This is a genomic window from Blautia aquisgranensis, assembly GCF_040096615.1.
In the GTDB taxonomy this organism is placed as follows: domain Bacteria; phylum Bacillota; class Clostridia; order Lachnospirales; family Lachnospiraceae; genus Blautia_A; species Blautia_A aquisgranensis.
This window is the reverse complement of the sequence record NZ_JBBMEJ010000004.1, coordinates 57,672-115,342: the sequence shown is the minus strand read 5'-3', so window position 1 is coordinate 115,342 and position 57,671 is coordinate 57,672. Positions and strand designations below refer to the sequence as shown.

Genomic DNA, 57,671 nt, shown 5'->3' with positions numbered 1-57,671 from the left:
CCATTAAATATGGTACTGTTGAGACTTATGCAGCGATCGTTGCAGCAGAAGCAGCCAAGGCATCAGTTCCGGTATGCCTTCATCTTGACCACGGCAGCAGCTTTGAACTGGCTATGCAGGCTATGCATGCAGGTTACACATCTGTTATGATCGACGGTTCCAAACTGGATTTTGAGGATAATATTAGAGAGACAAAGAGAGTTGCAGATGTAGCAGCAGCTCTGAATATTCCATGCGAGGCTGAGCTTGGCAAGGTCGGCGGCAAGGAAGATGATCTTGAGGCTGAGGCAGACACCAACACAGATCCGCAGGAAGCAAAAGAATTCGTAGAGCGTACAGGTGTTACTTCTCTGGCTGTTGCTATCGGAACTGCTCATGGCTTCTATGTTGGAACTCCGGTTCTTGATAAGGAGCGTTTAAGTGAGATCCGTGAGGTTGTTGATATTCCACTTGTTCTTCACGGTGCATCAGGACTTAGTGATGAGGATGTAAGTGACTGCGTAAAACGTGGTATCTGCAAGGTAAACTTCGCAACAGAGCTTCGTGCAGCATACTCCAAGGCAGTAAAAGAGACTTTCGCAGAGAACGAGAACACAATTGATCCGAAGGCTTACGGAAAAAAAGCAATCCAGGCAGTAAAAGAGCTGGTTGAGGCTCGTATGAAGGTTTGTGGATGCGACGGAAAGGCAGAATAATAATATCCAGATAACGGAGTGATCAGTATGGCAGCGACCATGAAAGATATCGCCAAGCGGACGGGACTTGGGCTTGCAACGATTTCCTCTTATTTTAATGGCGGAAACGTAAGAGAAAAGAACAGAGTAAAGATCGAGGAAGCCATCGAAGAACTGCACTATGAGGTCAATGAGGTAGCCAGAGGTCTTAAGACCAACGCAACCAAGACCATAGGTGTGGTGATCCCGGAGCTTAACAATACCTTTTGTGCGGAGATCATCACAGAGATGGAGGATGTGCTGAGAAGCCACGGATATGCCACCATTGTCTGTGACTGCCGTACAGATAAGAAGCTGGAGCGGGATGCTGTGGAATTCTTAAGCCGGAAACGTGTGGATGGGATCATCAATATGCCGGTGGACACAGAAGGCACTCATCTGAAAAAATTTCAGAAGACAGGGAAGCCGATCGTACTCATTGACCGTAAGATCCAGGATCTTTCCTGCGACAGTGTTCTTGTGGACAATGAGAAGGCGGCTGAGGATGCCATGAGAGTTTTTTTTCAGGCGGGACATCGCAAAATCGGTATTATTGGCGGCCCGGAGGAGATCTCTACAGCGCAGGAACGTCTCCAGGGATATAGAAGCGCGTATGAAAAACAAAATCTTCCAATACAGGAGTCTCTGATCTATCACGGCGATTATACCATTCAGGGTGGAGTGAAAGGTCTTGAGAAGCTTGTGACGGATAATCCGGATATGACAGCTGTATTTGTCACTAACTATGAGATGACCATGGGTGCGGTGATTGGTGTAAATGAGCTGGGACTTAAGATTCCGGAGCAGCTTTCTCTCATCGGTTTTGACAATCTTCAGTTTGCAAGAGCCTGCAATCCGAAGCTGACCATTGTGGCTCAGCCCACGCCAGGTATTGCCAGAGAGGTGGCTGGTATTATGCTGAAGCGTCTGGAAGAGGGCGAAGGTGAAGAAAAGGAGCGGATCACAGAGAAGCTTGGCGCAGAGATCATTACGGGGAGATCTGTGCGCGTGATATAAGGAGAAGGAGAAATCACAATGAAACCATATTTACTTGGTATTGACATCGGAACCAGTGCCTGTAAGATTGCGATCTTCGAGAAATCAGGCAAGGTGGTTGCAACAGCCAACGGCGATTATCCGGTGTACTATCCGAAAGAAGGCTGGGCCGAACAGAACCCGGAGGAATGGTGGAGTGCTGTCTGTCAGGCAGTGAAGGAAGTCATCAGAAAATCCGGCATCCGTCCGGATGAGATCGCAGGCATCGGTATCGACGGACAGAGCTGGTCTGCCATCGCAGTTGATAAAGACGGAAATGTTTTGACAAACACACCGATCTGGATGGATACAAGAGCACAGTCCATCTGTGACAGACTGAATGAAGAGATCGGAGCAGATGAGATCTTCCGTGTGTCCGGCAATTCTCTGCAACCGTCTTATACGACTGCGAAGATTCTCTGGTATAAAGAGAATCTTCCGGAAGTTTATGCAAAGATCGATAAGATTCTGCAGTCCAACAGCTACATAGCATTTAAGCTGACTGGTGTGATGAGCCAGGATGTCTCACAGGGCTATGGCCTGCACTGCTTTGACATGCGAAAAGCAGTGTGGGATGAGGATATGTGCAGAAAACTTGGTATTCCGGCAGAGTTTCTTCCGGAAATCTGTGACTGCGACCACGTGGTCGGAACTGTTACGGAGAAGGCAGCAGAGGAAGCAGGTCTTGCAGTGGGAACACCGGTGGTAGCCGGTGGTCTGGATGCAGCATGCGGAACTCTGGGGGCTGGCGTTATCCATCCTGGTGAGACACAGGAGCAGGGCGGCCAGGCTGGCGGCATGAGCATCTGCATGGATGAGTACAAGGCAGACCCGAGACTGATCTTAAGCTTCCATGTTGTTCCGGGACAGTGGCTCCTTCAGGGAGGCACGACCGGCGGCGGCGGCGTAATGCGCTGGTTTGAGCGGGAATTCGCAGATTATGAGCGCATGATGTCAGAGGAAAAAGGCTCTTCACTGAACCAGCTTAATGAGATTGCCCAGAAGGTTGCACCCGGAAGTGACGGAGTTGTTTTTCTCCCATATATGTCCGGTGAGCGTTCACCGATCTGGAACCCCAATGCGAAGGGCGTTTTCTACGGACTGGATTTTTCCAAGACCAAGGGACATATGGTACGTGCCTGCATGGAAGGTGTGGCACTTTCTCTGAAGCATAACCTTGATGTGGCGAAGGAAGCAGGGGCAGATGTGGAAGTTCTCCGTGCCATGGGCGGATCAGCAAATTCGCTACTCTGGACACAGATCAAGTCTGATATTACAGGAAAACCAATTGTAGTTCCGTCATCCGATACGGCCACAACACTTGGCGCAGCGATCCTGGCCGGTGTGGGCGTGGGAATGTACAGGGATTACGATGAGGCGATCAGCCTTACTGTAAAAGAAACAAGAAGACATGAACCGAACCCTGCAAACAGGGACGTTTATGATAAAACCTATAAAACCTATTTAAATCTCTATAAATCTCTTGAACCTATGATGAGAAATGAGGAGGAAAAGTAATCATGAAAGCAGCAGTAGTAGTAGCAAATGAGGATGTTCAGTATCAGGAGATCGAAGAACCGAAGGTAACTCCTGGTCATGTAAAGATCAAAGTAAGATATTCCGGAATCTGCGGATCTGATATTCCGAGAGTTCTGAATAACGGCGTACATTTTTATCCGATCGTACTGGGACATGAGTTTTCCGGTGACGTTGTGGAAGTCGGCGAGGGAGTCACAAAAGTAAAAGTCGGCGACCGTGTATCCGGTGCACCGCTTCTTCCATGTATGAAATGTGATGACTGCCAGAAAGGTAACTTCTCTCTCTGCAAGCATTACAGCTTCATCGGTTCCAGAGAGCAGGGAGCAAACGCAGATTATGTCGTTGTTCCGGAGCAGAACGCAGTACCGTTCGAGAAGAATGTTCCATATGAGCAGGGCGCAATGTTTGAGCCTGCAACTGTAGCGATCCATGGTGTATTCCAGAATGACTATCATGGTGGTGAATATGTAGCGATTCTTGGCGGCGGAACAGTTGGTATGTTCACCATGCAGTGGACGAAGATCTTCGGCTCCAAGAAAGTGGTAGTTTTTGACATCAGTGATGAGAGACTTGCTCTTGCAAAACGTCTCGGTGCAGATGAAGTGATCAACACGAAAGAAGAAGGATATATGGAAAAAGCCATGGCTATCACAGGCGGCAAGGGATACGGCTTCGTATTCGAGACAGCCGGACAGGTTCCGACCATGCACATGGCATTTGAGCTTGCAGCAAACAAAGCACATGTATGCTTCATCGGTACTCCTCATGAGAACCTTACTTTCACACCAAAGCAGTGGGAGAACATGAACCGTAAAGAGTTCAAGCTTACCGGTTCCTGGATGTCCTACAGCGCTCCATATCCGGGACGTGAGTGGGATCTGACTGCACATTACTTTGCAACAGGCCAGCTGAAATTTGACCCGGGCTTCATCTACAAGAAAATCCCGATGAGCCAGGCACAGGAGGCCTTCCAGCTGTTTAAGACACCTGGCCTTGTAAAAGGAAAGATTCTTCTTTCCAATGAGGAAGATTGATATGATCCTGACAGTAACCTTAAACGCTGCCATTGACAAGCGTTATGTAGTAGATGATTTTAAAGTGGGTGAGGTAAACCGTGTACGCGAGTGTACCTATGTTCCGGGAGGAAAGGGACTGAACGTTTCCAAGCCGGCGTCCATTTACGGTGCCGAAGTGACTGCCACAGGTTTTGTTGGCGGCCACGCAGGCAATTATATCGAAGATGCCCTGAAACCTTTTGGCATCAGAAGCGCATTTTATCATGTGGATGCAGAGAGCCGTTCCTGCATCAATATCTGGGATGAGGTCAATCACGTGCAGACAGAATTTCTGGAGCCGGGTTTTACGCTTACAGAGGAAGATTTCAAAGGCTTCGAAGAAAAATTCCGCGAGCTTGTGAAAGATGCTTCCGTTGTGGCAATGTCCGGAAGTGTTCCAAAAGGACTGGACGGAACTGCATACCAGCGTCTGGTAAAGATCGTCAAGGATGCCGGAAAAACGGTGATCCTGGATACCAGCGGAAAGCTTCTTGAGGATGGCATCAAAGCGGCTCCGACGCTGATCAAGCCGAACATTGATGAGATCCGTATGCTTACAGGAAAGCACTGTGACGATATCAACGATATCATCGAGGCTGCAAAGGCGATCCATGCAGGTGGTGTGGAGATCGTAGCCGTTTCTCTGGGCGCAGATGGTTCCCTGGCTGTTGGCGAGGAGGGGATTTTCCGTGCCGTTGTTCCGAAGATCGACGCGGTGAATACCGTAGGCTGCGGAGATTCCATGATCGCAGGTTTTGCCCTTGGATTAAGTGAGGGACTTTCTCTGGAAGAAACATTACGCAGAGCCAGCGCTATCTCAGCAGCTGCAGCAATGCGTGAGGAGACAGGCTTCTTTGTGATGGAAGATATGGAGAAGCTGCTTCCGAAGATCGAGATCCAAAAACTGGGATAAAAAAATATCAAATATAAAGGAGATGTAAAAATGGCAGAAGTTATCAATCCGGCAATCGTGCCGAAAGTGACACTTCCATCCGGTGAGCAGGTTCCATGTGTGGGAATGGGAACATTTGGTTCCGACCGTGTATCTGCAGAGGATGTATCGGCAGCTGTTGCAGGCGCGATCCGCAGCGGCTACCGTATGTTTGACTGTGCTGCATGCTACGGAAATGAGCATGAGATCGGTCAGGTGTTCAAAGATGCTTTTGACGAAGGTGTTGTAGAGCGTAAAGATCTCTTCATCATGACAAAGGTATGGAATGACATGCACAGAAGAGTTGAGGAGGCCTGCGATAAGAGTATCAAGGATCTTCAGTGTGACTACGTGGACATGTATTATATCCACTGGCCATTCCCGAACTATCATGCACCGGGATGTGATGTAGATTCCAGAAATCCTGATTCCAAGCCTTTCAGCGTTGAGGAGTTCATGGATACCTACCGTCAGTGTGAGGCGCTGGTAGAAAAAGGAAAGATCCGTTACATCGGTATTTCCAATATGACCATTCCGAAGCTTGAGGCAGTTCTTCCGCTTATGAAGATCAAACCGGCTACCTGTGAGCTTGAGCTTCACGTATGCTTCCAGCAGCAGGAGCTTTATGATTATCTGGTAGCTCATAATATTCAGCCTGTAGGCTATATGCCAATTGGTTCTCCACGCAGACCTGAGAGAGATATCTGCCCTGAGGATGTTGCAGATCTGGAAGTTCCGGAGATGCAGGCTATCGCCAAGGCACATGGGGTTCATCCGGCTCTGATCGCTTTGAAATGGGCACATCAGAGAGGTGAGATTTCTATTCCGTTCTCTGTTCACAACTATGCAAGCAATCTGAAATGTGTGACAGAGGATCCGCTTACAGATGAGGAGATGGCAAGCATTGCAACTCTGGAGAAGGGCAATCGTCTTGTAAAAGGCCAGGTATTCCTGTGGCATGGTGCAAACGACTGGCATGATCTCTGGGATGAGGATGGCGTGATCGTCAAATAATATATGTAATATTGGAACATAGAATAAAAAAGATCCTGCGTTCGATATATTGGACGCAGGATCTTTTTTAATACAGGTCGGAAAACCGGAGTTCTGTACATTTTTCGACAGATTAACCGTTAAATCTGCCTTGCATGAAAGTGGACTAAGAAACTCTGTTGTAAATTATTACCAAACATGTTACCATGTAGAAAGCATTAACAGTTATTGTTCACAGAAAGAGCTGTGACGGCTAAAATAAATTTGGCAGAGATGATGGGAGATATCTGTCAGGGGGATGTACAAAGGAAACAGCAACAGAAACTGATCAGAGGGGGACTACAGAAATTATGTATCGTATTTTACTGGTAGATGATGAAATACTTGTTCGCGATGCGATCCGGGAGAATATTGACTGGAAAGCCATGGATTGTGAACTGGTAGGCGACTGTGATAACGGGAAGGCGGCAGCGGAATTTGTGCAGACCCATCCGGTAGATATTGTGCTTACAGACATTCTCATGCCATATATGGATGGTATGGAGCTGAGCTGTTTTCTTCATGAGAATTACCCGGATATTGTGATCGTGATCTTCAGCGGATTCGGAGAATTTGAGTATGCGAAGAAGGCAATTCAGTACGATGTAAGTGAATATATGCTGAAGCCGGTGACAGCCATGGAGCTTCGTGCAGTTATTGAGAAGATGAAGAAGAAGGTAGACCAGAGAAGAGAAGAGAAACAGAAGCTGGAACGTCTGACCCAGACCTCAGAGAATTATCAGAAGAATGCTATCGTGATCCGCTCCAAGGCACTGCAGGCTTTTGTGGATAACACGAAAACACGGGAGGAGAGTCTGGAGGAACTTTCCGGGCTTGGAATCAGTCTGGAGGCAGCCTGCTACCGTGTTGCGGTTTTTGACCTGGATCTGTATTCGGACAGCATGCAGCTCACCTCTGAGAAACGGCAGGAGAGTGCGCTGATGTCGTTTGTGCTTTTTAATGTCAGTGATGAGATCGTCAGCCGGGAAAAAGCCGGGGTGGCATATCAGGAAGGGAACAATAAGGTCTGCGTTCTTTTCATGGGAAACCGTACAAGAGAATTCAGCGAGAAGATCATGAAGATCTGCGAGATGATCCAGACGAAACTTAAGGAGCTGATGGCGCTGGAGGTGTCAATCGGTGTTGGAAGCTGGGCCAGAACACAGCAGGAACTTCTGGTATCTCATGAGCTTGCAGATAAAGCAATAGGGTACCGCTATCTTCTGGGCGGAAGTCTTCTTATAGATATGGAAGAACATCCGGTGGAGAACATCAGGTATTCGGATGATCTCATGGAGAAGCTTTCCACTGCACTGAAAGCAGGAAAAAAAGAGAATGCGGACAGTGTGCTTGACAGAATCGCAGCTGAGATCAAGGCTGCAAGAGTTGATAAGAGCAGAGCCTGCGTATATCTCCAGCAGATCATCCGTGCTGCAGACGATACGTGTGAGGATATGGTTCCGGACAGCACGCTGCTTTCGGAGAGGGAAACTCTTCTCAGACGGGTGACAGAGCAGAAATCTTTTGACAGTGCATTTGCCCTGGTGAAGGATCATGTGGGAAAAATATTCCAGGTGCTTTCCGATGCGAACAGCTCCAGCGGTCAGCGCCAGGCGAGACTGGCACTGGATTATATCCAGAAGAATTATATGGATCCGGACCTGAGCCTGAACAGCATCTGTTCTTACCTGAATATCAGTACAAGCTATTTCAGTACGATATTTAAGGATCTTACAGGAGAGACTTTCACAGAGGTACTGATCCGTACCCGCATGGAGAAAGCCAAGGAGCTCCTGGAGAATACGACTATGAAGAATTATGAAATTGCCGAGAAAGTCGGATTTGCAGACCCCCATTATTTTGGAATTTCTTTCAAAAAAATGACTGGCTGCACACCGACGGAATATGCGAGGGAGAAGCGTAAATGAGAGATATCCGGTTTGCGGCAAGGATCATAGGAAAATTCAAAAGCATCCAGAGCGCGATCTTTGCGGTAGTGACTGTGCTGCTTTTAAGTGCGGTGCTGGTCATAACAGGTGTTTCCATGAGATATACCCGCAATTCTATTTTTGAAAATTCCTCTGTTTACACGCAGAATATCGTGCAGCAGATGAATCAGAATATTGATTCCTATATTGATTATATGGAAAATATTGCCTATATGATCTCCAGCAATGAGGATGTACAGCAATATCTTTTTGGTGACAATGTGGACGATGGAACAAGAGAACGTCTGATCAATCAGTTTAAGACTATACTGGACGGGCGAAGTGATATCAGAAATCTTGGAATCATTGGAAGTAATGGCCGTAAGCTGATCAACGATGGCAAGCAGTCTGTGAACCCGGATCTGAAGCTTTCCACCCAGGAATGGTATCTGGAAGCTTTACAGAAGCCGGAAGGACCGCTTCTTACATCTTCCCATGTACAGCACATTATCAGCGGAGATCGTCCGTGGGTAATTACCTTAAGCCGGGGGATCCGCAATTTTTCCAACCAAGGTGAAAAAGAGGGCGTTTTTTTTATTGACCTGAATTACAGCGCCATCAGTGAGCTCTGTGATCAGAATACCATTGGAAAAAAAGGATACGCATTCATTCTGGATGAAAGCGGAAATATTGTATACCATCCCCAGCAGCAGCAGCTTTATAATGAACTGCAGACCGAAAATATCGATCTGATTGTGAATTCAAAAGAAGATACGGTGCGTACCGGAAAGGGAAACAGAGGAAAGCTGTATTCCATTTCCAGATCTAATAAAACAGGATGGACTGTTGTGGGCTGCATGAGCGTCAGTGAGCTCCTGCGCAAAAGCAATCAGGCACAGAGCATTTATGTGCTTATTTCCGCACTTCTGATGATTGTGGCGCTGCTTTTTTCCAGATTTCTGGCTAAGAGTCTTACTTATCCCCTTCAGCGTCTCAGGGATTCCATGTCCAGGGTACAGGAGGGACATTTTGACGGAGCGGATGTGGAGATTGATTCGGAGAATGAGATCGGAAGTCTGACGAAATCTTTTAATGTGATGACACATCGGATACAGGATCTGATGGAACAGAATGTGAAGGAACAGGAAGCAAAGAGAAAAAGTGAGCTGAAGGCTCTTCAGTCTCAGATTAATCCGCATTTTCTTTACAATACTCTGGATTCGATCATCTGGATGGCAGAAGGCAGAAAATACGAGGAGGTTGTCCTGATGACAGCATCTCTGGCACGTCTTTTGCGGCAGAGTATCAGCAATGAGGATGAAGTGGTTCCTCTTGCAAGGGAAGTGGAGTATGCAAAGGGGTATCTTACGATCCAGAAGATGCGTTACAAGGACAAGCTGGAATTTGAGATCAATGTAGAACCTTCTATATTAAATATCCCGCTGATAAAGCTGGTTCTCCAGCCGATCATTGAAAATGCCATCTATCATGGCCTGAAATATAAAGAGAGCAAGGGGCTTTTGCAGGTAAAAGGGTTTATGAAGGATGGAAATGCAGTTCTTCAGGTGATCGACAACGGAGTAGGTATGGATGAGGAAACACTGGCACATATTTATGATAAGCATAAGGTGAATTATCATTCCAATGGCGTGGGGGTTTATAATGTACAGAAACGTCTGCAGCTTTATTATGGAGAAAGTTACGGGATCACCTATGAAAGTAAAAAAGGTGTCGGAACAACTGCCACGATCACCATTCCGGGAATGCAGGAGGAATCAATATGAAAAAACACAGAAAACTCCTGACCTTTGGAGTAGTCATCTGCCTTGCAGCAGGACTTGTGGCCGGAATCTTCTATTATAAACAGACAGAGGAAGAGAGAAATTTATCACTGATCTATATTCCGAAGGTTGTGGATGGTAGCAATGATTTCTGGACTTCCCTGATCCAGGGAGCGGAGATGGCCGCAAAAGAATATAATGCAGATATCCGCGTATGGGCACCTGAGGAAGAGAATGATGTGGATGGTCAGAATAAGCTGATCAAAAGAGCAACAGAAGAAAAACCGGATGCGATCCTGATCTCTCCATCCAGCTTTACTGAATCGGACCAGCTTTTGAAGAGGGCAAAGGAACAGGGAATACATATTGCATTTATTGATTCCTATACCCAGGAAGCTGTCCAGGATCTCACTGTTGCGACCGATAATCTGGAAGCAGGGCAGCTTCTTGGCAGATTTGCAAAGGAGCTTGTGGGGGAGGATGACCAGATCGCAATCGTTTCACATGTAAAAGGCGTATCTACGGCAGTTGAAAGAGAAAAAGGATTCCGTACAGGACTTGGCAGTTTGAAGGAGAATATCGTAGATGTGGTATACTGTGATTCTCAGTATGACAAGTCCTATGAGCTAACAAAAGAACTGATGAAAAAATATCCGGACCTCAAGATGATCGCGGGAATGAATGAATATTCCTCTGTAGGTGCTGCAAGGGCAGTTAAAGCGGCAAAAGCAGAGAAACGGATCAGGGTAGTGGGAGTAGACAGCTCACAGGAGGCCGTTCAGCTGATGGAACACGGAGTATTCCAGGGGATCGTTGTGCAGAAAGCATTTAAAATGGGGTATGTAGGTGTTCGGGAAACCATTAAGATGCTGCGAGGTGAGGAATATAAAAAGAATATTAATTCCGGCTGCCAGCTGGTAACCCCGGATAATATGTATACCAGTGAGATAGAAAAACTGCTTTTTCCGTTTAATACGTTAAAAACACATGGTGATCTTACATCGTAAATAGTCATAAATGCACAAAGAAAAGCGTTAAATATTTACTGTACAGTAAATATTTAACCTTTTTTTGCAAGATATTCTATTACAATTATTGACTTTTGACGGTATTATAATAACCAAGAAAACACAAGATACGTGCAAAACGTGAGGAGGGTAAAAATTGGAAAAGTTAAAACAAAATCCAATCGTTAAGAAGCTCGGATTGAACAGAATACTTCTTGTCTGTGTTCTGATTCTCATGTTCCTGGTTTTTAAAGTAGTTCTTGGAAACAAGTTTCCGGCTGTTGATAGTATCAGATCTACTTTGAACTATGTGTACTTCCTGGGCTTCTTGTCACTTGGCGTTACATTCGTAATCGCTACAGGAGGAATTGATTTCTCCATCGGACCTGTAATGTTCTGCTGTGCACTGGTATCCGGTTACTGCATGACATCTTACAAGGTTCCATGTGCAGTTGCCATGATCCTTTGCATTCTGATCGGTCTCTGCTTTGGTATTTTCAATGGCTGGATGGTTTCTTACATGTCAGTACCACCATTCATTATTTCCATGGCATCCATGAACATTGCAAAAGGTATTGCTTCTGTATTCACAAAAACACAGTCCGTAAGCTGGCCGGCAGCTGGCGATGCAAACGGCTGGTTCCGTAATATCGTTTCCGTAAACGGCTTCCCTGTAGGAATTATTATTTTCCTGGTAATGGCAGTTATCTGCGGTATCGTTCTTTACAACACAAAACCAGGACGTTACATCCTCTGCCTTGGATCTAACAAAGAGGCTGTCCGTCTTTCCGGTGTTAACACAAAGAAATGGGAAATGCTTGCTTATGTGATCTGCGGATTCCTGGTAGGTATTGGAGCGCTCTTCTTTGTAGCTACATACACAACTGTTCAGCCAGGTTATGGCGATCAGTATAACAACGAGGCTATTGCAGGTTGCGTTATGGGTGGTACATCCATGGTTGGTGGACTTGCTTCCATCGGCGGTACTGTAATCGGCGTATTTATCATCTCTCTTCTTCAGCAGGGCATCATGGCATTTGGCCTTGGTAAAGGACAGCAGATGATCATCACAGGTATCATCGTTATCGTTGCAGTTTATATCGACGTTTCTGCAAGACGCAGAAAGAACTGATCTTAGAGGGAGGATGCGACAATGGGTGAAGTTATTTTAACTATGAAGGACATTGATAAGTCCTTTCCTGGAGTTCATGCTCTGGATCACGTTAATTTCGAAGTAAAACGCGGCGAAGTACATGCACTTATGGGAGAAAACGGTGCCGGTAAATCAACACTGATGAAGGTTCTTACCGGTATTTATCAGAAGGATTCAGGTTCCATCGTTTACAAAGGACAGGAAACAGAATTCCACAATACACGTGAGGCACAGGATGCCGGCGTTGTAATCGTACATCAGGAGCTGAACATGGTAGGTGATCTTACTGTTGCTCAGAACATCTTCATCGGACGTGAGCCGAAGAAGGGTTTCCGCATTGATGACAAAAAGATGATCGAGGATTCCAAGAAGCTTTTTCAGGATCTGAACATTGAGATCAATCCGAAAGAAAAGATGAAAAACCTGACAGTCGGAAAACAGCAGATGTGTGAGATCGCAAAAGCAATTTCCCATAAAGCTGAGGTTATCATTTTTGATGAGCCTTCCGCAGCACTGACAGAGAAAGAGATCGCGGACCTGTTCGAGATTATCCGTGACCTTCGTAAGAAGAATCTTGGTATCGTATATATCTCTCACCGTATGGATGAGATCAAGACCATCACAGACCGTGTAACCGTTATGCGAGATGGTGGATATGTAGGAACTCTGATCACAAAAGACAGTACAAAAGAAGATATCATCAACATGATGGTTGGTCGTGTTATTTATGAAGATCCGAAACAGCAGAGTGCAGTTCCGGCAGATGCACCAGTAGTTCTTAAGGTTGAACATCTGAACGCAGGAAAGATGGTTCAAGATGTAAGCTTTGAACTGAAGAAAGGTGAGATCCTTGGTTTCTCAGGACTAATGGGGGCAGGACGTACCGAGACAGCCAGAGCACTGTTCGGAGCAGACCCGAAACAGAGTGGTAAGATCTCTGTTATGGGTAAAGATGGACAGCTTCACGAAGTTACCATCAACAGCCCGCAGGATGCTGTTAAATGTGGTATCGGTTATCTGTCAGAGGACAGAAGAAGATACGGCTGTGTTGTACAGAAATCTGTAACAGAGAATACAACACTGGCAACAATGGAAGAGTTTACCAATGGTATCTTTATCAACAAAGCAAAAGAGAAAAAAGTTGCTGAGAAATATGTAAACGAACTTGCAACTAAGACACCTACTACAGACCAGCTGGTAGTTAACCTTTCCGGTGGTAACCAGCAGAAGGTAGTTATCGCAAAATGGCTGACACGAGACAGTGACATCCTTATTTTCGATGAGCCTACAAGAGGTATCGATGTTGGTGCTAAGAACGAAATCTACAAATTAATGAACAGACTGGCAGCAGAAGGCAAATCCATTATCATGATTTCTTCTGAGATGACGGAAGTTCTCCGAATGAGTGACCGTATCATCATCATGTGTGAGGGTAAAGTTACCGGATGTATTGATATCTCCGAGGCAACCCAGGAAAACATCATGGACAAGGCCACACGGAATATCAATTAAGGAGGAAAGTCATGACTAAGAAGAAAAAAAGTATTTTAAGTGATCAGAGATTTATTGTTTTGCTCGTTATCATTGTCCTGTGTGCAATATTCTCAGGCATGAGTAAAGAATTCAGACAGTACACCACGATCCTGAGTATGCTGGATTTCTCATATTACGATCTTCTTATGGCGATCGGAGTTACATTCCCGCTTATCACTGGTGGTGTTGACCTGTCAATCGGAACTGGTATGGTAGCTTACGCACTGATCGCAGGAACACTGATCAGAAACAACAACTGCCCGGTAGCACTTGCTATGATCATCTGTATCGTACTTGGTATCGCAGTTGGTGCATTAAACGGTGTACTTATTGGTGTTATGAACCTGCCGCCATTCCTTGCAACACTTTGTACCTGTATGATTACCCGTGGTGCCGGATCTCTTTGCAGTGCAACACCTTGGCCGGGACTTACACAGCCGGGTGGATGGTTCCACACAATCTTTAAAGTAACCGTTGGTACAGGAAGAAGTGCTTCACGTTATCCGCTCGGTTTCCTGTGGATGATCATTCTGGTTCTTCTTATGGAGTACATCCTGAACCACACCAAATTCGGTCGTTACACAATTGCAATCGGTTCCAACAAAGAGGCAGCAGCCCTTTCTGGAATCAATACAAAGTTCTATCACGTAATGGTATACGTTGTCTGCGGTCTGTTTACAGGTCTTGCAGCAATCGCATACGCAGCAGTAACACCTACTGTACAGCCTGGTACTGGTGCCGGACTTGAGATGGATGCTATCGGTGGTGTATTCGTTGGTGGTGTAGCAGCTACCGGTGGATATGGTTCCGTGATCGGTACATTCGTTGGTATCTTCGTCATCATGCTTCTGAAAACAGGTCTTCCATATATCGGCCTGCAGGCAAACTGGCAGCAGATCATCACTGGTATCGTTCTGATCGTAGCCGTTCTGATCGATATCTTGAAAGAGAAAAAAGCAGCACATTGATATTAAGAAGTGTGTATAATAAGTAAGGGTGCTGTTTACAGAGAAATGTGAACAGCACCCGATAATCAAAGATGTGAAACGCCAAGGGGTAGCAACGGCGTATGAACATAAAAAAACTATATAATATATTTTAAGGAGGAAATATTATATGAAAGCAAAAAAGGTTATGGCATTAATGCTGTGTGCAGCAATGGTAACAAGCATGAGCGCAACAGCAGCTTTTGCAGCTGAGGAGAAAGAAGATGCAGCAACAGAGGAATCCGCAGATTCCACAGCAGCTGAGGATCCTACCGCACAGTTCGACGGACTGAAAGCAAACGAAGCTTATGAGTTCCCGATGATGGTTAAATCTTTCCAGTCTACATACTGGGATGCAGCTCAGGAAGGTATGAAGAAAGCATCTGAGGAGCTGGGCGTTACTTATAAAGCACAGGGACCGAACAGTGAGTCCGATATCGCTGACCAGGTTAACATGATCAACACAGCTATCGGCTCCAATCCTGTTGGATTAGGACTTGCAGCTTGCGATACATCTTCTGTTCAGGATGCTCTTAAGACATGTGCAGAAAAAGGTATCCCGGTTGTAACTTTCGATACAGGTATCGCTGATGCTCCGGAAGGATCTGTAGTATGCGAGGTTTGTACAGACAACGCACAGGCTGGTGCAGTAGCAGCTGAGAATATGTACAACTCCATTAAAGACGTTGTTAAAGATGCTGACGGACAGGTTATCATCGGTGAGGTTAACCAGGATGCAACAGCTCAGAACATTCAGCAGCGTGGTACTGGATTCATCAACAAGATGATCGAGCTTCTTCAGGCTGATGGCAAGACTGTAGCAGTAAGCGGTAACGAGTTCTATGTTAACGCAGCAGAGGGTGCTGATGCTGATGCTAAAGACGCAGACGTTGTTATCCAGGTAGCTGTTCCGGCACAGACAACTGTAGAGCTTTGCTCCACAGAGGCTCAGGCAATCCTTTCCCAGGAGAACTGTATCGCAGTATTCGGTTCCAACCAGGTTTCTGCAGAGGGTGTGCTTGCAGCAAATGCTAACCTTAACGTTCTTGGTTCTGACCCGGCAAACGGTGATGTAGTTGGTGTTGGTTTCGATGCTGGTTCTATCATCAAAGCAGCTGTTAAAGATGGCACATTCATTGGTGCTGTTACACAGTCTCCTCTTATGATGGGATACTATGCAATCTACGCTCTGACAGCAGCAGCTAACGGCCAGGAGCTTGAGGATGTTCCTACAGAGGGTTACTGGTATGATGCAACAAATATGGAAGACGAGAATATCGCTCCTAACCTTTATGACTAATCAAATCATATAATTGATAAGATCGTGAAGTTATAATGAACGCGGATGGCGTTCACGGACGTATGAAATAAGAGATCCGCTGGCTGATTCAGTCAGCGGATTTTTTAAATAAATAATGTAGTAGTTCATAAATAATCGCTGTATTATTGGCAAATAAAGACACTTTTTTTGACAAAAGAGGTTCTTATCACCGGAAGGATCCTGATGTATGATAAATACAACATCAGATATGAAAGTGATCAGAAGCTTACATATTGAGGAGGATTTAAAAATGGCAACATATTATTTAGCAGTAGATATCGGAGCATCCAGCGGACGTCACATTCTGGGACATATGGAAAACGGAAAGATGATCCTGGAAGAAATCTATCGTTTTGAGAACGGTATGGTAAAGAAAGACGATGAGCTTTGCTGGGAATTTGACCGCCTTTTCAAAGAGATCGTAAACGGTCTTAAGAAATGTAAAGAACTCGGTAAGATCCCGGTAAGCATGGGTGTAGATACCTGGGGCGTTGACTTTGTACTTCTTGACAAAGATGATAACGTTCTCGGAAACACAGTAGGCTATCGTGACCATCGTACAGAGGGTATGGACGAGGAAGTTTACAAGACAATTTCCCTGAAAGACCTGTACGCAAGAACCGGTATCCAGAAAGCAATCTTTAACACTGTATACCAGCTGATGGCAGTAAAGAAGAAACATCCGGAATATCTGGAGCAGGCTGAGACACTTCTTCATGTACCGGATTACTTCCACTTCCTTCTTACAGGAGAGAAGACCTGCGAGTACACAGAGGCAACAACAGGACAGCTTGTATGCCCGACAACAAAAGACTGGGATTATGAGCTGATCGACATGCTCGGATATCCGAAGAAGATCTTCCAGAAGCTGATCATGCCTGGAACAAGCATCGGACATTTAACAGATGAAATAAAAGCAGAGGTTGGCTTTGACCTTGAGGTTGTAGCTCCGGCTACACATGATACAGGATCTGCAGTACTTGCTGTTCCTGCAAATGACGACGATTTCATCTACATCAGCTCCGGAACATGGTCCCTTATGGGAATTGAGAGAAAAGAAGCTGACTGCTCAGAGAAGAGCTGTGAGATGAACTTCACAAATGAGGGCGGATATGCAGGACGTTTCCGTTATCTGAAGAACATCATGGGTCTTTGGATGATCCAGTCTGTACGTCATGAGTTTGATGACGCATACAGCTTCGCACAGATCTGCGAGATGGCTGAGGAAGCGAAAGACTTCCCATCCAGAGTAGATGCGAACGATGAGTGCTTCCTTTCACCTGAAAATATGACAAAAGAGGTTCAGGACTACTGCCGCAGAACAGGTCAGCAGGTTCCGGAGACTCTTGGCGAGATCGCAACTGTTATCTATGCAAGCCTTGCAGAGTGCTATGCAAAAACAGCCAAAGAGCTTGAGGAGATGACAGGAAGAACCTACAGCCGTATCCATGTTGTAGGCGGTGGTTCCAATGCAGGCTACTTAAATGAGCTGACTGCAAAAGCTACAAAGAAAGAGATCCATGCAGGCCCAGGCGAGGCTACTGCGATCGGTAATATCACAGCACAGATGCTGAAAGCCGAGGAGTTCAAATCTATCGAGGAGGCTCGTACAACGATCCATGAGTCCTTCGGTATCAAAGTATATAACGCATAAATAAAAATAATTGGAGGTTTTATTATGTTAGTTAACACAAAGGCAAAAGTTGGTGTATTTTCAATTGCTTTAGGTGCATATCTTCCACAGTTCCCGTCACTGGTACCGGAATTTGAGGCACAGTATGATGCATTCAAAAAAACAATCCCGGATACAGTAGAGATCATTGACGGTGGAATGGTTACAACAAAAGAGCAGGCAATGGCAGCAGGAGATAAGTTCCGTGCAGCTGATGTTGATCTTGTATTCCTTCAGATGCTGACATACGCTACATCCTACAACATGCTTCCTGCAATCCGTGACCTTGATGTTCCGGTTGTTCTTGTAAACGTTCAGAAGATCAAAGCACTGGATTATGAGCACACTGACATTGCTTCCTGGCTGGGTGAAGGCTATGCATGCGGCGCTGTAGGCGAGGCAGTAGCTGACCTTGAGAGAGCAGGCAAGAGACATGCTGTTATCACAGGTGTTGTAGAAGGTGGAGATCCTGCAGTTCAGGCTGAGATCGAAGACTGGTGCAAGGCTGCTCAGGTAAGAAGAAGATTCCGTGAAACTAACATTGCACAGATCGGAAGACCATACCCGGGTATGATGGATCTGTATATTGATGAGACAAACCTCTATAACAGAATGTTCCTCTACACAAAACAGTTTGACTGGGAGAAGATGTGGGCAATCGCTGATGATATCACAGACGAGGAAGCAATCCGTGCAAAGGCACAGGATATCCTTGATACATTCGATATTGAGGGCGGCGGCACAATCGAGAAAGTATGGGATATGGCCAAATACGTTGTTGCTTTTGAGAAATGGGTAAAAGACGAGCATCTTGGAATGATCGCTTCCCATTACGACGGATTTGCACAGGGTAAAGCTGGTGTCCTTGACAGTATGCTGATCCCGGCATTCTCCATGCTGATCAAACAGGGTACTGCATGTGCTGTAGAGGGTGACATGAAAGTTGCCATGGCTATGAGTATCTTAAAGACAATTTCCGGTACAGGCCAGCTTTCTGAGATGTACTCCATCGACTTCAATGATGATATCTGCATCATCGGACATTCCGGAAGTGGTGACGCTGACATCTCTGATAAGAAGCCAACCATGAAGATCGTAAAAGTATTCCACGGTAAAACAGGCGGCGGATACCTGACACAGTTCTATCCATATACAGGCCCTGTAACCTATCTTGCAATCACACAGGATAAAGACGGAAACTTCAAGTTCGTTGTAGCTGAGGGTGTAAACGAGGAAGGACCAATCCTTTCCTTCGGTGATACCAACATGAGAACACGTTTCACATGTGGCGCAAGAGAATTTGTAAACCGCTGGAGCGAGGCTGGCCCGACACATCATATGGCAGCTGCTACAGGAAGACATATTGATACAATTCTGAAGGTTGCAAAAATCTTCAACGTACCGGTAGATATCGTAACAAGATAATTACCAGTCATAATATAACGATAAATTCTTTCTTATAACCAACCTAAACATATTCAGAAAAAGGAGACCGCTTTCGGGCAGTCTCCTTTTTTCGTTGGGAAAATTTTAATACAAAAAATCTGCCGAAAATGCTAAGTGCAGATTCGGCAGAAAAGATTTTTGATGTTTATAAATCATTTATGCATAAGTTTATGCTCCTTGGAAAGCTCATCATGTAGCTGAAGGGAAGACCAGTGCTGCGTTACCGGTGTGAGCATTGCCTTCAGTGCAACAGAAGGAATCTGATTTTCGTGAAAAAATGCAAGAAATGAATCCATCTGTTCACTGGAAAAATCTTTCAGTACAAGCATTTCATCTGTGAAATTTGCTCCCAGGTTAAATTGTGGTGAAGACTGAAAGCCCGGAAGTTCAAAAAGATAACCCAGTGGATGAAGAAATTCCGGTGTGCTGACGATCCTCGTTTTTACCTTCTGACGGTTCAGATAACGGCGGATCAGACGAAGCCGGTCCGGATCATTAAAATTATACAAAAGAACTGCTGGCTGTGTATTCATATAAGTACCTCTTTTCATTCTTCTCTGCGTGCCGGGAAACGGATCTCAACCTCTGTGCCCTCATCAGGTTTGCTGGAATAGGACAGGCCATAATCATTTCCGTAAAGGATCTGCAGTCTGCGATGTGTGTTGTAAACAGCGATGTTGGTTCCGCCGGAACGGCTCTGCCCTGTTCCGGAGAGGATGGTTTCAAGAATTTCGGGAGGAATGCCTACTCCGTCATCAGAGATCAGGAGAACAACAGTCTCATCCTCCATCCATCCGGTAATTACAATAGTGCCGGATTTGGAAGGCTTCTCCAGAATGCCGTGGAGAATGGAATTCTCGACCACAGGCTGGAGTGTCAGCTTCGGGATCTGATATTCCGAAAGCTCATCCGGGATATCGGTGATCAGCTCAATGCTGTCGTGGTAGCGCATATTCTGGAGCTGTACATAGAGCGTAACGTGCTCAAGCTCCCTGGAAATCGTAGAAATACCTTTTTTACGGCTTAATGTCAGCTTGTAAAAACGGGAAAGACTCTGCACTGCATGGCTGATCTCTTCGGTCTGGCCCTGGAGAGCCATCCAGTTGATCATATCCATTGTATTATAAAGAAAATGCGGATTGATCTGTGCCTGAAGGGAATTAAATTCTGCAATCCGGAGGTCTTCGGCAGCCTTTGCCTGCTTTTCCATCAGAGCTTCCATTTTTCTGGTCATGTAGTTATAGGTGTCAATGAGATCACCGATCTCGTCATGAGCAACCGGGCTTTCCATGGGCGTTGGCGGTCCGTGGCGGACGCTCTGCATCTGGCGGATCACGGAAGAAAGCCTTCCTGTGATGGAATGAGCCAGTACATTGGAAAAAAGCAATGCCAGAACAAGAAAACCGGCGTAGATCAGTGCAATCTGGATCATCAGATGATTACTCTCATGGATCAGAGGCGGCGACGGAAGAATCGTAACCATGAACCAGTCGGTATTGGCGATGCTGTAAAAACCGGAGTAAACCTTTGTATCAAGGATCGTGCGTTCCACAAAATTGTTGGAGGACATGAAGGAATCCTTGATCGTGTCATAGTCCAGACGGTAAATTCCGGACAGAGACTGGTCGGAAGTGGCAACGATGGCATCACGTTCATTGACAATGTAGGAAACGCTGCCCTCCAGGGAAAGATTGTCTGAAAGTATGGAAGTCAGCTTATCATCCGAAAAATACACAGCCAGATAGGCTTTGTAGGTGTTTGTGTGATAGTACAGACTCAACGGGCAGATATATGCCATATCTCCGTAATTCTGCTTTTCCTGTGAGCCCAGATAAAAAGAAGGACAGAACATTTCCTGTGCATCCCGGCTTCCCTGAAAGATTCCATACCAGTAGGTACCTTTTATCTGACTGAGTGGTGTGAGAATATTTCTGGTATTGGAATAATCATCCAGTGTGTCCAGCTCTTCCGGAAAATCCACATAGATCCGTACATCAGTTACCAGTGAATCCGTAGTCAGACGGCGGATCGCATTCTTAAAATCTGTAGCATGATTGGAAGTAGCAAGCTTTTCGGCAGAGTCATTTACAGGCATATAAAAAAGTTCCTGGAAAAAATTCTGCCCCGTAATATTGCGTGTCGTGGAGAGAACCGTATCCATGGTGCGCTCAATAAGAGGTGCGGTTTTTGCGGAAGCATCCTGTTCCTGACGGATGGTATTGGACACGACCATGTTATAAAGCCTTCCATAAAAAAGAAATACCGTAAGGAAGGCGGGGAGTATGACGATACTCATAAGTGCAATGGTGAACTTGGTCTGGAGACTTAAGTTCATGTAGCCGTTTTTGAAACGGCACCAGGGCCCCCTCATGACATTTTCTCCCTGTATTCAGAAGGAGAGAAGCCGGAATATTTCTTGAAGCTTTTTCCGAAATAATTTCCGTCTGTATAGCCGACTTTGGAAGAAATCTCCGAGATCTTATACCGCGGATCAGAAAGCAGTTGCTTGGCTTTTTCCATGCGGTACTCAGTGAGATACTGGTTTAAAGTCTGTCCAGTCTCACTTTTGAAGAAAGTGCACACATAGGAAGCGGAGAGATAAACATGATTACTGATATCCTTTACGGAAAGAGTATCGTTCATGTAATTGCGGCTGATGTAATCCTTGATCATAAAAATCGTGGAATTCTCAGGCTGGGAATTTTTTGCATCTTCAAAATACTGTGCAGTTTTTTCTTTAAGGGCAGCATGTAGCTCAGCATAGGTAAAAGCATCATCCAGGGTATCAACAATAAGAGCTGCTTTTTCGCGGCTGTCAGATGCTACCTGATTTTTTTTGCGGGCAGCGGAAAGTGCATTAAAAAGCTGATAGTAAAGATCACGGATCTGGTTGGGCATAAAAGTGTGGTTGCAGTCATAATAACTGAAGAGCTCGTCCAGAAACTGGCTGGCACCATTTTCATCGCCGGCGAGCAGATATTTGGAAAAGGTGCTCTCAGGAAGCTGCAGTGAATCCGGGAGAGCAGGCTTCGTGGGAAGCTGGCGGATAAAGCTGTCAGTAAGAAAGGTCTGCACAGGAAAGAAAAAACAGCTCTGCAGAAGGATGACTGCAGAGGCATAGGACTGATATGCTGTGGAAATATCTGTAACGGTATTTCCTGCTGCGATCATGTGCTTTCCGCAGACTTCATATTGTCTGGAAATATAACTTCCCACAGCAGAAAGAGTAGCTGGGGAAAGCGAATTGCTTCCATATATATGATGTACCAGATATTGTACCCGTTTTTCTGCGAAAAGACATTTCAGATGATAATGCTCCAGAAAAAGAGCGATATCATTCTGGATATTTTTCAGAGTTGCCCTGGGAATTTCAACAGTGGCATTTATTTTTACAATGACAGAGGTGAAATTCATTCCGGGATCAAGAAGTTCCGGCTGTCCAAGTTCCATACAGAGCTCCTGAATCGCAGAATCCCCGGAGGAGGCGGGAAGCGTAAGCTTCAAAGCAAGTCTGGTGGCGGTTTCCTGGGAGTGAAGTACCTCGCCGCGGTGGGATCGAAGCTTCTGTTCATAGAGAGAAACTGCCTCCAGGACAGCATCCCGTACCTCATCCGGGTTAAGCGGTTTTTCGATATAATTGACTGCTTTCAATTTAATGGCCGCCTTAAGATATTCCTTGTCTGAATATCCGCTCATAAAAATAGGAACGGAATCAGGAAGAAGCTTCTCGAGCCGCTCCAGCATGGCAATACCGGTCATTCGTGGCATACGCACGTCGCATAGGATGATTTCAGGCTTGTTGAGCCGGGCTATCTCCAGTCCGTGTACTCCATCGTCCGCCTGCAGGACCTCAGTAATCCCCAGAGAATTCCAGTCAATGGATGCGATCAGTCCGTTACGTGTAAGTTCTTCGTCATCAACGATGAGTAATTTCATATATCTTCTCCAATCGTATAAGTCAGATCAGTTAGTCAAAGGCGCTAAAGAAATACAACGCCAGACGAACCTATTATATCATAAAATGTACAGAAAGACGAGAAGAGCAATAGGTTTATGGGTAATATTTTACAGAGAACAGGAGAATATTTTACCCTTATCCAAAAATATTCCCATTATCAGGCAGTACCTCGGATGATAGAATAAAATCAGATCAAAGGAAAGGGAGGAGAAAGAGCCGTGTCAGAATATGTTCTTGAGTTAAAAGGTATTACGAAGATATTCCCCGGTGTCAAAGCTCTGAATAATGTACAGTTCCAGCTCAAACCTGGCGAAGTTCATGCGCTGATGGGTGAGAATGGTGCTGGTAAATCTACGTTTATCAAGGTTATTACCGGAGTACATAAGGCAGAAGAGGGTGAGATGTTCCTGAACGGACAGAAGGTTGACTTCAAAGGTCCGAAGGATGCCCAGGAGGCAGGTATCGCAGCTGTATATCAGCATCCGACATCCTATCCACACCTTACAGTAGCTGAAAATATTTTTATGGGTCATGAGATCATCAAACATCATATGATCCAGTGGAAAGAAATGAATAAAGAGGCAAACAAGTACTTAAAGGAGCTGGATGCAGATTTTGATGCAACAGCAGAGATGGGTACGCTTTCTGTTGCACAGCAGCAGATGGTTGAGATCGCCAAGGCACTTTCCACAAATGCAAAGATCATCATTCTGGATGAGCCTACAGCAGCACTTACCAGAAACGAGTCAGAGAAGCTTTATACATTGGTTGACAAGCTGAAAGAGAATGGCGTTTCCATTATCTTTATCTCCCATCGTTTTGAGGATATGTACCGTCTGGCTTCCAGAGTTACCGTATTCCGTGATTCCCAGTATATCGGAACCTATGATGTAGACGGAATCACAAACGCAGATCTGATCAAGGCTATGGTTGGTCGTGAGATCAATGATCTGTTCCCGAAACCAGAAGTTGAGCTTGGAGATGAGATGCTTCGTATCGAGCATTTTTCCAGAACAGGATTCTTCAAAGATGTTTCCTTTAACGTACGTGCAGGTGAGATCGTAGGTCTTACAGGTCTGGTCGGCGCAGGACGTACAGAGGTTGTGGAAGCTGTCTGTGGAATCACCCGTCCGGATGAAGGAAAAGTTTTCCTTGAAGGAAAAGAGGTTTATATCAAGACTCCTTCCGAGGCAATGGAAAAAGGCATCATCCTTCTTCCTGAGGACAGACAGAAACAGGGTCTGGTTATGAGCTGGGGACTTGGAAGAAACGTAACACTTCCGATCATCAGCAAATATGCAAAATCCGGATTTAACGACGAGAAGGCAGAAAGAGAACTTTCCAAGAAACTTCTTGAGGAAGTAGATACAAAGGCTGTTGATATCTTCCAGCCGGCAAGCTCTCTGTCAGGTGGTAACCAGCAGAAGGTTGTTGTTGCCAAGGCACTTGCTCAGGAAATGAAGGTTGTTATCATGGATGAGCCGACCAAGGGTGTCGATGTCGGAGCAAAGGCTGAGATCTATGCAATCATGGGAGACCTTGCAAAGAAAGGTTATGCGATCATCCTGATCTCTTCAGAGATGCCTGAGATCCTTGGAATGAGTGACCGTATCATCGTTATGTGTAACGGCCGCAAGACAGGTGAACTGAACAGAGGAGAGGCAACACAGGAGGGTATCCTTGAGCTGTCCATGGAAAAGAGCACTGGAAAGGGGACTAAATAATGGAAAAGAAATCTGTCATCAAGAAGATTACAGGCTCCCGAGAGGCTCTGCTGGCAATTATCGTGATCGTGCTGTTTGCAGTTGTCACAGCGATTAGCCCTTCATTCCTTACGCCGAAGTCACTCATGGAGATGCTGAAAAATAATGCAGTAACAATGGTAATGTCACTTGGTATGCTGTGTGTCATGCTGGTAGGCGGAATCGATATTTCCATCATGTCAACCCTGGCACTTTCCGGTATGTCCATTGGTATGCTCCTGAAATATGGTCATATCACAAGCACATTACTTGCTTTTATCATTGCAATGGCAATCGGTATTGCCTGCGGACTTGTTGTAGGTCTTGTAATTTCAAGAGCAAATGTTCCGCCAATCATTGCAACAATGGGCTTCATGTACATCTACAGAGCAATGGGTTATCTTGTTTCTCACGGTGGCGAGTGGGCAAGTGCCGCAGCTCTTGGTAACTTTAAGAATTTTGCAACAACCACTTTCCTTGGAATCAACAAGGTAATCTGGGTGATCATCATCTGCTACGTAGTATTCTTCTTCTTTATGAAATGGACAAGAACCGGCCGTAGGATCTACGCAGTAGGAAGTAACGCAAGTGCAGCACAGGTTTCCGGTATCAATGCAAAGAATATCAACCTTCTTGTATATGTGATCATGGGATTCCTCGCAGGTCTTGGCGGAGCACTTCAGGTATCTGTTTATGCTTCAGCAATGCCGGATATGCAGTACGGCGGTGAGATGGATGTCATCGCAGCCTGTGTTATCGGTGGTGTAAGCATGAGCGGTGGACGTGGAACTGTTGTAGGTGCATTCCTTGGTTCCATCATCCTTGCAACAATTGCCAAAGCTCTTCCGCTTGTAGGTATCAGCTCACTGTGGCAGAACATGATCAAGGGTGTTATCATCCTGGTAGTAGTTGTGATCAATGTTATCCTGCAGAGAATCGCAGACAAAAACGCATTAAAGGGAAGGGAGATGTAAATCATGGCTGGAAAATCTGGAAGAAGTATTAACAATGTGCCGGAAAATCCGATGAAACACATCATTTTCAGTTGGGAAGGCATCCTGGTCATTCTCTTTATCCTGGTAAATATTTTCTGTGCATCATTTTCTGAATTTTATAATCTGAAGAGTGTTCTTCGTCAGATGCCGGTTTACCTTGCAGAGGTATTCATGATGTTCCCGATGGCGTACATCCTGGTATTAGGCGAAATCGATATCTCCGTTGGTGCAATCGTGTGTCTGTCCGCTACATTAAGCTGTATGGTCTGCAACACAAACGCTCCATTCATCGTAGTAGTACTCACAGCACTGGTTGTTGGTGCCCTTTGCGGTGCGGTTAACGGATTCATCCTTACCCGTTTCAAAGAGCTCCCGCCAATGATCGTAACACTGGCAACACAGATTATATTCCGTGGTATCGCTGAGGTAACACTTGGTGCCGGAGGAAGTATCGCGATCACAAACACAGATGGTTTCCGTGCAATCGGTGGAAAAGTAGGAGATGTTCCGTATATTCTTTTCCTGGTACTGATCCTTGGAGTAATCTTTGCAATCTTCCTTGGAAAGAGCACATTCGGACGTCGTACATATGCAATTGGAACAAACCGTGTAGCTGCTTATTACGCAGGAGTTCATGTAGAGAAGATTCGTTTTATCATCTACACAGTTATGGGACTTATGTCTGGACTTTGTGCAGTATTCCTGGTATCATCTTCTTATGGTGCAAACACAACAACTGGTAACGGATTTGAGATGGATGCCATCGCAATGGCAGTATTCGGAGGTATCTCCTCCACAGGTGGTAAAGGTAACCTGGCCGGCGGTATCATTTCCGCATTCATCATCGTATGCTTACGAGTTGGTCTTGGACAGAAGAACGTAAACGCACAGGTTATCCTGCTGATCATCGGTGTACTTCTGGTAGCAGCAGTAGCTCTTCCGAACATCATCGGCGATGTAAAAAAAGCAGTAGCAATGAAGAAAAACTAAATATTTTTGAAACCCAATATGATTGTTAGCTGTATCCAAGGGTGTAGCGGAGACAGCAGCATATAAAAAAAATTATATTCTTATAGGGAGGAACAAAAATGAAAAAAAAGGTAATTAGCGCAATCCTTTGTGGAGCAATGGTTCTTGGTACAGTTTGCCCGGTTCTTGCAGCAGACGACAAATCCGACGACACTAAGACAGAAGCAGCAGCTGGCGATTCCGCAAAAGACAAAAAGATTGCTCTGGTTGGTAAAGCAGCTGGTAACGCATTCTTCGAGATCGCAGCTAAATCTTTCCAGGAGACAGTAGAGGCTGAGGGCGGTGAAGTTCAGGTCGTTTATCCTGAGACAGCTACAGCTGATGCACAGATCAAAGTTCTTGACAACCTGATCTCCCAGGACTTCGATGCAATCTGTATTTCCGCTAACGATGTAAACGCTCTTCAGGCTAAACTTGAGGAAGCTATGGATGCAGGAATCAAAGTATCTTCCTTCGACTCCGCTCCGAACAAAGACAGCCGTGAGATTTTCGTAAATCAGGCTGGTACAAAAGAAGTTGCTCAGGCACTTATGGATGCAGTTCTTGATATCTCCGGTGGTGAGGGACAGTTCGCTATCCTTTCCGCTACATCACAGTCCGCTAACCAGAACGCATGGATCGACGCAATGAAGACCATCATGGAAGGCGATGACAAATACAGCAAACTTGAGCTTGTAGATGTTGTATATGGTGATGATGAGCCACAGAAATCTACAGACCAGACAGCAGCTCTTCTTCAGAACTACAAAGATCTGAAAGTTATCTGCGCTCCTACAACAGTTGGTATCGCAGCAGCTGCTAAATATCTTCAGGATAATGGTTCCGAGTGCAAACTGACAGGTCTTGGACTTCCGTCTGAGATGCAGGAGTACACAGGTGATGATGCAGATCATTCCTGCCCATACTTCTATCTGTGGGATATGCAGGGTCTTGGAAAACTCAGCGCTTACACAACAATCGCTCTGATCAATGGTGACATCACAGGTGCTAAAGATGACAAGTTCACAGCTGGTGACCTTGGTGACTACACAATCACAGATGCTGATGACGGTGGTACAGAAGTTGTTCTTGGCGCACCTCTGAAATTCGATACAAGCAACATCGAAGAGATGGCTAAACTGTACTAATCAATCCTCATATTGACTGTAATATTCATATGATAAATCCTTTCAGAACAGGCGGGGTCTTCGGACTCCGCCTGTTTCTGATGTTGTACTTAATGCACGGCAGTGTTAAAATGATAAGGAAAACGAAGAGAGTATAAACGGATAAAGGAGCAGGGCACATGCAGCAGGCACTACTGGATCAGTTGAGAAAAATTACAGAAGAAGAACGAAAGATTCTGGACGGAGAGGCAGAGGTTGATAAAGATCTTTATACTTCCGGCCGGGATTTTACGGTAGACAGCGGAAAAATGCTGAAAGAAGGCCGTCTGATCGCTGTACGTACCCATACACGTTTTGTACACTTTCCGGCGCACAGGCATAATTTTGTGGAAGTGCTGTACGTGTGTGAAGGTTCGCTGACCAATATCATCGATGGAAAAAAAGTCATTGTCAATAAAGGCGAGCTGCTTTTTCTCAATCAGTTTACGAAGCATGAGATCCTGAAAGCAGGACAGAATGATATTGCTATTAATTTCATGGTGCTGCCGGAATTTTTTGATGTGGCCTATTCCATGACAGGTAATGATAATATGCTGGCAGATTTTCTTGTAAATGTGCTCAGACAGGATGAAGAGAGAGGAGAGTATCTGCACTTCAAGGTGGCAGAAGTCCTTCAGATCCAGAACCTTCTGGAAAACATCATCTATTCCCTGGTAAACGGGGAAGAAAACCGGGAACGGATCAATCAGACCACAATGGGCCTGATCTTCATGTATCTGGTGGAATCCGTACAGTATGTGGAGATGCGTCTTCCCAATCAGTACGAAAACATGATCTCCATGACAACGCTGGACTACATTGAGCAGAAATACCGGACAGCAACCCTGACAGAGCTGTGCAGCCGTCTTCATCTGCCCATGCACGTATTAAGCAAGATGATCAAGAAAACGACAGGATTTAACTTCAAGGAGCTTCTTCAGCGAAAACGTCTGAATAAGGCTGTAGAGCTGATGTGTGAAACAGATCTTCCCATCAGCGATATCATTGCGGCAGTGGGATATGAGAATAACAGCTATTTTCATCGGGTATTTAAAGAACATTATCATATGACACCCAGAGCTTTCCGGGTGAAGAACAGTGAAAAAGAGCAGGTGAGGCTTTGAACCCCACCTGCTTTATTCGTTGGTCAGATATCGTGGAACTGTCCGATTTTATCTTTGATCCGCTGCATCTCATTATCCATATCGATCACAGCTCTGGCACAGTTCAGAAGCTCGTCGCTGACTTCGGTATATCCATCCATTTCCTCAATATTCTGTTTATAACGCAGCTGATGCTCCAGTGTGGCCCAGAAATCCATGCCATTGGTACGGATCTGGATCTCGGCCCGCATAGGAGTTTTTCCCTTGGAGAAGAATACGGGGATCTCTACGATCATGTGATAGCTGCGGTAGCCGTTTGGCTTTGGATTTTTGATATAATCCTTTAACTGAATGACGGTGATGTCGTCCTGTTTGGAAATCAGGTCTGCGATTGTGTAGATATCGTCGATAAACGCACAGACAACACGGATACCGGCTACATCATTCAGCTGATTCTGAATATTCTCGGCTGTGAATTCATAGCCAAGCTTCTTCAGCTTCTTATAGATGCTTTCCGGTTTCTTGATTCTGGTTTTGATAAAAGAAATCGGATTACGTTTATATTCTACGGAAAATTCATCGTTGAGAACTTCCAGCTTGGTACGGACCTCGCGGACTGTGCAGCGGTACATCATCATCAGATCGTTAAATTTTGCAGAATTTTTGATAAAAACCTGCGGATCCGGGGTATCCAGCCAGGTGTTAGCATTTTCTTTAGTCATGGTATTTTTTGAGGGAAACTCCTTTCGTATGTGAGATATGCTGAAAAAAATAAAGATAAAACGTAATCTGCAGTAGTTGATTTTCAGCAATGATATAGGATAATTATAGAATAAAATGACAGTTTTTTCAACTTTTGTATTGACATATTATAAATCCTGTGCTATTTTATATAAAAAATTTAATTGAGTAAACCAATAAACCGTTGAAGCGGAGATAAAAGTTTTCATGCGCGCACAGAGAGTCCGGGAGGGTGAGAGCCGGATCGAGAAGCAGCTTACTAAATGGACCGCTGAGGGCACAGGGAAAGATGTTGTTATATATCGAGTATTCTGTGACGTGAGGGCATACGTCAGTTGCCGGGAATATGCTGGTATTCCGACAAGTGCACAGGTCATACTGTGAATCAGGGTGGCACCGCGGGTAATTTGAATTTTCAAGCTCGTCCCTGGCAGAACTGGATTCTGCCGGAGACGGGCTTTTTGTATTTTCTCCTGGCAGAAGCAATCACAAAAAAAACTCAGGAGGGCCTGTATATGTATCCAACATTAGAAGAAATCAGAAAAATCGCAGAGTCAGGCGAATACCGGCGCATTCCCGTATGCAGAGAGCTGTATTCCGACCGTTATACACCCGTAGAAGTGATGCGGACTCTTCGCACAGCCAGCAGACACTGTTACCTGCTGGAAAGTGCCAGCCAGACAGAGGTGTGGGGACGGTATTCCTTCCTGGGATATGAACCATCTATGGAGATCACCTGTACGGATGGAAATCTTCAGATCCGTAAGATTCATGAAGACGGAACCGAAGAGAAAACGCAGCAGCAGGTAAAGCATCCGGGAAAAGCAATTCGAAAGATCCTGGAAGAATACAAGAGCCCGGTACTCGAAAAAATGCCTACATTCACTGGCGGTCTGGTAGGATATTTTTCTTACGATTACATTAAATACAGCGAGCCTAAGCTTAAGCTTACCGATAAAACAGTAGAAGATTTCCGGGACGTGGATCTCATGCTTTTTGACCAGGTTATCGCGTTTGACCATTACAGACAGAAGGTACTTCTGATCACCGGAGTGATGACCGGTGATCTGGAAAATTCTTACCAGAAAGCCGAAGTGAAGCTTGCAGAGATGGCAGAGCTGATCCGAAACGGAGAGCACAAAGAATTTCCGTCCCTGAAGCTGAAATCTCCCATCCAGCCGCAGTTTCCGAAGGAAAAATACTGTGAGATGGTAGAGACAGCCAGATATTATATCCGGGAGGGAGATATTTTCCAGGTGGTGCTTTCCAATCCGATGCGGGCGAAAGCAGAGGGAAGTCTTTTTGATACCTATCGTGTCTTGAGAGCTACCAATCCATCCCCGTATATGTTTTATTTTTCCAGCGATGATATCGAGATCGCAGGCGCTTCCCCGGAAACCCTGGCCAAGCTTACCGGAAAGGAATTAAGCACCTTTCCGCTGGCAGGAACCAGACCAAGGGGAAAGACGAAGGAAGAGGATGAGGCACTGGAAAAAGGGCTTCTTGCAGATGAAAAGGAACGGGCCGAACACAACATGCTTGTGGATCTGGGAAGAAATGATATCGGAAAGATCAGTAAGATCGGAACGGTAAAGGTGGAAAAATATATGTGCATCGAGCGTTTTTCCCATGTAATGCACATCGGTTCCACAGTGACCGGGCAGATCCGGGACGACAAAGACGCGGTGGATGCGGTAGATGCGATCCTTCCGGCAGGAACCCTTTCCGGAGCACCGAAATTCCGTGCCTGCCAGATCATTCAGGAACTGGAACAGAGCAAACGGGGCATTTACGGCGGAGCCATCGGATATCTGGATTTTGCAGGAAATCTGGATACCTGCATTGCCATCCGTCTGGTTTATAAAAAGAATGGCGAGATCTGCATCCGGTCCGGAGCCGGAATCGTGGCAGACAGTGTTCCGGAAAATGAATTCCAGGAATGCTGCAATAAGGCAAGAGCCGTTGTACAGGCAATCGAAACTGCACAGGAGGGACTGGAATGATAGTACTGATCGATAATTATGATAGCTTTTCCTACAATGTTTACCAGCTGATCAGTTCCGTGGAGCCGGATATTAAAGTAGTGAGAAATGATGAAGTGACCATCGAAGAGCTGGAAAAGATGAAGCCGGAGGCACTGATTCTTTCCCCTGGTCCGGGAAGACCTGAGGATGCAGGCATCTGCATTGATTCCATAAAATATTTCAAAGATAAGCTGCCGATCCTTGGTATCTGCCTTGGTCATCAGTCCATCTGCAAAGCCTTCGGAGGCACTGTTTCCTACGCAAAAGAACTGATGCACGGCAAACAGAAAGAAATCCGCAAGGTGGGTGAGAGCAGGATCTTCGAAGGACTTCCGGAAACATTCCCGGCGGCAAGATATCATTCACTGGCTGCAATCCGGGACACCTTACCGGAAGAACTGATTGTCACCGCAAAATCAGAGGACGGCGAGATCATGGCACTGGAACATAAAGAATATCCCATTTTCGGATTGCAGTTCCATCCGGAATCCGTTATGACACCAGATGGAAAAACAATGACCGAGAACTTTATGAAGGTTGTCAGAGACAGATAAGACAGAGAATAGCAATCCATAAAAGATAGAATCGTTACAGAATAGGAGAAAACAACAATGATCAAAGAAGCAATCATCAAACTTTCAAAAAAAGAAGATCTTACCTATAACGAAGCAGAGACTGTTATGAACGAAATCATGGACGGAGCAGCAACACCGGTGCAGATGGCATCCTATCTTACCGCACTTTCCATGAAAGGAGAAACCATTGATGAGATCACAGCATCCGCGGCAGGCATGCGGGCACACTGTATCAAACTTCTCCACGACATGAATGTTCTGGAGATCGTAGGAACCGGCGGTGACGGAGCAAACTCCTTTAACATTTCCACAACCTCATCTCTGGTGATCGCAGCCGGTGGTGTTCCGGTAGCCAAACATGGAAACCGTGCAGCATCCTCAAAAAGTGGCGCGGCAGATGTACTGGAAGCCCTTGGTGTCAAGATCACGATTCCGCCGGAAAAAAGTGCGGAGATCCTGAAAAAGATCAACATCTGCTTCCTGTTCGCACAGAATTATCACATTGCCATGAAATATGTGGCACCGATACGGAAAGAGCTTGGAATCCGCACTGTATTTAATATTTTAGGACCATTAAGCAACCCTGCAGGAGCAAATATGGAGCTGATGGGAGTTTTTGACCAGGCACTGGTAGAGCCGCTTGCACAGGTTATGATGAAGCTTGGCGTTACCCGCGGAATGGTAGTTTTCGGACAGGACAAGCTGGATGAGATTTCCATGAGTGCACCGACCTCTGTATGTGAAATCAAAGACGGATGGTTCCAGTCTTACGAGATCACACCGGAGCAGTTCGGTTACACACGCTGCAGCAAGGAAGCTCTGGTGGGCGGTACTCCTGCTGAAAATGCAGAGATCACAAAAGCCATTGTAAACGGAACTGAAAAAGGATCGAAGCGCCAGGCCGTCTGCATGAACGCAGGTGCAGCACTTTATATCGCAGGAAAAGCCGAAACAATCGAGGCAGGTGTGAGAATGGCAGAGAACCTTATCGACAGCGGCGCGGCAGCAGCCAAGCTTCAGGAATTTATCGAGGAGACAAATAAAGAATGAGTGACAGAAACATTCTGGAAGAAATTGCAGAAAAAACAAGAGAACGGATAGCAAAGGAAAAACAGCAGCTCCCCCTGGAACAGCTGAAATCTCTGGCAGAAGCAGCACCGAAGAGACCTTCATTTCTGGAAGCACTGAAAAAGCCAGGAATGTCCTACATCTGCGAGGTAAAAAAAGCTTCCCCATCAAAGGGGCTGATCGCGCCGGATTTTCCCTATCTTGAGATTGCAAAGGAATATAAGGCGGCAGGTGCAGCTGCAATATCCTGCCTGACAGAGCCTTTTTACTTCATGGGAAGTGATACCCATCTCCGCGAGATCACAGAACAGGTGGATATTCCGGTGTTGCGAAAAGATTTCACGGTGGATAAGTACATGATCTATCAGGCAAAAGCATTTGGGGCATCGGCTGTGCTTCTGATCTGTGCGATCTTAAATGATGAGGAATTAAGAGAATACCGCGAGCTGGCAGAAAATCTTGGAATGGATGCCCTGGTGGAAGCTCATGACGAAAACGAAGTGGCGCGGGCTTTGAAGGCAGGCGCGAAGATCGTAGGCGTCAATAACCGTGATCTGAAAACTTTTCAGGTGGATATGAATAACAGCATCCGACTTCGAAATCTGGCACCGGACAATGTAGTTTTTGTATCGGAAAGCGGAATCAGAAATGCAGGAGACATCGCGATTCTGGAAAGAAACCGCGTAGGTGCAGTCCTCATCGGAGAGACCCTGATGAGAAGTCCGGATAAAAAAGCAGCACTGGAAGAACTGAATGGCGGGACACTGGTATGAACGAAAGAAAGCATATGACAGCCCGTACCAGGATCAAGATCTGCGGTCTCACCCGCCCGGAAGACATCCAGGCAGTAAATGAGGCCAAACCGGACTTCTGCGGATTCATCGTAGAATTTCCCAAAAGCCGGAGAAATGTCACAGTGGATCAGCTACGGAAGCTTCGGGAAAAACTGGATGAGAATATTTTGCCGGCAGGCGTATTCGTCAATGCACCGGTGGAGCTCCCCGCACAGCTTTTAAACGAAGGAACCATTGCACTGGCACAGCTTCACGGACAGGAAGACGAAGAATATATAACCCGGCTTAAGGGAATGACAGACCAGCTGCTTATCAAGGCTTTTTCCATAAAAACAGAAGAGGATGTGGAGCAGGCGCTCCGTTCGGGAGCAGACTACATCCTCCTGGATCAGGGAGCCGGCGGAACCGGAGAAACCTTTGACTGGAATCTGGTGCCATCCATAAAACGACCATGGTTCCTTGCAGGAGGCCTTGGCTGCGACAATCTGGAATCAGCCATACACCTGCTCCACCCCTGGGCAGTAGATTTAAGTAGCAGCGTGGAAACCGACGGTCACAAAGACCCGGATAAAATATTAAAAGCGGTACAGGCCGTGAGGAACATAGAGGAGGAAATATAACATGTCAAAAGGAAGATTCGGCATCCATGGCGGACAGTACATCCCGGAAACACTGATGAACGCCGTTCTGGAGCTTGAGGAAGCATACAACCATTACAAAAACGACCCGGAATTTAACCGTGAGCTCACAGAGCTTCTCAATGAATATGCAGGAAGACCATCCCGTCTTTACTATGCGGCACATATGACTGAGGATCTTGGCGGAGCTAAGATTTATCTGAAACGGGAGGATCTGAACCACACAGGAGCTCACAAGATCAACAACGTACTTGGTCAGGTGCTCCTGGCAAAAAAAATGGGCAAGACCCGTGTCATCGCAGAAACAGGAGCCGGCCAGCACGGTGTTGCAACTGCAACCGCAGCAGCACTCATGGGTATGGAATGTGAGGTATTCATGGGAAAAGAGGATACCGAGCGTCAGGCCTTAAATGTTTACAAGATGCGTCTTCTGGGAGCAAAAGTTCATCCTGTCACAAGCGGAACTGCAACTTTGAAAGATGCCGTTTCCGAGACCATGCGTGAGTGGACGAACCGTATCGCAGATACCCATTACGTACTGGGATCTGTTATGGGACCACATCCGTTCCCGACCATTGTCCGTGATTTTCAGGCAGTGATCTCCAAGGAGATCAAGGAACAGATGCTGGAAAAAGAGGGCAGGCTTCCGGATGTTGTACTTGCCTGCGTAGGTGGCGGCTCCAATGCCATCGGAACTTTCTACAATTTTATTGAGGATAAAGATGTTCGTCTTATCGGCTGTGAGGCAGCAGGACGTGGCGTGAATACAGCAGAGACGGCAGCAACCATCGCAACCGGCCGCCTTGGAATCTTCCACGGCATGAAATCCTATTTCTGCCAGGATGAATACGGACAGATCGCACCGGTATATTCCATTTCCGCAGGACTGGATTATCCGGGAATCGGACCAGAGCATGCACATCTCTATGATACCGGAAGAGCAGAATATGTACCGGTAACAGATGACGAGGCAGTAGACGCTTTCGAGTATCTTTCCAGAATGGAAGGAATCATTCCAGCCATCGAAAGTGCCCATGCAGTAGCCTATGCGAAAAAAATTGCGCCGACACTTGGAAAAGACAAGATTATGGTAATTACCATTTCCGGACGTGGAGATAAGGACTGTGCGGCAATCGCCCGCTACAGAGGGGAGGATATTCATGAATAAAAGAATTACAGAAGCTTTTGCAAATGGAAAAGCATTTATTCCTTTCGTGACCTGCGGAGATCCGTCACTTGAGGTCACAGAGCAGCTGGTATACGCAATGGAGGAAGCAGGGGCAGATCTGATCGAGCTTGGAATCCCGTTTTCAGATCCAACAGCAGAGGGACCGGTAATCCAGGCAGCCAATGTGCGGGCACTTTCCGGCGGTGTCACCACAGACAAAATTTTTGCAATGGTGGAAAAAATCCGTAAAAACACGAAAATTCCAATGGTATTCATGACCTACGCAAATGTAGTATTTTCCTACGGAACAGAACACTTTATTAAAAAAGCAGCAGAGGTGGGAATGGACGGACTGATCCTTCCGGATGTTCCTTTTGAGGAAAAAGAAGAGTTCGACGTTGTGTGCAAACAGTACGGCCTTGACCTGATATCCCTGATCGCACCGACCTCCCATGAGAGGATTGCCATGATCGCAAAAGAGGCAGAAGGCTTTGTTTACTGCGTATCTTCCCTTGGAGTAACAGGAATGCGTACCAACATTACCACAGATATCGGAGCTATGGTGAAGCTGGTAAAAGCCCAGAAAGACATCCCATGTGCAGTAGGATTCGGAATTTCAACTCCGGAGCAGGCAAAAAAGATGGCTGACCAGTCCGACGGAGCCATCGTAGGATCTGCCATTGTGAAGCTTTGCGGAGCTTATGGCAAGGACTGTGTGCCGAAAGTCAAAGCCTACGTGAAAGAGATGAAAGAGTCATTGGGGACGGAGAAAGTGGCTCGTTGACTGTCCCAACTGGCTTTTTACAGTCCGAAGTAAAAATTATAGCAATGAGATATTCAGCAAAATGAAGAAAATACCTCGTATCATCTGAAAAAGATGGTGCGAGGCATTTTTTTGCGCTTTGCTGATTTACTTTTTACTCTTCAATTGTTGTGTCTGGCATTAAGCACTGTAGTCACCGTTTTCGAGCTGTTTGATCATAGCGTTCATGATATTGACAGCTTCCTCAGGCGCATAATAGGAATCCGGATCCATTTCAGTCAGGAAATCATAAAAAATCTGCAGTATAAACGGCTCTGTGATAGCAAAACACATATGCTCTCCAAAATTTGTCTGATAGGTGAGCGAACAGGTATTTCCGCAGAGAGCCATGCGAAGATTTTCGGATAGGTGATTCAGTGGCTTTTTTAAGATCCGGTAAGATCCTTCATGACAGCACTGAGATATCTCCCGAAGAATCCGGATCCGTTGTTTTATATTCAGTGGATGGTAAAATGTGGACGGAATTTCTTCAAACAGTCCATACCGCAGGAAACGTGTCATGCCGTATTCGGTAAAATAGATAACAAATTTCCCATTTTTAATACGCTGCATGTTATCCATAAATAAAGCGTCTGCCATGGAGATAACGTAATCAGCTCCCGAAAGATCGTAGTTAAAAATCTCTTCCAGCAGATCTTTGCGAAGAAAAGGAAGAATACAGGCTTCCGGCTGAATAAAGATTGCCACATCGGAAGAAACCCTTGTCTTGGCAACAAACTGGAAAAGAGACGGCAGATCATCTGCAATAATAGGAAAAGTCTGGAACGCAGGCTGGCAGAGATCCTGGTGGGAATTGAACAAATTCCATAAAGCCTGAAGGATATCCGGATCCTGATATAAAATTCCCATCTGATAATCAGAAGAGCAGGTGATGGCATATTCCGAAGTCAGGATCATATAAGGCAGAGCGGAAAGCTTCCTGAAATGCGAGATTTCATCTGTATAAAAACAGTGAATACGATAATCCAGCTTATTCATATAAACAGGAAACAGATTCCTTAAATAATAAAGTTCGTAAAGTTCATGTGCTTCTGTAAACCGTGCAGAGCGGTTCAGACTGAAAATATGGTCAATTTTAAGAGAACCGGAAGGCTGTATGGTAGATAATAAGTGCAGCAAAAAAGGATAATCAGGCTGCAGAAAAAGAGCAATCCGTCCATCGGTTTTGGACGCTTCTGTCATTAAAATCTGGTGAACAGAAGAATCCAGTGCCTGTCTGGAATTCAGCAGAAGACAGTTCTGACCGGCAGGAAAAGAATTGACCAAATTTGCGTGGGGGGGGGGGTAATACTGTGCAGTGAAGTAGTGGATTTATTAGGAAAATCGGACAAAAAATGCTCAATACTTTTGCGAATATAATAATCATTCTCTCCCATGCGTGCCATTTTCCATGCTTCTTTAAGCTGATAGGTTTCAAGCGGAGTCAGTTTTATAAAATGAGCAATCTGTTCCACCAGCTCGGCAGACATAGGTTCACGTTTTCCGTTAATAAATTTGTAAACCGTAGAACGTTCCAGATTGCAGTAATGTGCAAGAGACATTACTTTGACATTTTTCTCATGAATATAATGTTTGAGCAAATCAGAAAATACAGACATATGTAAAAATCCCCTCTTAATTCTAGTGATATTTCATAGTATATCATATTTGGGTCAACGAAATCATTCAAATCAGACCAAAAAAGTGACAGGAAACGACATAAAATCAGTCAACAAGCTGCGCCCCATCTTGTGAGAAAAAATGAGATTTCTTAAAATAGAATAAGAAATTTAAATATATAGGAAAATATAGAAAATTATTGCATAAAAAAACAAACAATTTGCAGTTAAAGTATTAATAGCATTCCAGGCAAGAGAAAGGATAAAAATATGAAGATAAAAGAAAATTATGTAATGCGTGAAGTTGCCGGACAGGCAATCGTGATTGCGATAGGGGAAGAAAGTGAACGATTTAAAGGAATGATAAATTTAAATCGGACAGGCAGAGATGTATGGCTGTATATGGAAAAAGGCTTAGATTCAGATGAGATTGCAAAGAAGATTTCAGAAAAATACGAAGTTGATTTAAATGTTGCAAAGCATGATATTGAAAGTATGATAGACAGACTTTATAAAGCCGGAGTTTTGGAAAAGTGATGAAATCTGTTGAATTAGGAGATGTCATTAAAGAAAAAGGAATCTATGTCGGTACTGTAAATGGAAAAAGCATGTTCCCAATGCTGAGAAATAAAAAAGATACCGTTATTATCAGACCATTTGCTGGCAAACTGAAGAAATATGACGTAGTGCTTTACAGAAAAAGAAATATGTATGTGTTACACAGGATTGTTCGGGTTACACCAGAAAGATACATTATCTGTGGAGATAATTGTATAAATCTGGAAACGGATGTTACGAAAGACCAAATTATTGGAAAACTGGAAGGATTCTATCGAGGAGAACGCCAGATCTCGATAGAAGGAGCGTTTTATAAGTTATACAGCAGGATATGGGTGGCATTATATCCTGTACGTTATTTGATGAAAAAAATTAAGAATAAGAGAATATTATGATGGAATTTAAAATAAATCTGGCAAACATGATAATTCGCATTTGCGGTATTCATGATACACTGCGGGAATATTGTAAAGAGTATATTATTACAGATAAAAATCTGGTAGAAGATTTTTCAATCACGGTTACTCCAGCCGATATTCAACTGGAAAGAAGAAGTGAAGATAAAGAAAAATCTGATAATTATATGGAGATAATCACCACTCTTTTGAAAATTGCAGATGAGTTACCGGATAGAAACAAACTTCTAATGCATGGCGCAGTTGTAGCGTGGAAAAAGGCAGGATATATTTTTACTGCGCCCAGTGGAACCGGAAAAACAACACATGTCAGACTCTGGAAACAATATCTGGGATCAGATGTTGAGATTATTAATGGAGATAAGCCGGTTATAGAAGTAACTGAAAATGAAATTATTGCTTATGGTACACCCTGGGCAGGAAAAGAAAGATTACAAAAAAACAGTTGTGTTCCTGTAAAGGGAATCTGTTTTTTGAGACAAGGCGATACAAACAGGATACATAAATTGAACAAAAGAGAGGCATTGCCCCTGTTATTACCACAGATATATATTATGACCGATTCTAAAAAAGCAGGCAGAACGTTGGAGTTATTCAGCAAAATACTGGAATTGGTACCGGTATATGAATTTAGTTGCAATATATCGGAGCAGGCAGTGAAATGTAGTTTTGAAGCATTGACGATGAAAGATCAACAGGAAGAGAAAGTTTGATAAATTTATTATGAAACAAAAAAAGAGTGCGACTGAAAAATATAGGAAGCAAAAGGAATATGAGAATGCTTCCAGATATATGGTGTATTTATTAAGGGGTGCACTGAATCAGACAGAACTTATAGATTCCCCTGTAAATTGTACATGGAGAATGGTATGGGATTTAGTGAAAAAAAACTATATGGAGGCTCTTATCGGAAAGTATATTCAGAAATACAGTGAAATAGTTCCGGAAGAGATTCGAAATGCAGGCCAGAAAGCCTATAATGCAACATTATATCGTCAGATATATTTTGAGGTAGAACGAGAGAAAGTTGTAAAAGAGCTGGAAGAGCAGAAATTAGCACATCTGATTTTAAAAGGAATAAATATAGCAGAATATTATCCGGAAGCGGGAACACGCTGGATGAGCGATAATGATATTTTATGTGGATTTATCCAGATGGATGATGGTGAATATCATTTAAAAGGAAAAACAGAAGAAGAGCTTCAATACTGGAAGAAGCAAACGCAGAAAGCTGTACAAACAGTGATGGAAAAGTGTGGTTATACTTTAAAGGAAAAAGGAGATTGCCATGATGCTTATATAAAACAACCAATGTTTAAATTTGAAATGCATCATCAGTTGTTTAAAGAGTCTTTTGATGATATAAAATCACAATATTATCAAAATCCATGGAAAAGAGCAATTCCAGATGAGAAGAAACCATATCGGTATTATTATTCCAAAGAAGATGAATATTTGTATTTTGTTACGCATGCACATAAACATTTTTCTGTAAGTGGAAGCGGCATACGGACTTTGACAGATATGTATGTTTATATAAAAAATAATAAATCCATGGACTGGAATTATATTTTATCGCAGCTTAAGCTTTTGAAGCTTGAAGACTTTGAAGTATTGTTGCGGAATACGGCAATACATGTATTTGATAAAGAAGAGAAAATAACAACAGAGGAATGGAATACGGTTCTTTATATGATTGGAAGCGGGATTTATGGAACTTCCCAGAATCGAATCAGACATCAGCTGGAAAATTTGGGAGTAAATAAACAGAATAATAGAAAAAAAATGTGGTATTACATGAAAGACAGACTGTGGCCGAATGAAGAAAAAATGAAAAAATATTATCCTTTTTTTTATCGCCATCGTTATTTTAGAGTGATTATGCCACCGTATCGTGTGATCAGGGGTATTCTGATACATCCGGGAAAACTGTGGACAGAATGGAAAATTTTAATTAGGACAGTAAAAAGTAACAGCTGATATAAAAAAGGGAGGACAGGTATGAAGCTGAAAAAAATATTATCATTAGGATTAGCTCTGGGTCTGGTACTGAATTCCGTACCGGTATTGGCAGCGGAAGATGAATCTGTTTTTGAAGAGACATTTGAATCGGCTGAGGAAATATCTGAAGGATCAGATATCGTAGAAGGTGAAGAACAGCAGGAAATATCCGAACCGGCAGAAGAAATCGAAAATGAAGATCTGGAAGAGATAAGTCAGTCGGAAGAGACAGAAAGTGAAGATGCGGAGGAACTATCTGCGCCGTCAGAAGAAACCGAAAAAGAAGAGGTTGAGGAATTTTCGGCAGTACCGGAAGAAAGTGAAAATAAAGATGTGGAAGTATTTTCTTCACAATCAGAAATATCTGTAAGTGGAAAATGTGGAGAGAATATAACATTCGAATTAACAAAAGATGGAGTGCTGACCCTGTCTGGCAGTGGACCGATGCCCACGATAGAGTATGATTGGAAGTATTATGAGCCAATTTGCGGATGGGGAGATCAGATAAGAAATATAAAGAAGATTGTGATAGGGGAAGGAATCACATCCATCAGCCAGTATTCTTTTTATGACTGCGAGAATTTAACAGAAGTTTCTATACCTGACAGTGTAGAAAAAATTGGGTATGAGGCGTTTCACTGGTGTCACAATGTGAGCAAAGTAATGATTGAAGGGCTTGAGTCCTGGTGCCAGATAGACTTTGATGGAGAAAATGCCAATCCATTGCAGTTTGGTGCTGATCTGTATATAAATGGAGTAAAAGAGACACAGATCATAATTCCTGATGGAGTTACAGAAATAAAACCGTATGCATTTTGCAGAAGCTGGACGAATGATGCTTCAAAAGTAGCAATTACAAGTGTACAGCTGCCTGATACGATCACAAATATTGGAGAATATGCGTTTGAATACAATTATTTAACAAATATAAACATTCCGGATTCTGTTCAAAGTATTGGAACAGAATCACTTGCCGGAAATAATTTTGCGACGATAGAATTATCAGAAAATATTAACATAATAAATGATCAGGCCTTTAAAGATTGTAAGAAGTTGCAGAAAATAAAAATTCCGGATACAGTAAAAGAATTGGGAAAAGGATTATTTTTAAACTGTATTAAGCTGACGAACGTGGAATTACCTCAGGGAATTAACACGATAAGTGATACAATGTTTGGAGGATGTACATCACTGGTACAGTTTAATGTTCCGAATACTGTTCAGACAATTGAAAAACAGGCGTTTTATCGTTGTAGTAATTTAAAAAATATAGAATTACCGGATCAGATACAAACGCTTGGAGATTATACATTTTATGAGTGCAGCAGTTTGGAAAAGGTAAAATTGCCCTTGAAACTGCAATGTATAGGTGATAGTACTTTTTTTGGATGTAAATCGCTATCAGAAGTTGTTATACCAAATAATGTTACAAGTATTGGACCTCAGGCATTCAGAGGTTGTAAATCGTTATTGAAAATTACAATGCCAGAAGCAATTACAGCAATTGGTGATGGCGCTTTTTACGATTGTTGTATGTTGGAACAGTTTAAAGTACCAGAAAGTACAACAACAATTGAAAATTTTACGTTTTATGGATGTACGAAACTGGTATCTGTTACAATTCCGGAAAAACTAATTACAATAGGAGAATCGGCATTTGATAATTGTACGGTTCTTAAGGATATTGAGATTCCGGATAAGGTTACAAGTATAGGAGCACGGGCTTTTAGCGGGTGTGAAAAGATAGAAAATATCACATTACCGTCTCAGATAAGTGAGATATTGGGTTATACATTTTCTGGTTGCAAAAACTTGAAAAATTTGCAAGTACCAGAAAGGGTGTCATCTATTAACGATTATGCATTTTATAATTGTTCTGCTTTAAATCGCATTGATTTTAAAGGAGATGCACCGACAATAGGGATAAATGCCTTTGGAGGCGTAACAGCTACCTGTTATTATCCTAAGGATAATACGTCGTACACCCCGGAAATCACAACACAGGATTATGGCGGAAATTTACTTTGGACGTATGAGGGAAAAATAGAAGATGAAGATAAATATAAATGTGGAAATGAACTTACATGGAATCTGACAGAAGATGGAATATTGACGATTACTGGTTCAGGAAGGATGTTTGATTATTCGATTGAAGAATATAAGTATGCACCGTGGTATGAACAGAGAACAGAGATTAAGTCTATAAAATTAGATGATAATATAACGTATATTGGAAATTATGCATTTTATCATTGTTATAAAATTACTGACGAAAAAACAACGCTTCCTGAAAATTTGGAGGAAATAGGAGAGGGGGCTTTTAAAAACTGTGCAATAAAATCAGTAGATATACCACAAAAAGTGTCAAATGTTGGAAAAGAAGCATTTGCATACAGTGGTCTGATAAGTGTTACGCTTCCTGCAAAATTACAATATTTACCAGAGAGAATGTTTTATGAATCGCACAAGTTATATGAGGTGACGTTTTCGAAGGGCTTAAAGGAAATTGGAAAGGAGGCATTTGCGGTATGTGTTGCGCTGAAGAGTGTGGAGATACCAGAGGGTGTAACAACCATAGGAGATTCTGCATTTCTGGCTTGTGGAGCAGGAGCAACGTATGGTGCTGTTTATAGTGGCTGTTATAGCTTTACGGATGTAACTCTTCCGACGACACTAACTACAATAGGTGTCGGTGCTTTTCGCATGTGTCAGTCCTTAATCTCTATTAATATACCAGAGAATATTACAGAAATTAAGAAAAGCACATTTGAAGAATGTTATAAATTGCCGAGTATTATAATTCCTAAAAATGTAAAAACAATTGGTGATAGCGCATTTAGACAAAATAGAGCTCTTAAAATCGTTACGTTTTCCTGGAATGCACCACAGATTGACAGCAACGCGTTTGCTGGAGGAATTCCAAAGAAAAAAAGTGTAATAGCTACCTGTTATTACCCATCCAATAATCCAGCGTGGAGTTCCAGTATGCTTCAAAATTATGGAGGAGAGTTAACCTGGATTGCCAAAGAAATGGTGAAACCATCCGAAGGAACCGGCAGCGGAGGTTCCGGAAGCGGTGGAACAGGAGAGGGAACAGGCACTGGAAGCTCAGGAAGTGATTCTGGGACAGGATCAGGATCCGGTTCAGGCGGAAGTGGTACTGGAACTGGAGGAGACAGTGGTTCAGGAAGTACTTCCGGGGGAAGTAGTTCAGGAGGAAGTACAAGCGGCTCAGGAAGTGGAAGCAGTGGAACCGGTGGAAGTGGCTCAGGAGGAAGCGGAAGTAGCTCTGGTTCCGGCTCAGGAAGCAGCGGTACAGGTGGAAATCCTGGAACAGGAACTGGTACAGAAAAAGAATTTGGATTTTCCGCACATTCCCTGACATTGAACGGCGATATCGGTGTGAATTTTTATGTAGAATTAGATGAAGCAATCTTAAATGATTCTACTGCTGTAATGGAAATGAACGTAGCCGGAAAGCAGAAGACAACCATAAAAGTATCAGATGCGGTAAAAAAAGGTTTTGAGGAAGTTAAGGATAAAGAGGGAAACAGTCATCAGTGTTACAAATTTACATGTAATGTATATGCAAAACAGATGACAGATAAGATCACCGCAACTCTGAAAACATCTTCAGGAAGCTGGAAAGAATTATATTCCGTACAGGATTATGTAGATACCGTTCAAAACAGCAGCAATGAAAAACTGAAAAATCTTGTAAATGCCATGACAGTATATGGTGGATATGCCCAGCAGCTGTTTGGATATAACACGAATAATCTGGCCGGAGGCAGCCTGGGAGACATATCAGGAGTGACAAAAGATATGCTGGCCGGATATGGGTATACAGGAGAAGGAACAGAAGAGAAGCTGAGTTTTTATGGAGCAAGCCTATTATTGAAAGAACAGACAACGATACGTATGTACTATCAGCTTGCGGAAGGAAATATAGAAGATTACAGATTTACCGTAGATGGAAAAACAGTTCAGCCAACAGAGACAGGAGAGAACAATACGTATTACATAGAACTGAATAATATTGCGGCTCAGGACCTGGAAAATACGCATGTTTTTACGGCGGGAAATATTACAATCAGCAATTACAGTGCATTAAGCTATGTAAATAAAGCCCTGGACAGTGAAAAATCCAGTGAAAACAATAAAAAGACCGTGGCGGCTCTGTATTTATACTGGAAAGCTGCGGAAGCATATTTTGCTTAAAAGATTAATTTTTAACAGGTGTGAACGATAAATGTATTTTTGTACAGGAATCGAGAACATAAAATAAAAAAAACACCATGAAAGGGGAAAGAAACAAATGAAAGAAACATATGAAAGTCCGGATTTTGAAGTAATAGAACTGGAGGGAGAAGTAGCCACTGCAAATACAATAAAAGACAGTAACGAGACAGATATTCTTAGCATGGATTGGGAATAAGCAATAGGTAACTCACAGATAAGATTAATAAAGAAATAAGCGGAGGAGAGATATTATATATCTCTCCAAAACTTTATTTAAAGAAAATCAAGGTATAAAAGAGGGAGGATAGGTATGATGCTGAAAAAAATGCTGGCATTAGTCTTAGCTATGGGACTGATGTTGAATTCTGTACCGATATTGGCAGCGGAAGATGAATCTGGTTTTGAAGAGACATTTGAAGCGGCAGAAGAAATCGAAAACGAAGATACGCATGTTTTATGACAGGAAATATTACAATCAGCAATTACAATGCATTAAGCTATGTAAATAAAGCTCTGGACAGTGAAAAATCCAGTGAAAATAATAAAAAGACAGTAGCGGCGCTGTATTTATACTGGAGTATTTATACTGGAAAGCTGCGGAAGAATACTTTGCTTAAAAAATTGAGCTTTAGAAGACAGAGAGTATTCCAGATAAATAAAGAAAATCATATAAAGGGTATTAGTGCTTATGAAAAAGAGTAGTACATTGAGATGGCTCCTGCAGGTGACTGGAAAAACAAAATGGCTGGTAGGAATTTTGATCATACTTCAGGCAGTACTGAGTGTGCTCAGCATTATGTTTGCCTTTGCTTTGCGGTGTATCATTAATATGGCGGTAGCCGGAGTACAGAAAGCATTTTGGATTGCGATTGTGTTTTTGATCGGAATTTTGCTATTACAGACGATACTTGCGGCAGCGAATCGTTTGATAAATGAATATACAAAAACGGTTGTGGAAAATCGTTTTAAACAGAAACTTTTTTCTACACTTCTGACAGGAAAATATGCGTCTGTAACAGCAGTACATTCCGGTGAATGGATGAATCGACTGACTTCAGATACTATGGTAGTGGCAGAAGGAATAACACAGATTGTGCCAGGAATAATCAGTATGTTGGTAAGACTTATTGGAGCTCTGGCGGCAATTATCTGGCTGGAACCACTCTTTTTCTATATCCTGGTACCTGGTGGAATTATTATGATTTTACTGACATATGGATTTCGGAAAATTTTAAAACGTTTGCATAAAAGAATTCAGGAAGCAGATGGAGAACTACGTGTTTTTTTACAGGAACGTTTGGAAAGTTTGCTGATTGTACATACTTTTGCAAAGGAAAAACAGACAGCAGTACAGGCTGAGAAATTAATGGAGAAATATAAAACCGCCAGGCTGAAGAGAAGTAATTTTTCAAATTTATGTAATATTGGATTTTCCATAGTTATGAAAGGCGTTTATCTGCTGGGAATCGTTTTTGGCGGATACAGAATTCTTACAGGTACCATGAGTTATGGAAATTTAATGGCAGTCATTCAGCTGATTGGACAGGTACAAAATCCTTTTGCGAATATTACAGGATTTTTGCCCCGCTATTATGCTATGCTGGCAAGTGCAGAGAGACTGATGGAATCTGAAAATTTTGAATATGACGGTAAAGATGTGATTTCAGAAGAAATAGTTCAGGAATTTTATCAGAATGATTTTCAGGCGATTCAGATGGAAGATGTGTGTTTTACTTATCATCCATCGGTTCGAACTAAAGAAGAAACACTACAGATGCCCGTTGTATTAAAAAATATGAATCTGACTGTTGAAAAAGGAGAATATATTGTTTTTACAGGCCCGTCCGGATGTGGAAAAAGTACGATTCTGAAGTTGCTCATGTGCCTTTATCCGTTGGATTCAGGGATACAGTTATTAAAAACTGAAAAAAGTTCTCAACTTCTTACAGGAAAATGGCGAAGCCTGTTCGCATATGTTCCACAGGGAAATCAGTTACTGTCCGGGACTATCCGGGAAATCATAGCGTTTGGGGATTCGAAGAAGGAAAAAGAGGAAGAACGTATTCAACGTGCACTTCAGATTGCGTGTGCAGATGAGTTTGTGCGAAAACTGGATAAAGGTTTGGATACTTTATTAGGAGAACATGGAAAAGGGCTTTCGGAAGGACAAATGCAACGTATTGCAATTGCGCGTGCGATATTTTCTGAACATCCAATTCTTATATTGGATGAGGCGACCAGTGCATTGGATGAATCAACGGCAGTGAAACTTTTGGAAAATTTGCGTCAGATGACAGATAAGACAGTGTTGATGGTAACTCATCGCATGGATCAAAAAGAATTTTTTGACAAGGAAATTGTATTTTCAAAAGATGGAATTTTCCAGAGTAATATTGGTGAGAAGGAGGGTTTTTGAGAAGAGATTATTCTGGTTTGGGAACGAAAGGGGGGATGTATGGATTATAAGATGTAGGTACAAAAATATACCTTAACAGAAAGCGGGGTGAAATAAGTAAACGGTTACTAATAACTGCTGTATAATTACGATTCAATAAAGGGAGGACAAAAAGCATGAAAACTAAAAACAAACCAAAATCCAGATTCAAGCTGTTATTAATTGCAATGCTCATACTTGGAATATCACCGGTATTTTCATCTGCTTTACCGGGACAGGTGTCTGTTGTTGAGGCTGCAACCAATGTTAAATTAAACAAAACAAAAGCAACTTTAATAAAAGGACAGGCTGTACAGCTGAAGCTCACCGGTACCAAGGGAAAGGTTGTCTGGAGTTCTTCAAACAAGAAGGTAGCCAGTGTAAGCTCTACAGGAAAGGTTACTGCAAGAGCAAAAGGTACAGCTACAATTACTGCAAAAGCAGGTAACAAAAAGTATAACTGCAAAATCCAGGTAGAGACACCAAGAATCAGTAAAACGGCATTAACTTTATATAAAAACGGAAGCTATACACTGAAAATGACAGATACAAAGCAGAAGGTAGTCTGGAAATCATCGAAAATTTCAGTAGTATCTGTAAACAGCAAAGGAAAAATCACCGCAAAAGCAGTAGGAACAGCGACTGTAACCGCAACAGTTTCCGGTAAAAAGTACAGCTGTAAAGTGACTGTTAAGCAAAAAAATGTTGTAACAGGCAAAGTTCCGGTTTGTGTGGATAAACAGACAGTGTATATAAGGGGAGATAGAATTATACAGCTTCCGGAATGCTTTATTTATATAAAAAATCTGGATAAAAATGCAAAAGTTACGGATGTAAAATCAACAAATCCCAAAATAAAAGCAGAAAAAAGGGAAGAACTGGATGCAATACAAGTTTCTGCAAACGGATATGATGTTAAGTTATTGGGAGAGACTTCGACTATTTCATTTAAAGTAATCCAGAACAATAAAACATATAGCTTATCGTGCAAGATTAATGTAGCCAAAAAACCTTCGCCATTTGCAGTATTCAAAATTGGAAATCAAAATTTTGAAAAAGAATTCGTGGGAAGTGATTTAGAATCAGCAAGTATTACGGGAACTCACAAAGTGTTTATAAAAATGAAATCAGGTTATGTCCTGGATTATATAAGTGTTCTTTATAAGAAAAATGGTGATTATAAATCTGAGAGAGTGCCAAATGGTTCAGCTATTAATTTTGAAGGCTGTGTCGATATAAATGCAAATTATCATGTAACACAAACACATGCACCTGCAAATTATGTTCCAGCCTCAAAATGGTATGGAGTAGTTAAATCACCATTGCATGATTATTGTACACTTAACATATGGTAAGGGAAGGGTGAGAAGCCCATTCCCCTACCGCATAAAAACCCGCACCATCTTCTCATAAATCTTCCTATACCGCTGATACCGCATAGGCAGATCAATCCAGGTCTTTTTATCTACAATACTCTTATAATGGGAGAATGTCCGGAATCCGTCGATTCCGTGATAGGATCCCATACCGCTTTCACCGAAGCCGCCAAAGCCCATGGTGCTGGTGGCAAGGTGAATCAGTACATCATTGATACAGCCACCACCGAAACCGCACCGGGAAGTTACTTCCCGGGCGTTTTTTTCGTCGTCAGTGAAGATGTAGAGGGCCAGCGGGTGTGCCATGGAATTGATCTTTGCAACAGCACTTCCGAGAGAATCGTAGGTAAGAACCGGAAGTACCGGGCCGAAGATTTCCTGCTGCATGACCGGATCATCGAAAGTCACACGATCCATGATCGTAGGCTCGATCTGAAGTGTTTCGCGGTTTGTTTTGCCACCACATATGAGCTTGGAGGAATCAATAAGTCCGGTAATGCGGTCGAAATGCTTTTCATTGATGATCTTTCCATAGTCCCGGTTTTTGAGCGGTTCTTTTCCATATTGACGAGTAATCTGTCTGCGAAGCTCTGCAACCAGGGCATCTTTGATCTCAGGATCACAGTAGATATAGTCCGGTGCTACGCAGGTCTGTCCGCAGTTCAGGAACTTGCCGAATACGATACGTTTTGCTGCAAGGCGGAGATTAGCGGTCTTATCCACAATGCAGGGGCTTTTTCCGCCGAGCTCCAGAGTAACTGGGGTAAGGTATTCAGAAGCCTTTCGCATAACTTCTTTTCCTACAGACTGGCTTCCTGTAAAGAAGATATAATCAAAATGCAGGCTGAGAAGATGAGTGTTTTCCGCGCGTCCACCTGTGACAGTGGCAACATATTTTTCATCAAAACATTCGTGGATCAGAAGGCGGATCACTTCGCTTGTAGCCGGTGAGTAAGCACTTGGTTTTAGAATGGCAGTGTTTCCGGCTGCAATGGCATCTACCAGAGGCTCGATTGTGAGAAGGAACGGATAGTTCCATGGACTCATGATAAGAACCACGCCATATGGGGATGGTTTGCGGAAACTGTGGGAGTGGAACTGTGCCAGCGGAGTGGGAACGGTTTGTTCCTTTGCATAGGAGCGGATGTTTTTCAGCATGTGTGTGATCTCGGAGAGAACCAGACCGGTTTCACACATATAGCTTTCGAAATTGCTTTTTCCCAGATCTTTTTTCAGGGCTGCGTTGATCTGGTCTTCGTGTCTTTGAATCGCTGCCCGGAGACGTTTGAGGGCACCTATGCGAAAATCAATGTTGAGGGTTGCGCCGGAATAAAAATACTGGCGCTGTTTATTTAAAAGCTGGGTGATCTGTTCTTTTTCCATGGAGATGAAGTCCTTTCTAAAAAATCTGCCTGGCAGAATTTATTGTTCGGAAACTGGTGGCATCAGCTGGTAATACAAGGTCTCCAGTTCACTGGCGTCCATGAGCACAGGAACCGGATACAGCGGATTGGCTTCCTTATCTGCATAGTGAGCCAGCTCCGGAATATCGGTTTCCTGGATTTCCGGGATATAGTCGCCAATGCCGAAGCGTTTTTTCATAGCTTTTACTGCGTCGATAAACATGCGGGCAGCAGTTTTGTCATCCTCATTTTTATCGCAGAGTTCTGCTGCCACTGCCAGGTCACGGAGCTTATGTGTGATGGAGTCGCCATAGGTTTCCAGGACCATGGGCAGGATCACGGCATTGGCCAGTCCATGAGGAACATTGTATTTTCCGCCCAGAGAATGTGCCACTGCGTGGATATATCCTACATAGGATTTTGTAAAAGCACAGCCTGCGAAATAGGAGGCACGGAGCATGTTTCGCCTTGCATCCACATTGCTGCCGTCTGTGTAGGCAGTGTCAAGGTTTTCGAAGATCAGCTTTACGGCATCCAGAGCGTTTTTCCGGGTGCCTGGTGTGGTGGAGTTTCCGATGTAGGCTTCCACCGCATGGGTAAGTGCATCCATACCGGTTGTAGCTGTGATAAACGGTGGAAGGCTTAAAGTTACTTTCGGGTCCAGGACTGCATACCGTGGGATCAGAGGAAAATCATTGATCGCATATTTATGCCGGGTCTGGGCATCTGTGATTACTGCGGCAAGGGTCGTCTCGCTTCCGGTACCAGCAGTGGTAGGAATGGCGATGAGAAGCGGAAGCTTTTTATGGATTTTCAGGATTCCTTTCATCTGTGCCAGGGACTGGTGCGGTTTTGCAATGCGGGCAGCAGTAGCTTTTGCACAGTCCATGCTGGAGCCGCCGCCGAAACCGATGATGGCCTGGCAGTCATTGTCCAGGTACATGTGAAGTGCCTCATCTACATTGACAGTAGTCGGGTTGGCAACTGTTTTGTCGTAGATCTGATAGGCGATGCAGTTACGTTTCAGAGTTTTTTCAAGACGTTCGGTAAGTCCTAATTTACGGATGCCTGCGTCTGTGATGATCAGTACATTATTATAGCCTCTTTTTTCCAGAACTTCCGGGATTCCCTTGACGCTTCCAATGATCTTCGGATTGCGGTAAGGCAGCACCGGAAGCGCAAATTTGAACACATTCTGGAAAATGCGGCAGTAAGCTTTTTTTAATGGATTCATGTTTCTATTCCTTTTATAATCAAATTATTTTATTTCAAATATTATATATAGCAGTTGAGAGTGGAAAAGTCAAGATTTCTGTGCAGCACATAATAAACAGTGGCATAAAATACAAAAGCTCTAAATATAATATTGTCATGTCTCTGAATATCCGTTAGACTAAAATAAGTTACAGCAATCACAGGAACATATTCAGGCGCAGAAGCCTGCAGATATGGAGGAAAATCATAAATATGCCGGAAACAAACACATCCGAAAAAAATCCGCTCCACGTATCGGAAGTGGATGATAATCTTAAAGAATTAAGTCCGCACGGTTCTTTTGAACTGCCGGTGGAAACCTATACGGGAAACTGCGAGATCTTTCATGCGCTGTATGACCACTGGCACAGTGAGATGGAGATCATGTATATTGAAAAAGGCAGCGGTTTTGCCAGACTGAACAGGGAAAGTATCCGTCTGAAAAAAGGGGACATCCTGATCGTGAACTGTGGAGTTCTCCACAGTATGCGAACCGATCTCAAGAATCCTCTCTATTATAAGAGTGTCGTGTTCAGTCTGGGATTTCTGGCAGGACAGCCGGGGGATATCTGCCAGGAATGCGTAGTGACGCCGCTTACGGAAAACAGGGCAGAATTCTGCCATCATATCGAAGAAGGAGATTCCGGTTATGAGAAATTGCGGAGGATTTTTCTGGAAATACATAGCTGCCATACGGAGAAGAAGCCGTATTTTTATATGAAGCTGAAAATGCTGTTTTTTGATTTTTTCTATGAGATGCTGACGGAGCACTATATTATTCCGGTAAGCACAGAGCAGAATAAAAGCCTCGCGGCTGTAAAAGAGGTGCTTGATCATATAAGTCTTCACTATCAGGAGAATCTTACTGTTTCGGAGCTTTCCGGGTTGTCCAATTACAGTGAGTACTATTTTATGAAGCTTTTCCGGCAGTACACAGGAAAAACGCTTGTGGAGTACATCAATGATTTTCGTATGGAGAAGGCGAAATATCTTCTTACCCATTCCGATGCGCCTGTTACGGAGATAGCCATGCAGGTGGGATTTAACAGTACAAGCTATTTTATAAAGAAGTTTCAGCAGTCCAATAAGGTTTCGCCGCATAAGTACAGGAAGAGTATGAGACAGATTTGAGAAAGCTCCAGCAGCAGTCGCACATGTCCCGGTTACATTTCTATGCAGAGCTACAGTAAAAATGGAAAAACAGTCTGACAAATATCTTACATATCATGACAGGATTGTTATATTTTTGAAAGGGGATGCGTGATATCCTAATATCATCAAAAACAAAGCAAACAACCTTGTAAAAACATATTTCATCCCATCAAGATCCATGAAAGGAGATCAGAAATGGAAACATTAAGCAAAGTATTTGAAGAAAAATATAACAAAAATGTAAAAGACTGTACAAACGAGGAAATCTATCATGGACTTCTCGCCTGGACAAAGGAGCAGCTTAAAGGTCGTGGCTATCAGGATGGAAAAAAGAAAATTTATTATATTTCCGCAGAGTTCCTGATCGGTAAGCTTCTTTCCAACAACCTGATCAATCTTGGCGTTTATGATGAAGTTGCAAAATATCTTAAAGAGAACGGTAAAGAGCTTTCCATGATCGAGGAGATCGAGCCGGAACCATCTCTTGGAAACGGCGGACTTGGCCGACTGGCAGCCTGCTTCCTGGATTCCATCGCAACCTTAGGTCTTCCGGGTGAAGGAATCGGCCTTAATTATCACCTTGGACTTTTCAAACAGGAGTTTAAAGATCATCTTCAGTTTGAGACACCGAACCCGTGGATCGAGCCGGAGAGCTGGCTTACAGATGCAGGAATTTCCTATTATGTACCTTTTAAGGGATTTATGCTGAAATCCACACTGTATGATATTGATGTTGCAGGCTATGAGAACAAAGCAATCAAGCTTCGTCTTTTTGATATTGATATTGCAGACGAGAGCATTGTGGGTGAGGGAATCTCCTTTGATAAGAAGGATTTGCTCCACAATCTGACACTGTTTTTGTATCCGGATGACAGCGATGACGCAGGAAGAAAGCTTCGTATTTATCAGCAGTATTTCATGGTTAGCAATGCAGCACAGCTGATCCTGGATGAGGCAACAGCAAAAGGCTGCAATCTTCATGACCTTGCTGATTACGCAGTGATTCAGATCAATGATACACATCCGAGTATGGTAATTCCGGAGCTGATCCGTCTTCTTACAGAGCGTGGAATCGAATTTGAGGAGGCTTGTGAGATCGTATCTCATGTGTGCGCTTATACCAACCATACCATCCTTGCAGAGGCACTTGAGAAATGGCCAATCTCCTATCTTGAGGAGGTTGTTCCGCATCTGATGCCGATCATCCGCAAACTGGACGAGCGTATCAAAGCAAAATATCCGCAGGAGAATCTTGCAATCATTGATAAGAACGACCTGGTTCACATGGCACATATGGACATTCATTACGGATTTTCCATCAATGGTGTTGCATCCCTTCACACAGATATCCTGAAGGAAACAGAGCTTCATCAGTTCTATGAGATTTATCCGGATAAATTTAATAACAAGACAAATGGAATCACCTTCCGCAGATGGCTTCTTCACTGCAACCATCCGCTGACAGAGTATATCACTTCCATGCTCGGTGACGGCTTCCGCAAAGATTCCTTTGAGCTTGACAAGATGCTTGACTTCAAAGGAAAACAGGATGTTCTTGCAAATATCCTGAAGATCAAACAGGATGCTAAGAAAAGATGTGCCGAGTTCATCAAGGCAAACACAGGTGAGGAGATCAATACACACAGTGTTTATGATATCCAGATCAAACGTCTTCATGAGTACAAACGTCAGCAGCTGAATGCCCTGTATATCATTGATCGTTACCTGAAGATCAAAGCAGGTGAGAAACCGGAACGTCCGGTAACCTTTATCTTTGGTGCAAAAGCAGCTCCTGCATATGTGATCGCAAAGGACATTATCCACCTGATTCTGTGCTTACAGGAGCTTATCAACAACGATCCGGAGGTTTCTCCGTACATGAAGGTCGTTATGGTGGAAAACTATAACGTAAGTGCAGCAGAGAAGCTGATCCCGGCCTGCGATATTTCCGAGCAGATTTCCCTTGCTTCCAAAGAGGCCAGCGGAACCGGAAACATGAAGTTCATGTTGAACGGTGCGGTAACACTTGGAACTATGGATGGAGCAAATGTGGAGATCAGCCAGCTGGTAGGCGAGGATAACATCTATATCTTCGGTGAGTCCAGTGAGCAGGTAATCAAACACTATGAGAAAGCTGATTACTGTGCAAAAGATTTCTATGATAAAGATGAGCGCATCCGTCGTGCAGTAGATTTCATCGTTGGAAAAGAGCTTCTTGGTATCGGAAGTGAGGAGCATCTTAGAAGACTTCATCATGAGATCGTAAGCAAAGACTGGTTCATGACTCTTCTTGATTTTGAAGACTACGCAAAAGTAAAAGATCAGGCACTGTCCGATTATGAGGACAGAACTGCATGGGCAGAAAAAATGCTTGTAAATATTGCAAAAGCAGGATACTTCTCTTCAGACAGAACGATTGAGGAGTACAATAGAGACATCTGGCATCTGACTCCTGCAAAATAATCGTGCAGATATAAAATAAAAACACACCGGTTTGTACCGAGAATCTGAATCATTTCCATAGAGCTGGAAAGATGTTCAGGTTCTGGAGACATAAACCGGTGTGTTTTATATTTCATAAATAGGCGGAAGCACTGCGTCAGGCTTTTCCGTCCTTAAATGACATCATCATTTCTTTTGTAAGGCTGATGTTGTCTCCCTCATCCGGGATATCCTCGCGGTTAAACCAGGAGGCCATGGAGAGTTCACTGTGGTCTACGGTGAGAGTGTCATCTCCGTCCAGGTCACAGTAGAAGCCGAACAGAAGAGTTCCGGAGAAGGACCATGGCTGGCTCTTATAGTAGCGCAGGTTTTTGACTTTGATACCGATCTCTTCCATAACTTCACGGTGAACCGTTTCCTCGATGGTTTCTCCGATTTCTGCGAACCCGGCGATCATGGCATATCGTGTATAGCTTCTGCCCTCATATTTGGAGAGGATCAGCTTGTCGCCGTTTGTAACGCCAACGATAACTGCAGGGGAGAGAACAGGGTATTCTTCATTCTTGCAGGACGGACAGAACATTTTGCGCTCGATCTTGTCATGTACCATTGGCTTTCCGCAGCAGCCACAGAAGCGGCGCTTGCTGTACCACTGGAAAAGCTGGTATCCGGTGACTCCTGCAAATGCAAGATACTGAGGCTGTGCGATGCGAAGAAAACGGATCGTCTCAAACTGATACTCAGAAAGCAGACTGGTATCCAGTTCCGGAATCAGATAAAAATGTTCTTCGTCAATGGAGAAAAGGTAGATATAATTTTCATAAAGGTTGGAAAGCCTGCCCTCAAGCTCTTCAAAACGTGGAAGAGTCATAGTCTCGCCGTCTTTTTTCAGAAGGATATTTCTCTCTTTATTATAGGCTAAAATAAAGCTTTTTTTATCCGGAGCTACAGGCTTATATTCGTTGTGATAATGATGTGGTGCAATATCCTGGATCATGATAATTCCTTTCGTTTTTTATAGCATAATATTTTTTTACAGTATAAGCTTACCTGAAAAAAAAGGCAACTGTTCTTTTGGTGGAAATCTCGAGGCATTTATATGGCAGATTGTTGATGAAATCCCATAAAACAGTTGTTTGTGCCTAAGTTGTGCTGTAAGATAAGATGAGAATTCACAGAGGGAATATAACAACCGAATTTTACATGATACAGCATATGGAGGGAAAAATATGCAGACGAAAGAAAAAAAAGGGCTTACCCGTGACATCATTAAATACCTGGCGATATTTACCATGTTACTTAACCACATTGCCAATATATTTCTGCCGGAGAATACGATTCTCTGTGAGGTGCTGGTAGACATTGGCTACTTTACTGCGATCACCATGTGCTATTTTCTGGTGGAAGGCTTTTATTATACACATTCCAGGAAAAAATATGGGGAGAGACTTCTGATCTTTGCAGGAATATCTCAGGTCCCGTACATGATGGCGTTCGGATTCAATCAGCTGAATATGATTTTTACTTTATTTATGTGTTTCATGATCCTGGTGATCCAGGAAAATATGAAGGCAAGCCCATGGCGTATTCCCCTGCTTATTGGAATCCTTCTGGTGTCCATTTATTCGGACTGGGCGATTCTGGCACCGGTTTTTACTATCTGGTTTCAGGATGGCTGGTGCAACCGGAAAAAAACAATCCGGGCTTATGGAATCGGAGCTTTATTATTCATTCTTTTTAATTACAGTTCTTATGCACAGACAATGGATCCTGCAAAGGCATTTCTTCATGCAGTACTTTCTGCAACCGGAATCATCGTATCCGGAATTCTGATCCTGAATTTTTATAATGGGAAAAAAT

Annotated in this window: 49 protein-coding genes (2 of these 49 cut by a window edge); 40 read left to right on the top strand and 9 right to left on the bottom strand. The window is 43.7% G+C overall.

Annotation, left to right across the window (positions count from 1 at the left end):
* The 15 genes from WMO28_RS05075 to WMO28_RS05005 all read left to right on the top strand — a co-directional run.
* Positions 1-695, top strand: the 3' portion of a protein-coding gene (locus WMO28_RS05075; protein ID WP_178644458.1) for a ketose-bisphosphate aldolase. Its footprint begins 157 nt before the window's first position; 695 of the gene's 852 nt are visible here — the last part of the coding sequence; its start codon lies off the left edge, out of view; its stop codon occupies positions 693-695.
* Between the two features lie 27 nt (positions 696-722).
* Positions 723-1,730, top strand: a complete 1,008-nt coding sequence (locus WMO28_RS05070; RefSeq protein ID WP_178644456.1) for a substrate-binding domain-containing protein — start codon at positions 723-725, stop codon at positions 1,728-1,730.
* A gap of 18 nt (positions 1,731-1,748) precedes the next feature.
* A complete protein-coding gene (gene xylB / locus WMO28_RS05065) occupies positions 1,749-3,266 on the top strand; it encodes a xylulokinase (protein ID WP_349056239.1) in 1,518 nt (505 codons plus the stop codon).
* A 2-nt stretch (positions 3,267-3,268) separates the two neighbouring features.
* Positions 3,269-4,321, top strand: coding sequence for an alcohol dehydrogenase catalytic domain-containing protein (locus tag WMO28_RS05060; protein WP_178644452.1), 1,053 nt, complete (start codon positions 3,269-3,271; stop codon positions 4,319-4,321).
* 1 nt (position 4,322) lies between these two features.
* On the top strand, positions 4,323-5,255 hold the full coding sequence (gene pfkB, locus WMO28_RS05055) for a 1-phosphofructokinase (protein WP_349056238.1): 933 nt from the start codon (positions 4,323-4,325) through the stop codon (positions 5,253-5,255).
* A 30-nt stretch (positions 5,256-5,285) separates the two neighbouring features.
* Complete coding sequence (locus WMO28_RS05050) at positions 5,286-6,287, top strand: aldo/keto reductase (RefSeq protein WP_178644448.1); 1,002 nt, start codon at positions 5,286-5,288, stop codon at positions 6,285-6,287.
* Between the two features lie 329 nt (positions 6,288-6,616).
* A complete protein-coding gene (locus tag WMO28_RS05045; RefSeq protein WP_349056237.1) occupies positions 6,617-8,233 on the top strand; it encodes a response regulator in 1,617 nt (538 codons plus the stop codon).
* On the top strand, positions 8,230-10,017 hold the full coding sequence (locus WMO28_RS05040; protein ID WP_349056236.1) for a cache domain-containing sensor histidine kinase: 1,788 nt from the start codon (positions 8,230-8,232) through the stop codon (positions 10,015-10,017). The genes WMO28_RS05045 and WMO28_RS05040 overlap by 4 nt, the downstream gene beginning before the upstream one ends.
* Positions 10,014-11,021 carry a substrate-binding domain-containing protein gene (locus WMO28_RS05035; RefSeq protein ID WP_349056235.1) on the top strand — a complete coding sequence of 336 codons (1,008 nt, stop codon included), beginning with the start codon at positions 10,014-10,016 and terminating at the stop codon, positions 11,019-11,021. The genes WMO28_RS05040 and WMO28_RS05035 overlap by 4 nt, the downstream gene beginning before the upstream one ends.
* 157 nt (positions 11,022-11,178) lie before the next feature.
* Positions 11,179-12,153, top strand: a complete 975-nt coding sequence (locus tag WMO28_RS05030) for an ABC transporter permease (RefSeq protein ID WP_349056234.1) — start codon at positions 11,179-11,181, stop codon at positions 12,151-12,153.
* A gap of 21 nt (positions 12,154-12,174) precedes the next feature.
* The gene (locus WMO28_RS05025) at positions 12,175-13,686 is read left to right on the top strand and encodes a sugar ABC transporter ATP-binding protein (protein ID WP_178643982.1); all 1,512 of its coding nucleotides are present in this window, start codon (positions 12,175-12,177) and stop codon (positions 13,684-13,686) included.
* A gap of 11 nt (positions 13,687-13,697) precedes the next feature.
* Complete coding sequence (locus tag WMO28_RS05020) at positions 13,698-14,675, top strand: ABC transporter permease (RefSeq protein ID WP_178643980.1); 978 nt, start codon at positions 13,698-13,700, stop codon at positions 14,673-14,675.
* A 148-nt stretch (positions 14,676-14,823) separates the two neighbouring features.
* Positions 14,824-15,993, top strand: coding sequence for a substrate-binding domain-containing protein (locus WMO28_RS05015; protein WP_178643977.1), 1,170 nt, complete (start codon positions 14,824-14,826; stop codon positions 15,991-15,993).
* Between the two features lie 271 nt (positions 15,994-16,264).
* The gene (rhaB, locus tag WMO28_RS05010; RefSeq protein WP_178643975.1) at positions 16,265-17,668 is read left to right on the top strand and encodes a rhamnulokinase; all 1,404 of its coding nucleotides are present in this window, start codon (positions 16,265-16,267) and stop codon (positions 17,666-17,668) included.
* 24 nt (positions 17,669-17,692) lie between these two features.
* Positions 17,693-19,111: an arabinose isomerase gene (locus WMO28_RS05005; protein ID WP_349056233.1), complete on the top strand. Its 1,419-nt coding sequence runs from the start codon at positions 17,693-17,695 to the stop codon at positions 19,109-19,111.
* Positions 19,112-19,284: 173 nt separating this feature from the next.
* On the opposite strand, the gene WMO28_RS05000 is transcribed toward WMO28_RS05005, so the two are convergent.
* Genes WMO28_RS05000 through WMO28_RS04990 form a run of 3 tightly spaced genes read right to left on the bottom strand, consistent with a single transcriptional unit; the run spans position 19,285 to position 23,068 of the window.
* Positions 19,285-19,665: a DUF3783 domain-containing protein gene (locus WMO28_RS05000; protein WP_178643971.1), complete on the bottom strand. Its 381-nt coding sequence runs from the start codon at positions 19,663-19,665 to the stop codon at positions 19,285-19,287.
* A gap of 14 nt (positions 19,666-19,679) precedes the next feature.
* Positions 19,680-21,503: a histidine kinase gene (locus WMO28_RS04995; protein ID WP_178643969.1), complete on the bottom strand. Its 1,824-nt coding sequence runs from the start codon at positions 21,501-21,503 to the stop codon at positions 19,680-19,682.
* A complete protein-coding gene (locus WMO28_RS04990; RefSeq protein WP_178643967.1) occupies positions 21,500-23,068 on the bottom strand; it encodes a response regulator in 1,569 nt (522 codons plus the stop codon). The genes WMO28_RS04995 and WMO28_RS04990 overlap by 4 nt, the downstream gene beginning before the upstream one ends.
* A gap of 240 nt (positions 23,069-23,308) precedes the next feature.
* On the opposite strand from WMO28_RS04990, the gene WMO28_RS04985 reads away from it, so the two are divergent.
* The 5 genes from WMO28_RS04985 (at position 23,309) to WMO28_RS04965 (ending at position 29,125) form a co-directional block, all read left to right on the top strand.
* Entirely contained in the window at positions 23,309-24,814 is a 1,506-nt protein-coding gene (locus WMO28_RS04985) for a sugar ABC transporter ATP-binding protein (protein WP_349056232.1), read from the top strand.
* The gene (locus tag WMO28_RS04980; protein WP_178643963.1) at positions 24,814-25,806 is read left to right on the top strand and encodes an ABC transporter permease subunit; all 993 of its coding nucleotides are present in this window, start codon (positions 24,814-24,816) and stop codon (positions 25,804-25,806) included. Before WMO28_RS04985 ends, WMO28_RS04980 begins: the two co-directional genes overlap by 1 nt.
* Positions 25,807-25,809: 3 nt before the next feature.
* Positions 25,810-26,817 carry an ABC transporter permease gene (locus tag WMO28_RS04975; protein ID WP_349056231.1) on the top strand — a complete coding sequence of 336 codons (1,008 nt, stop codon included), beginning with the start codon at positions 25,810-25,812 and terminating at the stop codon, positions 26,815-26,817.
* 98 nt (positions 26,818-26,915) lie between these two features.
* The gene (locus WMO28_RS04970) at positions 26,916-27,983 is read left to right on the top strand and encodes a substrate-binding domain-containing protein (protein WP_178643959.1); all 1,068 of its coding nucleotides are present in this window, start codon (positions 26,916-26,918) and stop codon (positions 27,981-27,983) included.
* Positions 27,984-28,141: 158 nt separating this feature from the next.
* A complete protein-coding gene (locus tag WMO28_RS04965; RefSeq protein WP_178643957.1) occupies positions 28,142-29,125 on the top strand; it encodes a helix-turn-helix domain-containing protein in 984 nt (327 codons plus the stop codon).
* A 23-nt stretch (positions 29,126-29,148) separates the two neighbouring features.
* Here WMO28_RS04965 and WMO28_RS04960 read toward each other — a convergent pair whose 3' ends face one another.
* Positions 29,149-29,826 carry a GTP pyrophosphokinase family protein gene (locus WMO28_RS04960; RefSeq protein WP_178643955.1) on the bottom strand — a complete coding sequence of 226 codons (678 nt, stop codon included), beginning with the start codon at positions 29,824-29,826 and terminating at the stop codon, positions 29,149-29,151.
* A 226-nt stretch (positions 29,827-30,052) separates the two neighbouring features.
* Here WMO28_RS04960 and WMO28_RS04955 point away from each other — a divergent pair, with 226 nt between their 5' ends.
* The 8 genes from WMO28_RS04955 (at position 30,053) to trpA (ending at position 36,896) form a co-directional block, all read left to right on the top strand.
* The gene (locus WMO28_RS04955) at positions 30,053-30,229 is read left to right on the top strand and encodes a hypothetical protein (RefSeq protein WP_349056229.1); all 177 of its coding nucleotides are present in this window, start codon (positions 30,053-30,055) and stop codon (positions 30,227-30,229) included.
* 131 nt (positions 30,230-30,360) lie between these two features.
* The gene (trpE, locus tag WMO28_RS04950) at positions 30,361-31,848 is read left to right on the top strand and encodes an anthranilate synthase component I (RefSeq protein ID WP_349056228.1); all 1,488 of its coding nucleotides are present in this window, start codon (positions 30,361-30,363) and stop codon (positions 31,846-31,848) included.
* Positions 31,845-32,423, top strand: a complete 579-nt coding sequence (locus WMO28_RS04945) for an anthranilate synthase component II (RefSeq protein ID WP_349056227.1) — start codon at positions 31,845-31,847, stop codon at positions 32,421-32,423. The genes trpE and WMO28_RS04945 overlap by 4 nt, the downstream gene beginning before the upstream one ends.
* A gap of 57 nt (positions 32,424-32,480) precedes the next feature.
* Entirely contained in the window at positions 32,481-33,494 is a 1,014-nt protein-coding gene (trpD, locus tag WMO28_RS04940) for an anthranilate phosphoribosyltransferase (RefSeq protein WP_178643950.1), read from the top strand.
* A complete protein-coding gene (gene trpC / locus WMO28_RS04935) occupies positions 33,491-34,285 on the top strand; it encodes an indole-3-glycerol phosphate synthase TrpC (protein WP_349056226.1) in 795 nt (264 codons plus the stop codon). Before trpD ends, trpC begins: the two co-directional genes overlap by 4 nt.
* On the top strand, positions 34,282-34,926 hold the full coding sequence (locus tag WMO28_RS04930; RefSeq protein ID WP_178645452.1) for a phosphoribosylanthranilate isomerase: 645 nt from the start codon (positions 34,282-34,284) through the stop codon (positions 34,924-34,926). Before trpC ends, WMO28_RS04930 begins: the two co-directional genes overlap by 4 nt.
* Before the next feature lies 1 nt (position 34,927).
* On the top strand, positions 34,928-36,112 hold the full coding sequence (gene trpB / locus WMO28_RS04925) for a tryptophan synthase subunit beta (RefSeq protein WP_178645453.1): 1,185 nt from the start codon (positions 34,928-34,930) through the stop codon (positions 36,110-36,112).
* A complete protein-coding gene (gene trpA, locus WMO28_RS04920; RefSeq protein WP_349056225.1) occupies positions 36,105-36,896 on the top strand; it encodes a tryptophan synthase subunit alpha in 792 nt (263 codons plus the stop codon). Before trpB ends, trpA begins: the two co-directional genes overlap by 8 nt.
* 159 nt (positions 36,897-37,055) lie before the next feature.
* Here the strand turns inward: trpA and WMO28_RS04915 are convergent, their stop codons facing one another.
* On the bottom strand, positions 37,056-37,913 hold the full coding sequence (locus tag WMO28_RS04915) for a hypothetical protein (RefSeq protein WP_349056224.1): 858 nt from the start codon (positions 37,911-37,913) through the stop codon (positions 37,056-37,058).
* A 245-nt stretch (positions 37,914-38,158) separates the two neighbouring features.
* Positions 38,159-38,533, bottom strand: coding sequence for a helix-turn-helix domain-containing protein (locus WMO28_RS04910; RefSeq protein WP_349056223.1), 375 nt, complete (start codon positions 38,531-38,533; stop codon positions 38,159-38,161).
* Between the two features lie 270 nt (positions 38,534-38,803).
* Between WMO28_RS04910 and WMO28_RS04905 the strand changes: the two genes are divergently transcribed.
* From WMO28_RS04905 to WMO28_RS04865, 9 genes are all read left to right on the top strand, one after another.
* The gene (locus tag WMO28_RS04905; protein ID WP_349056222.1) at positions 38,804-39,070 is read left to right on the top strand and encodes a PqqD family protein; all 267 of its coding nucleotides are present in this window, start codon (positions 38,804-38,806) and stop codon (positions 39,068-39,070) included.
* The gene (locus WMO28_RS04900; RefSeq protein WP_349056221.1) at positions 39,070-39,486 is read left to right on the top strand and encodes a S24/S26 family peptidase; all 417 of its coding nucleotides are present in this window, start codon (positions 39,070-39,072) and stop codon (positions 39,484-39,486) included. Before WMO28_RS04905 ends, WMO28_RS04900 begins: the two co-directional genes overlap by 1 nt.
* Positions 39,483-40,220 carry a hypothetical protein gene (locus WMO28_RS04895; RefSeq protein ID WP_349056220.1) on the top strand — a complete coding sequence of 246 codons (738 nt, stop codon included), beginning with the start codon at positions 39,483-39,485 and terminating at the stop codon, positions 40,218-40,220. Before WMO28_RS04900 ends, WMO28_RS04895 begins: the two co-directional genes overlap by 4 nt.
* Positions 40,221-40,230: 10 nt before the next feature.
* Entirely contained in the window at positions 40,231-41,487 is a 1,257-nt protein-coding gene (locus WMO28_RS04890; protein ID WP_349056219.1) for a nucleotidyltransferase family protein, read from the top strand.
* A 21-nt stretch (positions 41,488-41,508) separates the two neighbouring features.
* Positions 41,509-45,729 carry a leucine-rich repeat domain-containing protein gene (locus tag WMO28_RS04885; RefSeq protein WP_349056218.1) on the top strand — a complete coding sequence of 1,407 codons (4,221 nt, stop codon included), beginning with the start codon at positions 41,509-41,511 and terminating at the stop codon, positions 45,727-45,729.
* Between the two features lie 331 nt (positions 45,730-46,060).
* Complete coding sequence (locus WMO28_RS04880) at positions 46,061-46,210, top strand: hypothetical protein (RefSeq protein WP_349056217.1); 150 nt, start codon at positions 46,061-46,063, stop codon at positions 46,208-46,210.
* Positions 46,207-46,452 (top strand): hypothetical protein, encoded by a 246-nt coding sequence (locus WMO28_RS04875; protein WP_349056216.1) that lies wholly within the window; start codon positions 46,207-46,209, stop codon positions 46,450-46,452. The genes WMO28_RS04880 and WMO28_RS04875 overlap by 4 nt, the downstream gene beginning before the upstream one ends.
* A complete protein-coding gene (locus tag WMO28_RS04870) occupies positions 46,439-48,166 on the top strand; it encodes an ABC transporter ATP-binding protein (protein ID WP_349056215.1) in 1,728 nt (575 codons plus the stop codon). The genes WMO28_RS04875 and WMO28_RS04870 overlap by 14 nt, the downstream gene beginning before the upstream one ends.
* 155 nt (positions 48,167-48,321) lie before the next feature.
* On the top strand, positions 48,322-49,539 hold the full coding sequence (locus WMO28_RS04865; protein WP_349056214.1) for an Ig-like domain-containing protein: 1,218 nt from the start codon (positions 48,322-48,324) through the stop codon (positions 49,537-49,539).
* A 24-nt stretch (positions 49,540-49,563) separates the two neighbouring features.
* On the opposite strand, the gene WMO28_RS04860 is transcribed toward WMO28_RS04865, so the two are convergent.
* Together WMO28_RS04860 and WMO28_RS04855 are read right to left on the bottom strand one after the other, a co-directional pair.
* Positions 49,564-50,943: an aldehyde dehydrogenase gene (locus WMO28_RS04860; RefSeq protein WP_349056213.1), complete on the bottom strand. Its 1,380-nt coding sequence runs from the start codon at positions 50,941-50,943 to the stop codon at positions 49,564-49,566.
* 39 nt (positions 50,944-50,982) lie between these two features.
* Positions 50,983-52,197, bottom strand: coding sequence for an iron-containing alcohol dehydrogenase (locus tag WMO28_RS04855; RefSeq protein ID WP_349056212.1), 1,215 nt, complete (start codon positions 52,195-52,197; stop codon positions 50,983-50,985).
* A 233-nt stretch (positions 52,198-52,430) separates the two neighbouring features.
* On the opposite strand from WMO28_RS04855, the gene WMO28_RS04850 reads away from it, so the two are divergent.
* Together WMO28_RS04850 and glgP are read left to right on the top strand one after the other, a co-directional pair.
* A complete protein-coding gene (locus WMO28_RS04850) occupies positions 52,431-53,348 on the top strand; it encodes an AraC family transcriptional regulator (RefSeq protein WP_349056210.1) in 918 nt (305 codons plus the stop codon).
* Positions 53,349-53,564: 216 nt separating this feature from the next.
* Positions 53,565-55,832 (top strand): glycogen/starch/alpha-glucan family phosphorylase, encoded by a 2,268-nt coding sequence (gene glgP, locus WMO28_RS04845; protein ID WP_349056209.1) that lies wholly within the window; start codon positions 53,565-53,567, stop codon positions 55,830-55,832.
* A gap of 136 nt (positions 55,833-55,968) precedes the next feature.
* On the opposite strand, the gene nudC is transcribed toward glgP, so the two are convergent.
* Complete coding sequence (nudC, locus tag WMO28_RS04840; protein WP_178642333.1) at positions 55,969-56,808, bottom strand: NAD(+) diphosphatase; 840 nt, start codon at positions 56,806-56,808, stop codon at positions 55,969-55,971.
* Between the two features lie 232 nt (positions 56,809-57,040).
* Here nudC and WMO28_RS04835 point away from each other — a divergent pair, with 232 nt between their 5' ends.
* Positions 57,041-57,671: the 5' portion of a TraX family protein gene (locus WMO28_RS04835; protein ID WP_349056208.1), read on the top strand. It continues 95 nt past the right edge of the window; the window shows 631 of its 726 coding nt (coding positions 1-631); the start codon lies at positions 57,041-57,043; its stop codon lies off the right edge, out of view.

What these genes read in the sequence shown, in the direction of transcription:
- WMO28_RS05070 (WP_178644456.1), top strand. Translation starts at nt 723, where the DNA reads ATGGCAGCGACCATGAAAGATATCGCCAAGCGGACGGGACTTGGGCTT.
- xylB (WP_349056239.1), top strand. Translation starts at nt 1,749, where the DNA reads ATGAAACCATATTTACTTGGTATTGACATCGGAACCAGTGCCTGTAAG.
- WMO28_RS05060 (WP_178644452.1), top strand. Translation starts at nt 3,269, where the DNA reads ATGAAAGCAGCAGTAGTAGTAGCAAATGAGGATGTTCAGTATCAGGAG.
- pfkB (WP_349056238.1), top strand. Translation starts at nt 4,323, where the DNA reads ATGATCCTGACAGTAACCTTAAACGCTGCCATTGACAAGCGTTATGTA.
- WMO28_RS05050 (WP_178644448.1), top strand. Translation starts at nt 5,286, where the DNA reads ATGGCAGAAGTTATCAATCCGGCAATCGTGCCGAAAGTGACACTTCCA.
- WMO28_RS05045 (WP_349056237.1), top strand. Translation starts at nt 6,617, where the DNA reads ATGTATCGTATTTTACTGGTAGATGATGAAATACTTGTTCGCGATGCG.
- WMO28_RS05040 (WP_349056236.1), top strand. Translation starts at nt 8,230, where the DNA reads ATGAGAGATATCCGGTTTGCGGCAAGGATCATAGGAAAATTCAAAAGC.
- WMO28_RS05035 (WP_349056235.1), top strand. Translation starts at nt 10,014, where the DNA reads ATGAAAAAACACAGAAAACTCCTGACCTTTGGAGTAGTCATCTGCCTT.
- WMO28_RS05025 (WP_178643982.1), top strand. Translation starts at nt 12,175, where the DNA reads ATGGGTGAAGTTATTTTAACTATGAAGGACATTGATAAGTCCTTTCCT.
- WMO28_RS05020 (WP_178643980.1), top strand. Translation starts at nt 13,698, where the DNA reads ATGACTAAGAAGAAAAAAAGTATTTTAAGTGATCAGAGATTTATTGTT.
- WMO28_RS05015 (WP_178643977.1), top strand. Translation starts at nt 14,824, where the DNA reads ATGAAAGCAAAAAAGGTTATGGCATTAATGCTGTGTGCAGCAATGGTA.
- rhaB (WP_178643975.1), top strand. Translation starts at nt 16,265, where the DNA reads ATGGCAACATATTATTTAGCAGTAGATATCGGAGCATCCAGCGGACGT.
- WMO28_RS05005 (WP_349056233.1), top strand. Translation starts at nt 17,693, where the DNA reads ATGTTAGTTAACACAAAGGCAAAAGTTGGTGTATTTTCAATTGCTTTA.
- WMO28_RS05000 (WP_178643971.1), bottom strand. Translation starts at nt 19,665, where the DNA reads ATGAATACACAGCCAGCAGTTCTTTTGTATAATTTTAATGATCCGGAC.
- WMO28_RS04995 (WP_178643969.1), bottom strand. Translation starts at nt 21,503, where the DNA reads ATGAGGGGGCCCTGGTGCCGTTTCAAAAACGGCTACATGAACTTAAGT.
- WMO28_RS04990 (WP_178643967.1), bottom strand. Translation starts at nt 23,068, where the DNA reads ATGAAATTACTCATCGTTGATGACGAAGAACTTACACGTAACGGACTG.
- WMO28_RS04980 (WP_178643963.1), top strand. Translation starts at nt 24,814, where the DNA reads ATGGAAAAGAAATCTGTCATCAAGAAGATTACAGGCTCCCGAGAGGCT.
- WMO28_RS04975 (WP_349056231.1), top strand. Translation starts at nt 25,810, where the DNA reads ATGGCTGGAAAATCTGGAAGAAGTATTAACAATGTGCCGGAAAATCCG.
- WMO28_RS04970 (WP_178643959.1), top strand. Translation starts at nt 26,916, where the DNA reads ATGAAAAAAAAGGTAATTAGCGCAATCCTTTGTGGAGCAATGGTTCTT.
- WMO28_RS04965 (WP_178643957.1), top strand. Translation starts at nt 28,142, where the DNA reads ATGCAGCAGGCACTACTGGATCAGTTGAGAAAAATTACAGAAGAAGAA.
- WMO28_RS04960 (WP_178643955.1), bottom strand. Translation starts at nt 29,826, where the DNA reads ATGACTAAAGAAAATGCTAACACCTGGCTGGATACCCCGGATCCGCAG.
- WMO28_RS04955 (WP_349056229.1), top strand. Translation starts at nt 30,053, where the DNA reads ATGCGCGCACAGAGAGTCCGGGAGGGTGAGAGCCGGATCGAGAAGCAG.
- trpE (WP_349056228.1), top strand. Translation starts at nt 30,361, where the DNA reads ATGTATCCAACATTAGAAGAAATCAGAAAAATCGCAGAGTCAGGCGAA.
- WMO28_RS04945 (WP_349056227.1), top strand. Translation starts at nt 31,845, where the DNA reads ATGATAGTACTGATCGATAATTATGATAGCTTTTCCTACAATGTTTAC.
- trpD (WP_178643950.1), top strand. Translation starts at nt 32,481, where the DNA reads ATGATCAAAGAAGCAATCATCAAACTTTCAAAAAAAGAAGATCTTACC.
- trpC (WP_349056226.1), top strand. Translation starts at nt 33,491, where the DNA reads ATGAGTGACAGAAACATTCTGGAAGAAATTGCAGAAAAAACAAGAGAA.
- WMO28_RS04930 (WP_178645452.1), top strand. Translation starts at nt 34,282, where the DNA reads ATGAACGAAAGAAAGCATATGACAGCCCGTACCAGGATCAAGATCTGC.
- trpB (WP_178645453.1), top strand. Translation starts at nt 34,928, where the DNA reads ATGTCAAAAGGAAGATTCGGCATCCATGGCGGACAGTACATCCCGGAA.
- trpA (WP_349056225.1), top strand. Translation starts at nt 36,105, where the DNA reads ATGAATAAAAGAATTACAGAAGCTTTTGCAAATGGAAAAGCATTTATT.
- WMO28_RS04915 (WP_349056224.1), bottom strand. Translation starts at nt 37,913, where the DNA reads ATGAATAAGCTGGATTATCGTATTCACTGTTTTTATACAGATGAAATC.
- WMO28_RS04910 (WP_349056223.1), bottom strand. Translation starts at nt 38,533, where the DNA reads ATGTCTGTATTTTCTGATTTGCTCAAACATTATATTCATGAGAAAAAT.
- WMO28_RS04905 (WP_349056222.1), top strand. Translation starts at nt 38,804, where the DNA reads ATGAAGATAAAAGAAAATTATGTAATGCGTGAAGTTGCCGGACAGGCA.
- WMO28_RS04900 (WP_349056221.1), top strand. Translation starts at nt 39,070, where the DNA reads ATGAAATCTGTTGAATTAGGAGATGTCATTAAAGAAAAAGGAATCTAT.
- WMO28_RS04895 (WP_349056220.1), top strand. Translation starts at nt 39,483, where the DNA reads ATGATGGAATTTAAAATAAATCTGGCAAACATGATAATTCGCATTTGC.
- WMO28_RS04890 (WP_349056219.1), top strand. Translation starts at nt 40,231, where the DNA reads ATGAAACAAAAAAAGAGTGCGACTGAAAAATATAGGAAGCAAAAGGAA.
- WMO28_RS04885 (WP_349056218.1), top strand. Translation starts at nt 41,509, where the DNA reads ATGAAGCTGAAAAAAATATTATCATTAGGATTAGCTCTGGGTCTGGTA.
- WMO28_RS04880 (WP_349056217.1), top strand. Translation starts at nt 46,061, where the DNA reads ATGATGCTGAAAAAAATGCTGGCATTAGTCTTAGCTATGGGACTGATG.
- WMO28_RS04875 (WP_349056216.1), top strand. Translation starts at nt 46,207, where the DNA reads ATGACAGGAAATATTACAATCAGCAATTACAATGCATTAAGCTATGTA.
- WMO28_RS04870 (WP_349056215.1), top strand. Translation starts at nt 46,439, where the DNA reads ATGAAAAAGAGTAGTACATTGAGATGGCTCCTGCAGGTGACTGGAAAA.
- WMO28_RS04865 (WP_349056214.1), top strand. Translation starts at nt 48,322, where the DNA reads ATGAAAACTAAAAACAAACCAAAATCCAGATTCAAGCTGTTATTAATT.
- WMO28_RS04860 (WP_349056213.1), bottom strand. Translation starts at nt 50,943, where the DNA reads ATGGAAAAAGAACAGATCACCCAGCTTTTAAATAAACAGCGCCAGTAT.
- WMO28_RS04855 (WP_349056212.1), bottom strand. Translation starts at nt 52,197, where the DNA reads ATGAATCCATTAAAAAAAGCTTACTGCCGCATTTTCCAGAATGTGTTC.
- WMO28_RS04850 (WP_349056210.1), top strand. Translation starts at nt 52,431, where the DNA reads ATGCCGGAAACAAACACATCCGAAAAAAATCCGCTCCACGTATCGGAA.
- glgP (WP_349056209.1), top strand. Translation starts at nt 53,565, where the DNA reads ATGGAAACATTAAGCAAAGTATTTGAAGAAAAATATAACAAAAATGTA.
- nudC (WP_178642333.1), bottom strand. Translation starts at nt 56,808, where the DNA reads ATGATCCAGGATATTGCACCACATCATTATCACAACGAATATAAGCCT.